This is a genomic window from Metabacillus rhizolycopersici, from assembly GCF_020075705.1.
In genome coordinates, this window is the sequence record NZ_JAIQUM010000030.1 from 1 (window position 1) to 57,671 (window position 57,671).

A 57,671-nucleotide genomic window follows, 5' to 3' on the forward strand; every position below is an offset into this window, starting at 1 on the left:
GATAACTCTGTAGCATTCCAAGCAGCTTGCGATCTAGTATTTAAAGGTTATGATCAGCCAAGTGGATATACAGAGCCGATATTGCACCGCAGACGGATCGAAGCAAAGGCGAAATTTGCAGTAAAACCATAAATTAACATGCGGGAGCATGCTAGTCATTTATATATAATGAAAAACATTAGAGAAGTTCATGCGTGTTGATTATCTAATTTCTACGAATAAAATTGCATGAAAAAGAGAGATTCTCATGTGAAATAGTAGTCACCACAACAGCATTTTACGAAATGAGGAATCTCTCTTGAACAAGCATAGCGCGATTTTTACACTCATTCAAAACATCTGAAAACACTGAATTATGGCATTGTAAAGCGTATTTTTGAAGTCGTTGTTGGCAAGTTAAATCGTGCTTCACGCCGAATATTGAAGATGCCCAAAACACTTCTTTCGATTGATTCCACAACGATTACTGTTGGGAAAACGCGCTTACGATGGGCTATTTATCATGGAGAACGTTCAGGCATTAAATTGCACGTGAGCTTCACAAATGAAACAGCAATGCCACTTCAAGTCGTGGAAACAACGGGTTTGAAACATGATGGTCCAGTCCGCGAAAATTTAGAAGACGCACGCTTCATTCTTGTTTGTGATCGTGCCTATTTTTCTATCGAGAAGGTCGATCGCTATTTACAAGAAAACAACATTTTGTCTTGCGTTTAAAAGACAACATCCAAATGAACTGTAAAAAGTCACTCAAAGGTTGTCGTACCATGGATTCGAATGTGACCGCTGATTTTACCTGCACACTGGGAACAACGCAAAAACAAACAGAGAAGCGTCACCGTGTCGTGCAATTTACAGATCCCGAAGGCAGAGAAAAGCCCGTCGTAACGAGTTTAATAGTTATAAAATTTGTTTGTTAGTACCTTACTGATTAAATCCTACATTCCTTAAACGCTTTGTAGGATTGCCACCTCTTTTTTTTACAGGTACATCTGCAGAAGCAGGATTGTAGCGATTAATTCAATTGAAAATTTTGGTGGGGTTGTAGGCCCTTATGCAATTGGTGCAATATATGATGCCACGGGTAGCGTATATGGAGAACTGGTTGTAATAACAGCAGTTTGTATGTTGCATTTATAATTATTCTATGGCTTCGCTTTAATAAACTATATTCTAGCTAATCTTTATTATATGAAGGGATAGATTAAGTATGAGTTTAATTACAAGAAAAATTAACAAAGTATTAGTGGCAAACCGAGGAGAAATTGCCATTCGTATTTTTCGCGCATGTACAGAACTAAATATTCGTACGGTAGCCATTTACTCAAATGAAGATGCAGGATCTTTTCATCGCTATAAAGCCGATGAAGCATATTTAATCGGAAAAGGAAAAAAGCCAGTTGAAGCCTATTTAGATATTGAAGGAATCATTGAACTGGCTAAAACGCATGGGGTAGATGCTATTCATCCAGGGTATGGATTTTTGTCAGAAAACATTCAATTTGCTAAACGCTGTGAAGAAGAAGGTATTCTTTTTATTGGACCAGAATCCAAGCACCTTGAAATATTTGGTGATAAAGTAAAAGCCCGCCATCAAGCTATTCAAGCCAATATTTCGATCATCCCAGGAAGCGATGGACCGATTTCAAGTCAGGAAGAAGTGGAAACGTTCGGTCGAGACTATGGTTACCCTATTATGATTAAAGCCGCGCTGGGCGGAGGTGGCCGTGGGATGCGTATCGTACGCAGTACCGATGAATTAATGGAATCCTATGAACGTGCGAAATCTGAAGCAAAGGCAGCATTCGGCAATGATGAGGTTTATGTAGAAAAGTTCGTTGAAAATCCAAAACACATTGAAGTACAGATTTTAGGAGATCAAGAGGGAAACATTGTCCATTTATATGAGCGTGATTGTTCAATCCAGCGCCGTTATCAAAAAGTGGTGGAAATCGCACCAAGTGTTTCCTTATCTGAAAGCTTGCGTAGGCGAATTTGTGAGGCAGCTGTTCATTTAATGAAAAACGTCGGATATCGAAATGCTGGAACCGTTGAATTCCTTGTATCAGGAGATGAGTTTTATTTCATTGAAGTGAATCCACGCATCCAGGTTGAACATACGATTACCGAAATGATTACGGGTATTGATATCGTTCAGTCGCAAATTTTAATTGCGGATGGGTACTCTTTGCACAGTAATGCGATAGGTATTCCAGCCCAAGAAGACATCCAGATCAATGGTTATGCGATTCAATCTCGCGTGACGACAGAAGATCCATTAAACAATTTTATGCCGGATACAGGGAAAATTATGGCTTATCGTTCAGGTGGCGGGTTTGGGGTTCGCCTGGATGCTGGAAATGGGTTTCAAGGGGCTGTCATTACCCCTTATTATGATTCATTGCTCGTAAAAGTTACTACATCGGCTAACACGTTTGAGAAAGCGGCTTCAAAAATGTTGCGCAACCTTCGTGAATTTCGTATTCGTGGAATCAAAACAAACATTCCCTTCCTCGAAAATGTCGTCAAGCATGAAAAGTTTTTAAACGGTGACTATGACACGTCTTTTATTGATACGACACCAGAATTATTTCTGTTTCCAAAAAGTAAGGATCGCGGTACCAAAATGCTGACGTATATCGGAAATGTTACAGTGAATGGTTTCCCGGGCATTAGCCAAAAGAAGAAGCCTGTATTTAAGAAGCCTTCTCTACCTAAGTTAACATACTCGGAACCTGTTCCAACTGGTACTAAACAAATCTTAGATACAGAAGGTGCTGACGGCGTTGTTAAGTGGATCAAGGAACAAAAAGAAGTGTTGTTAACCGACACAACTTTCCGTGATGCTCATCAATCCTTATTGGCCACTCGCATACGGACTCGTGATTTAGAACAGATTGCAGAACCAACAGCACGCTTAATCCCTAATCTTTTCTCGGCAGAAATGTGGGGAGGTGCCACATTTGATGTAGCGTATCGCTTCTTAAGTGAAGATCCTTGGGATCGTTTGTTGCAATTACGCAAGAAGATGCCAAATGTATTATTCCAAATGCTTCTTCGATCTTCCAATGCAGTTGGGTATCAAAACTATCCGGATAATGTGATTAAAGCATTTGTAAAAGAATCAGCAGAAGCTGATATTGATGTATTCCGTATTTTTGACAGTTTGAATTGGGTGCAAGGCATGACACTAGCGATTGATACGGTCAGAGAAAGCGGAAAAGTCGCCGAAGCCACCATGTGTTATACAGGAGATATTTTAGATCCGACGAGAAGAAAATATGACTTGGATTACTATAAGCAACTGGCTAAAGAGCTGGAAGCATCGGGTGCTCATATTTTAGGCATTAAGGACATGGCTGGATTATTAAAGCCGCAGGCAGCTTATGAGTTAATCTCCACCTTAAAGGAAGCCGTGGATATTCCGATTCATTTGCACAGCCACGATACAAGCGGAAACGGGATTCTCATGTACGCAAAGGCGATTGAAGCAGGTGTAGATATTGTTGATGTCGCTGTCAGTTCCATGGCGGGATTAACCTCCCAGCCAAGTGCCAACTCTCTGTATTATGCGTTGGAAGGCCATGATCGTAAGCCAAATATCGATATTCGTGGCTTGGAGCAGCTTTCTTCTTATTGGGAGGATGTTCGTCCATACTACCAACCTTTTGAGAGTGGAATGAATGCTCCTCATACAGAGGTCTATGTGCACGAAATGCCTGGTGGCCAATACAGTAATCTGCAGCAACAGGCAAAAGCAGTGGGATTAGGAGATCGCTGGGATGAAGTAAAAGATATGTATTCCAGAGTTAATCACTTATTTGGAGATCTCGTCAAAGTGACCCCATCTTCAAAAGTAGTCGGTGATATGGCTCTTTATATGGTGCAAAACAACTTGACGGAAGAAGATGTTTACAAGCGCGGTGAAACACTGAATTTCCCGGATTCGGTGATTGAATTGTTTGAAGGGTATTTAGGTCAGCCTTATGAAGGCTTTCCCAAAGAACTCCAACGAATTATTCTCAAAGGAAAAGAACCCTTCACTGTTCGTCCTGGAGAACTATTGGAGGAAGTGGATTTCCAAGATATAAAAGAGAACTTATACCATACGCTTAACCGTCCTGTTACGAGCCATGAAGCTATTAGTTATGCGTTATATCCAAAAGTGTTTATGGACTATCAGAAAATTGTCCAACAATATGGAAATATATCAGTGTTAGATACTCCTACTTTTTTATACGGGATGCGTCTTGGTGAAGAAAACGAGATAGAAATTGAAAAAGGGAAAACGTTGATGGTCAAGCTTGTCTCAATTGGACAGGCCCAACCAGACGGTACGCGTACGATGTATTTTGAATTAAACGGTCAATCTCGTGAAGTAACCATTACAGATGAAAGCATTAAGACAACCGCCATATCCAGATTAAAAGCAGATCCAACCAATTCCAATCATCTAGGTGCTACCATGCCCGGTACTGTCATCAAAGTATTAGTTCAAAAGGGAGAGAAGGTATCGAAAGGGGACCATTTGATTATTACAGAAGCCATGAAGATGGAGACCACCATTCAAGCCTCATTTGATGGAATCGTAAAAGATATTCACGTGTTAAGTGGAGAGGCCATCCAACCAGGTGATTTACTTATTGAACTTATAAATTAATTAATCAAAGAATTTACCTGTTCGTAAAAGTACACTTTTATAGACTAATAAAAAACTATAACATTATAGTCCATAATGTGACTTTAAGAGATAAATTGCACACTTTTTAAACGCTAAATTGCATTCAAAATGGGTAGTCAGATTTTGTACTGACTACCCATTTGGTGTGTATTTAAAACAAAGTTTAACCGTTATTAATAAAGTTGTACCGTTTTGAAAAAGGTTTGATTAAAAATCTTGTATTGATATGCATGATTTTTTTCTTCCGTAATCGGGCCAGATTGTCGAGGATGTAGTTTAGGATAATACTTGTGAACCGTATCATAAATAGATGCGGTTTTTTGGATAAATATTCACATCAGTATTTTATGATGGCTTTTTTACGGCCTAGTATGAGTTAATACCCTTCATACTCCAATATATAAGTTAGCTATACTTACCCAATCATCAAAAATGCATTATTATTAATAAGAGAACTCATCTAATTAAATTGGGGAGTGAAAATCACCTATGTATAAGGTTGGTATTGTAGGACCTGCGCGCTCAGTTGAAAGAATGTTACACCATGCAAAGGAATTTGAATCAAATCTATCCTTTGTCGGATATCCATATAATATTGTAAATGAAACAACAGATATACTAGAAAAGCATCATAGTAACGTCGATTTTTGGTTATTTTCAGGCTATATGCCTTATAAGATCGCACAACAATCAAAGCATTTTTCAAAGGATAGAATGGAGTATATTTTTATTACAGGGGATATGTTTTATCGGGGTGTATTAGAAATAAGCCATGAAATTGGAAGGTTGGCGAAAAATGTTAGTATTGATACACTACATGTTCCAGAGGAAAGTTTTTTTGATGAAATAATAGATTTAGATAAAATTTTAGACCATGTATATATTAAACGATTTATGGCTAAAACATCCATCGCCGAAATTATTGAACATCATATGGCGCTCTGGAAGGAACAAAAAATAGATAGTGTCATTACGGTTTATCCGACAGTCGAAGAAAAATTAAAGGAAATGGGAATTCCTGTTTGTTTGGTTAGTCCGCATTCTCAGGCTATTTATCACACGCTTCAGCTATTTAGCGAAAAAATCCAAACATTTTATTATAAGGAAACGCAAACCACTACTTTAGTTGTACAAATTAAAAATTTTGATTTTATAAAAATGGCGAATCAAAATGGCTATGGAATCCATTTTTTACAGCTAAATATGAAAAAGATTGTTCTGCAAATTTGCGAAAAAATTGATGGATACCTAATTGAAGAAAGCAATGGCCGCTTTGTCATTTTCAGTTCGCGGGGGATTGTTGAACGAAATATTAATGCGATATTTGAAATGATTGATCGTTTGTCCGCTGAAACAGAACAGCCGGTTGTTGTTGGTATTGGTCATGCCTCTACGGTTTATTATGCGGAAAATTATGCGCATCATGCCATGCAGCATTTAATGGAGAAGGGGACGCAAGGGATTGTTGTGATGCAGGAGGACGGGGCTATGACAGAAATTGTCCAAGGGTCATCGCAAATTTCGTATACAAGTCGTGTTCAAGATAAAAAGTTAATTGAACAACTGCAAGAGACGTCCATCAGTGGGAAAATGTTTGCAAAAATCGAGGCAATTATGAACGAGTTAAAAGTTGAGGCATTTAGTGCAAAAATGTTAGCAAAAGAGTTAAACATGACAGAACGGAATGCGCAGCGAATCATTTCAGAATTAACGATGGTAGAACTGATTGAATATTGTGGGGAGGAAAGTCGCAATTCACGGGGACGTCCTGCAAAATTATACAAATTATGCAAATAATAATGTTAGTTTATTAATGCAAGAAAAGCATATTCTATCTTTTAGCTAGAAAAATGCTTTTTTTTTGCAGTCATATCAACAATTTATTCCAAAACGTTCCATTAACCATTTGCCAATTTTCTGAAACCTAAAAAAATTTATTGAAAGCCTTCATAATTTAACATATAATTCACGTATATTAAACGAAAATTTCGTTAAATTACGATAAGGAGGGCATTTATGTCAGAAAAAATTCTTGAGAAAAAGGTTCGCAAAACGCTAATAGTATTACTTTTCTTTGGTTGGGCATTAGGGAATCTAGACCGTTATTTAATGAATTATGCGGTTGTGCATATTGGTAAGGATCTTTCCTTGTCAGCTACGGAAACAGGTTTAATTTTAAGTTCATTCTTCTTAGGATATGCCTTAATGCAATTGCCTGGGGGTTTATTGGCTGATAAATTCGGAGCAAAACGGGTTTTATTAATAGCGGTGATTGTATGGTCCATATTTACAGGCTTAACAGCAGTTGCATGGACATTAAGTGTGATGGTGGTCATTCGTTTCTTATTCGGAATTGGTGAGGGCGGTTTCCAACCTTCAGCTTCAAAGATTATTTCAACGTCTTTCCCTGTGAATGAGCGAAGTAAAGCAATGTCTATCATGCTTACATCTAGTGGGATTATGGCGATGCTTGTACCCATTATTTCAGCTGCGTTATTGGTAACTATTGGTTGGCGCGCATTCTTTGTTATTGCTGGTTCCTTGGGGGTAATTATTGCATTCCTATATTGGAAGTATGTACCGAAGGATGAAGTAGCAAAAGAGTCTGTTAAAGGGCCTCAGGTAAAAGCGATTTTAGGCATTTTATTTAAAAAGCCATTAATGTGGAGTTTAGTAGTTTCTTACTTTACCATTTATGCGGTGAACTGGGGTTTAAATTCTTGGATGCCCAAATATTTGTCAGATGTACGTGGGCTTGATTTAGTCTCCATTGGATGGCTACAAATGATTCCCGGTGCCATTCAGATTATTGCAATGTTGATATTCGGTTATCTAATCGACAAATTAGATTTGAAAGTAAATAAGTTTATTGGTGCTATATGTGCACTGGTTTTAGCTGGATTCCTATTTTTAATGTTTAATGCAGAATCGATTGCATTATTTATCACATACCAAAGTATCGTAATATTGTTATTGACTTTTGTTATGTTATTATTACCATCATTTGTGTTAAAGAGAATTCCTTCAGATTATGCAGGAACAGCTATGGGTATGGCAAACACTGGGGGACAATTGGCAGGATTTGTTACACCTACCTTAATAGGATTCATGGTTGATTCATTTAATGGTTCATATAATGCTGCAATGTGGCTGTTAGTAGTAATTTCGATTATTTGTGTAGGTGCGATTTTAACAATCTCTCCAAAAGGTCAAGGTAATAAGGAGGCTGAGCATGAGTACATTGCATAATTTATTTTTTAATGTAACCGATTTTCTTCAAGAGAAAAAGAAAACGTTTACAACAATCAGTGATAAAATCTGGGCAAAACCGGAATTGCATTTTAAAGAAAAATATGCGGCTTCAGTAATGGAGGAAGCATTAAAAGCTGAAGGATTTGCAGTTGAAAAAAATGTAGCAAATCTTGAAACGGCGATTATGGGCAGCTTTGGCAGTGGTTCAACTGTTATTGCATTTTTAGGTGAATATGATGCCTTGCCATTTTTAAGTCAAGAAGGCGGGAAGGCGGAATATTCGCCAATTGAAGAGAATGGGAATGGGCATGGCTGTGGACACAATTTACTAGGCACAGGTGCATTTGCAGCAGCAGTAGCAGCGAAAGAATATGTTGAAAAAACAAATGCACCGTTCACCATTCGATTTTATGGTTGTCCAGCCGAAGAAAACGGATCTGGTAAAGCCTACATGGCAAAGTATGGTGTGTTTGATGATGTGGATATGGCTATTACTTGGCATCCAATGACAAACAATACAGCTTGGAATATAACGTCACTAGCGAACTATGCAGCGACTTTTAAATTTACAGGAAAGAGTGCTCATGCAGCTGCTGCCCCTCATTTAGGGCGCAGTGCTTTAGATGCAGTGGAGTTAATGAATGTTGGTGTAAACTACCTGCGTGAACATGTTATCCAAGAGGCACGCATCCATTATGCTGTAGTTAATAGTGGTGGTACATCCCCCAATGTAGTTCAGCCATATGCAGAGGTTTCTTATTTAATTCGGGCGCCAAAGAAACAGCAAGTAGTAGATATCCATAAGCGTGTTCAAAAAATTGCTCAAGGTGCGGCCTTAATGACAGAAACAACATTTTTGGAACATTTTGAGGGGGCAGCATCGGATTTAATTCCAAATACAACGCTTGCCAAAGTGATGCAGCAGCAGTTTGATGAAGCTCCAGCTCTTCAATTTAGTGAAGAGGACTTTGCTTTTGCTGAGCAAATTTATCAGGCATTGGATGATGAAAGTAAGGCTACAGCTTATATGAATATGTCTCCTGAGCAAAAGGAATTAATAGGCAACAAGCGCCTATGCGAGCTTGTATCACCATTATCGCCAGAGATGGCTTTGTATGGTTCAACAGACGTTGCAGATGTAAGCTGGAAAACACCAACAGTACAATGTACAACAGCTTGTTTGGTACTTGGTACACCACTCCATACTTGGCAAGTAGTAGCTGTAGGTAATACGCCGATTGCACATAAGGGAATGCTTTATGCGGCGGATATTATGGCTCGTACTGCGATTACTTGTATGGAAAATCCAACCATTATTGAAGAAGCAAAACAGGAGTTAAAGACTCGTTTAAAAGATGAAAAGTACGTTTCTCTAATTCCAGAAGAATAAAGAAATTTGAAAAAGATGTTACCTTTATTGGTTCATCTCTTTCGTGCCGTAAAGAGAGGTATGCAGGATGTTAATGGAAATTACAAATGAAGCGAAAACATATACGAAGAGAGGAAAGCCTGCATCTTACATTCCAGAATTAGCCCTTCAATCTGTAGAGCAATTTGCTGCATGTATAGTTGATCAAAATGGAAATTACTTTGAGGTTGGGAATATAGAGCCACAATTTACTCTACAAAGTATTTCAAAGGTCATTAATTTTATAGTTGCCTGCGAATACCATGGATTACAATTTGTACTGGATAAAGTAGATGTAGAACCCACTGGAGACCCTTTTAATTCGATTATTCGTCTAGAAAGCACTGCGCCGGGAAAACCATTTAATCCGATGATTAATGCAGGCGCTATAACTGTTGCTTCAATGTTACCTGGGGAATCAGTGAAGGATCGAATAGATTATGTTGTGGACTTTTTAAATCGTATTACAGATAGTCCTCATCAAATAAATGAGGCCGTTTATCGTTCCGAAATTGAAACAACCCATCGGAACCGGGCAATCGCTTATTATTTAAAGGCAAATGATTATTTGCTTTGTGATGTAGAGGAAGCGGTAGAGACTTATACCCGTTTATGCTCACTCGAGGTTTCGACAAAGGATCTTGCAAAAATAGGGCTTATGCTTGCAGGGAATGGCGTGCATCCATTAACAAACGAAAAGTTTATAACACCTAAAACAGCAAAAGTAACTAAAGCTTTAATGACGACTTGTGGACTTTATAATGCTTCAGGAAAGTATGCTGCTTCCATTGGTATTCCAATGAAAAGTGGTGTATCAGGCGGTGTTTTATGTACAGTATCGAACGGTAAAGTAGAGCACCTTGAAGGAAAATTAGGTATTGGTGTTTATAGTCCGGGAATCGATGATATAGGTAATAGCGTTGCTGGCATGAAATTTATTGAAAAACTTTCGCAGACTTATGATTTAAGTATTTTTTAAAAGGTAGAGTAGGATATGATTGTATAAATAGCGGTTATAGTTCGTGCGGGGAACCGTAACATAAATAAATGTGAAGGCTATCTGGTACTAATATTTAATATTCGTTCTTCAACTATCGGGCGCTTTTCATGAATAACTAAAGCCTAATTTCTCACTTACAAAACCGAGAAATTAGGCTTTTTTATATTTTAATTTCCCTAATATTGTAAATGTACGGTTTTCCTGACACTATGCCTACTATTAAATAGTTTAAGAATCCGAAGATTTTTATTCGGCGAGTTCCTTTTTTATCCTATAAACAGTTGATCGAGTAATGGCATTCTTTTCTGCGATTTGCTTAATTGGGGTTCCGGATTTTAACATTCTTACGACTTCTTGATAGACTAATCGCTTTTGTGGATTCTTTGCATTAGGCGAATAAAGTAACGGACGCCCTTTGTAAACTCCTTTTTCTTTCGCAATTTTTATACCTTGGGCTTGACGACGTTTACTTTCTGTCCGTTCCATTTCTGCAACCATTGCCAAAATCTGAACAATCAAATCTTTCATAAATCGGTCCAACAATGGGTTTCCAATCGCTTCAGCTAAGATAGGCATACTCGTCACGATCAAACCTGCATTTTTATTTTTTAAAGTAGTAACCGTTTCAATAATCTCATTGTAGTTCCTTCCTAGTCGATCAATCGCTTCAACCATGAAATAATCTCCTTCACGAACAAAATCAAGAGCTTTTTGGAATTGCTCTCGATTATTTACTGCAGCACCAGATTTCTTCTCTGTAAATATTTTTTCTGCGCCAAAACTTTTCAAGTTTTCAATTTGCCGTTCCAAATTTTGATCTTCAGTAGAAACTCTAGCATAAGCAACTTTCATTTCGTAATTTTCTCCTTTTGCAAATCCATTTAATAGACACCCTAATCATACACTCAAAACCTAATCTTAACAATAATGCTTGAGTGTTTGTTTAAGGTTTACCCTAAATAGACATTGAGTAAAAAATATGAAACAATGGACAGTAATCCAAAAAAAGGAAGTGGTAAAAGACGATGCAAGAAATAAATTCTTTGACTCAATGTACCGAAATACAACTAGAGGAAGCGCATAGAAAATATTTAATTATTTATCCATACTTACAAAAGTCGGAATCTTTAGAAAAAATTAGTGATGAGGAAAATATTTCAATTCGCACTTTACGTTATTGGATTCAGAAATATCGAGAACTAGGTTTAAGAGGACTGGTTCGACTGGAGAGAATTGATAAGAGCAAATTGAAAGTTGAGCTAGCAATCCAAGAACAAGTAAAAAAAATATACTTGTCCAACAAAGGTATTTCACTTACCTCCATTTACCGAAGAACACTAGCTTGGTGTGAAGAAAATGATTTACCATCTCCTAGTTACCATCAAGTTCGATCAATTACTAAGACAATTCCTCAAAATATAACGAAGTTAGCTCATGATGGAACAAAAGAATATGCCGATGAATTTGATCTTGTCTATTTACGTGAAGCAAATTATCCAAATGAGATTTGGCAAGCTGACCACACAATGCTTGATATTGAAGTATTGAATGAAAAGGGAAAGCCCGAGCGCCCTTGGCTAACAGTTATCCTTGACGATTACAGTCGAGCAGTTGCTGGATTCTTTATTGACTTTAAGTCACCAGATACCTTGAGAACTGCTTTAACTCTAAGAAAAGCGATTTGGCGTAAAGAAAATAAAAATTGGCCAATTTGCGGAATTCCTGAAACTTTTTATACAGACCATGGAAGTGACTATACGTCTAAGCATATGGAACAAGTTTCTGCAGACATTCACATGAACTTATCATTTTCTAGAGTAGGAGTTCCAAGGGGACGAGGAAAAATTGAACGATTCTTTCAATCTATTAACACTATGTTTCTTCAGGACCTGCCAGGTTATATCAAAAATAAAAAAACGACCAAACTATTGACCATTTCTGAATTCACCGAGAAATTCACTAGTTTTATTTTGAATACTTACCACCATCGTACACATGGAACTACAAAAAAGGAACCCATTAAAATGTGGAATGAATTCGGATTCTTACCGAATATGCCGAATAGTTTAGATGAGTTGGATTTATTACTGCTGACTCCAGCAAAACCAAGAAAAGTTCATTCTGATGGCATACACTTTATGGGGCTAAAATATATGCATACAAATCTTTCAGCCTTTGTTGGTGAAAATATGGTGATAAGATATGACCCAAGAGACATTGCAGAAATACGAGTTTTCTTCAACGGTGAATTTTTATGTACTGCGATTTCATCGTCAATAGATGGTTATTCAATTGGTCTAAAAGAAATTGAAGCAGCACGAAATAAACAAAAGCGTAAATTGAAGAAACAAGTAATCCACACAAAATCCGTTGTTGAAAGTTTAAAAGCTGAAAAAGATGCTGAATATCCAAGATCCGTTGCAGAAAATTCACCGAAAAAGACGAATTTGAAGAGGTATTATCATGAGGAATAATCCTGTATTTATTGAAACAAAAGAATATAAGCGCTTTGCTGAATTCTGTGATTCTTGTGCAAAGTACAAGTATATTGGAATTTGTCAGGGTCCCCCAGGCGTTGGAAAAACCATTTCAGCAAGACATTATGCAAACTGGGATTATGTATATGAAAAAATCACGGAAAGCAAGGCTTTTGCGGATCAAGGCCAAAATATTGAAGATGATAGGATATTAACCTGTCATACTATCTTCTATACAGCGCCTGTAATGCGACCATCCCAAATCTATGTTCAAATAAATAAGTTAGCAGAGTATCTTCAATATGGAAAAGATGGATATGTCGCTAAAAGAGATAACCTTGAAAATGATTGGATAAAATCATTTAAAAAAGGAAGGAGATATGAAGCTGTTAACTTACTTATAGTTGATGAAGTTGATCGTTTAAAGCTTCAAACTTTAGAAATTATACGTGATATTTATGATCAACATAGCATTGGCATGGTTCTTATTGGCATGCCAGGAATCGAAAAACGTTTATCACGTTACCCTCAGTTATACTCAAGAGTTGGATTCATTCATGAATTCAAAAAGTTAACCCCGACTGAAATGAAGTATATTTTAGAATTCAAATGGCAAGAGTTGGGGACGTCTATAAAATATGAATCTTTTTCTGATTATGAAGCATTTAATACTATCATCAAAATCACTGGAGGAAACTTTAGATTAATTCAACGTTTATTTTCACAAATTGAACGAATTATGGAGATCAATAGACTAGAAAAAATAACAACAGAAGTAATAGAAACAGCACGGGACATTTTAGTCATTGGATCGAACGATTAAGCAAAATGGGTAGTCAGTACAAAATTTGACTACCCATTTTTAGTGCAATTTAGTGTTTAAAAAGTGTGCAATTTATCTCTTAAAGTCACAGTCCATAATCATATATAATTTTATAGACGTTCATAAAAAGTAATATACTTTTTTGGACGTTTTTTTTATATAAAGTACTTTTAAAGGGTGAGAGTTTTGAAGAAACGTTTCGGTTATGTAAGGATTTCCAGTAAAGACCAAAATGAAGCAAGGCAGATAAAAAACATGTTAGATGCAGAAGTTAATGAGAGAGATATTTACATAGATAAGCAAAGTGGGAAAAATTTTGATCGACCTCAATACCAAGCTTTAAAAGATCCTAGTCGTTTAAGGGAAGGGGATACGATTGTGTTTGATTCCATTACTCGAATGGGACGTAGTATGGATGATACCTTAAAAGAATATAGATGGTTTGTTGATAATGGCATCAACTTAGAATTTATAAAGGAACCTATGATTAACACAAATAGTGAAAGTGATGATGTAATATTAAAAGCAATCCAGCAAGCTGTACTTGTAATCCTTACTGCATTTTCAGAAAAGGAACGTTCTGATATTCGTGTGCGACAAGCTGAAGGAATTGAAGAAGCAAAGAAGAAAGGAACAAAATTTGGACGACCTTTAAAAACCCTTCCCGAAGAATGGGATGAACTTTATCTTCAATGGAAAAATGGTCAAATAAAGGCTATAGAATTTATGGATTTTGTTGGGATGAAAAAGTCAACTTTTTATAAAAAAGTAAATGAATACGAACTACTTAATCCCAAACGTTCTTCTTAAACAAGTTTAATTTTATTGTATGCAAACCAGCCTGAAGACTTTTCGCAGGGTTAACCCTGCTTTTTACCTTTAGGTTAAGATTAGGACCTTCTGAGTTTTGAATCGAATGAGGAATTATAAGGCTTTATAGTTTTTTATTTTGTTGTAGAGCGATTCTCAAGCATGCTTTTTTGGGAAATCTCTCTTTTTTATGTAATTCACATGAAATTTTTGAAGAAAAAGTTATTTTTCGATTTTAGCTTATGATGCTTTTGTTATACTGATCTTCCGATCGGGCCATTATCTTGAATAACAGGCAATATGAAAACCGGATATTTATGCTAAGATATAGGGAAGATTGTAAAAAATATGAGAGAGTGAAAAACTTGAAACGTAATCGACTTTTATACTTGGCGTTAGCAAGTAGTATATTGGTTATTTTAATTGCATTTTTTCAATGGTATTTGATTGATATAATAACTGAATTTTTAATGCTGCCTATTTGGTTGGTGATATTTGGATTTTTTATTTTCATTACAGTAAAGACCATTATCAATTTATATAAAAATAAGGATTGGAAGCCATTCACCATCCAGTTATTAACTATCTTATTGTGGCTGTTCTTTCCTTTTACTCAAGTTATGTTAGATTTGGACTTCAAATTAAATAAATCAGAAAGAGAAGAAGTAGTTGAAATGGTGAAAAACGGTACTTTGAAACCTAATGTTTCATACGATTCATCACTCATCCAATTACCCGAAAAATACGACCAATTATCTAAGGGTGGTGGAGAAATTGTTATTGAAAAAAACGGTGATTTGGTTTTGTTCTTCACATACCGCGGAATATTAGACAATTTCTCTGGGTTCGTATACTCACCTAATGATAAAAAGCCAAATCAAAGTGATTTTGATGGAGATTTTAAACAAATAGAAAAGTTAAATGAAAACTGGTACTTTGTGGGTTCTTATTAAGCTTTCGGGCGCTTTTCTTAAATAAGAAGGCGTCTTTTTGTATTGTACGGGATTCTTGAACAACAATTATTAGGGATTGGATTTATATTAAGGTGTAGAAGAAATTGTGAAGCATTGTACTTAAACGGGTGCAAGAGTTGAAGAAGAAAATGGGTTGCTACGGCAGCCTTTTTTCTTCTTCAACTAAAGTGGTGTAAACGCTCATTAGAAGTGAACAGTCTTTGCTTAATAAGCGTGAACACTTTTTTCCAGGAAAGACGTGCACTTTACTTGGAGAGGCGGGCATGATAGCCTATTCTGGCTGAGCCAGATCCTTTGGGGTAATGTGGCTTCTTGGCTACTAATCTTGCGCGTAGAGGCTCCAAGTAAAGTGACAATATGCTCGTTCTAATTTCCAGTAGAGTGTTCACTTAAAGTTAGCGAAAGTGTTCAAATGTATCAATCGCTTACAAGTGGTTAATTGAAGGAGGATTGAAACATTATTGAATTGGAAAACGTATAGAAAAGTGAAATTATAAGAAGGAATTGAGAAAAATGGATGCTTTGGTTGTTGGATTGTTGTTTTTAATTCCAGGGTTAATCTTTTTCATATTAGTCTTGTTAAAATACACGGAAGAGGAGCATTGGAAGGAAATTAAGAAGTGGAAGTGGATAAGAAATGATACCTATGCTTCTTGGGAAGAACAAGATATGATTCTTTTTCACAAAATAGCAAGTAAATCCTACATTATTGCGAAAATCATCCTTATACTATCATCACTTATTCCAGTTGTAATCGGTGCTTTCGCTGTATGGGTTTATTTTTCTTAGATTGATTCCTTGCTTGTTGAGCTAACGAAGGCAGTTTAGTTAATTATCCTGAAAATATGGTGGTGTATAATAAAATTTAGTTGAGGGGGAGATTGATATAAATAAAAAGCTAAGTTTAAGCATTTCATTAAGTATCATTATTCTAACTGGGGTCTTTTTGTTGAGTTTTATAGATAATTTAAATGTTTCAAGAATCCTTGTGATATTAGGAATTGTTAACTTATTTTTTACTTTAAATATATTAAACAAAAATAAAAATTAACCGTTATAAAATGTATTCCTTCAACAAGAGGCGGTTTTCTTATTGAGCTAACGGGTGCAAGAGTTGAAGAAACATTACGATCAGTTACGACAGATCATTCTCAATATTAGGAGCTGTATAGTAAGAAAAGACATAATAATTAAAAGGAGAAAAAATGAATTGGTTATCATTTGTATATGCGATGATTTTTGGATTAGTAATTTCCTTTATAGGGGGCTTTTTAGACTTTCCTGAACCTCTTGTTTCCTTTTTTGTCATTATCATTATTGCGTACTTCCTTATATATCCGATATTCCGATTATATTGGGGAATAGGTGATGTAAAAAAAATAGAACAACTTCTTTTAAAAAATAAAAAGAATCCTTTTTATAGATTTTATTATGGAATTGCTAATGGAATTGAAAAAGATGTAGACGAGTCCTTTAGAAAAATCAATCAAGGTTTTCATCTGACTAGTGTAAAAAAGCAGCACCAATTAATTCATGCTTATTTTCACGAACGACCAGAAGAAATGGAAAAGATCTTAAACAACATGAGAAAGTCAGCTTTTACTCTTTATTACCAAGCAGCCCGTTCGATTTTGATTAATGACTTTGAAGGTGCTCGGTCATATATTAAACAAAATCCGAAAATGTGGATGCAGGAAGCATTAACAACAGAACTTTTGGTTAAAGAGAATCGGAAAGAAGATGCATTTAGTCATGCACGCAACGCTCTTTCGAAAACAAAGGGAATACAGCGATATGTTTTATTACGTAGTTGGGAAAGAGAATGGGGTATGACTTTAAAGTAAGGGCAAATTCAAGAGATAAAATGAAATAAATACGAATAGTTTTTTACTTAATTGGTGATATATTCGATAATCATTTTAATTAATTATTAGAAATTCCTTATTGTATTAAAGGGGAGCTTTAGTAAAATTACTGAGAAGTTATTTTTGCATTTTCAATATTCCGCAATCGGGCGCTATTCCAGAGGAATTGGCGCTCCTTTTCCGTTTTAGGGACAGATTGTTTAATAAGGATTATTAGTATCTAGGTAAAAAAAAGAAAAAACCACTAATAATACGTGGTTTAATTCATTACTCTTTAAACACAAATGTTTCTTTCAATGGTCTGCCAGGATGTTCTTTTGAAGTCCAAACGATCTCCACTTCTAATTCTGTTGCTTTTTCTGCTAAAAGGAAATTTCTAAATAAATAAGGATTATCTTTGTTTAATTGTCTTGCTAAACCCATCGCTTCTTCATAACGGTTTGGATGGCAATCTTTTTCATCAGGACAACCAACAAGGGAATATTTCGTTGTTGAACCTGGCTCATTTCTGTATATATTCACTTCAACTGAATTTACATCTTCACCGATGTTATTGATTCTCAATGAATATGTATGAAATTTACCTTTTTCAGGCTTTGCCCCATCTTTAGTTTCTTCAGCTTCTCCAACTTTTACTGACCACTGTTCACTAGTTTGCTTAACTGGTAATGTATCAAAAGTTAAAGCGTGGGTAGGAACAGTAAAATAAAGAGAAACTAATAAAATAAACATCACTTTTCTCATAAAAATACCTCCCTTTTTTAGTAATAGTATCCTCTTGGTATTAAAAATAATGTAAGGACCAATTCAATTTTTTTGCAATCAGGTGCTTCCCATAAACAAGGATAAGTGTTTTTATCATTTTGAGGCCAGATAAGTACTTTGTTAAAGGGAGGATAATTTAGGTTTGAAGTTGAATTTACACAGAAAAGGAGTTGATTAATTTGGTTGGCATTATTAAAAAATTATACTTTCACTTTGTAGTTTTGTTTTCGGTGTTATTTTTAGGTTCTTCTGCATTCGCTGACCCAAGGAGTTGGTGGAGTATTCGTGAAGTAACTGAGATTCGTGATGGTGGTTTTACAGCGCATTTTTCTGGGGTGAAAATAACTTGTTATGCCTTAGTTACTCTAATTGTAGTTGCTATACTAAACCAACCTTCGGTAAAAAAATCCGTTAAAACAATGTTGAAAATTGGAGTGAAAAAACTTCAATTACTATTAAATACCGTTAAAACTTTATTGAACTAACTGCACTTACTTACTGGTGCAAATTTCATTAAGAAAGAACCAGTTTGAATAGCTTTAGATCTTCAACTATCGGGCGCACCTATTGAATAAGGATCTGCGCCCAGTATTGCAGAATCGGGCCACTTAATTAAATAACATTTATAAATAAAAATAGTAATTTATGTTAATTTTGGTGTGGGTTACGAAACAATGTACGTTAACTAATGTAAGCAGGTTTGTGGAAGAACTTTAAGATATATGATTCACATTAGGAAATGAATTCAGGGCAGAGCAATTCATACATTGCAGTGAGGATAGATGAAATAGTTGATGCATCCTATGTTTTTAGAAAAATTCATGAAAGTCTGGGTATATTTATGGATATAAAAACATTATGGGGTTTAAGGGTTCAGGAATTTTATGGAAAAATGTTCAGGTACTATTCAATAATTGGAGCGAATGTTGTTTATTTTTTTCTTATCATTAGTAGTATCTTTATTTATTATTTTAATTTATTTCTTCAGTGGATACCTCCTCAAATATCTGTTGAAGTAATCTTGTCACTATTTGTAACCTTCATTTTAATACAGACAAAAGTTCGTACATTTATTAAAAGGGCAGATATAATTTTTTTGTTGCCATTAGAAGTGAAATTAAACTCGTATTTTATGAAATCACTTGTATATAGTTTTGTTATTGATTTTATTAAATTGCTTAGTTTAATTACCATTTTATTATCCCTATTTTTACACAAAACTAATATAAGTCTTCCAGTCTTCTTTTTAATGGTGGGGATTGTTTCTTATAACATTTTAATGAAGTGGACTGAACAATGGTTAAAGAACCATGTACAATTTGTGTTACATAGGTTAAATAGGTTTTTTTCAATATATTTAATGTGTTACTTTTTGTTTAAAAATGACTGGGTTTTTGAGCTTGTTTTAATGAGTATAAATTTCGTCTATTTAATTTATTTTATAGGTGAAAAAAGAAATCTGAATTGGCAGTGGCTAATAGTTGAAGAAGAAAGTGCCTTATTAAGAAACTTTAAATTTATTAATTTTTTCACGGATGTCCCTAATCTTAAACGTTCTTTTCGGAATAGACGTTTGCTCACTATGATTGTGAAAAGGTGTATCCCATATAGTCAGAGTAGTACATTCGTATATTTATACTTACACTTGTTTGTAAGATATAATGATTACTTTTACCTTTATTTAAGACTAACTGTAATTGGCATATTTGTTAATTATGCTATGCCAACAAGTGGTTGGATTTTTAATCTCCTAATTTTATTTATGACTGGATTTCAAGTAATTCCTTTACAACATGAAATTAAACAAAGTGTATTACTTTATCCTATTTCTAAATCCCAGATAAATAATTCTTTCTTAAAGTTTGTCTTGGTTATTTTATATGCACAATTATTTATTCTATATTTCGCTATGTTCATTTATACTGCTACTGCCAAAATATACTATCTTGTAATTGGAAGTTTATTTGTTTATGTATTCGTGTATTTCTTTGTATCAAGGAGGGTCAATGTCTCAGGAAGTGCTTTAAAAGAATAGCGTCTTATTCAACTATCGGGCGCGCGCGACAAGTTCTGTGATAAATGCCTTCGGCATGAAAACACAGGAAATTCATAAAGTAAATTTCAACTTTACAACGGAGGATAGGAATGATGAAACCATGTTTTCGGAAACTATCCCATTGAGACTCCTGCGTGCTTCATGAATGACAGTTTATGTGGTACGAAGCTCAGGTAAAGTCGGCAGAAGGAAGGCTAGAGCCACTCCTATGGAGAAGGTATGTTAACTGATATGCCGGATGGCTGAAAAACTAGATACGGTGAGAATGTTCCACTCTAACGGAACTGACAAATTTCCGAATGTACGGGTCTAAAGATTGAACATAGTGTAAAGCTATGGCCCATCCTACGATGGGGCGAGTGGTGTAAAGTAAAATTGCGCCCTCTGAAATATGCTATACCGAACAATGGCGGTATCAAGCTCGCAGGCTTACAGGAAACACCTACGTCTAGAACAGATAGCTACGTTGTAAGGGACTTGGGAAGCAAGAGACGTTGAAATGAGGACTGTCATCCGAAACGTTTGCTATAAGGTGAAAACCGAAATGCATTTGCTCTTGTGAAGGTAGGGGTACGACCTAGGAGATTTCTGTAATGGGAATGGAGGAACAGCCCCAAGTCTAACGATTTAGAACGATTATTTTCTTCACGTGAATGACACCGATCGGGTAGGAATGTGGGAACATCACTTATTAGGAGGGATGCCACAGTGTCAACTTTAAGATATTGGGATTACTACAATATGACGGAAACTTTCACGGACTTATACGAAAAAGCTAGTACTAAGGCTACGTTTAGTCGTCTTTACGACATCATCGTATCAAGAGAAAACATTCTCTTGGCTTTTCGTACAATCAAATCGAACAAAGGTTCCAAAACACCAGGTACAGATGGAAAAACCATCAATGACATCAAAGAGCTTTCGGAAAATGAATTGGTGAAAACAATCCAAACAAAACTGGAAAACTATCAACCTAAGAAAGTCAGAAGAAAGTGGATAGAAAAGGAAAACGGTCAATTTAGACCCCTTGGAATCCCGTGTATGATTGACCGGATTATTCAACAGTGCTTTAAACAAGTTCTTGAGCCGATTGCCGAAGCCCATTTCTATAATCATAGTTATGGCTTCAGACCGCTAAGGTCTGCCCATCATGCTATGGCTAGAATTCAGTCTCTTATCAACCATGCTCAGCTGCACTATGTAGTCGATATCGATATTAAGGGTTTCTTTGATAATGTGAATCACACACTTCTCATCAAACAACTGTGGAATTTAGGCATTCAGGATAGAAAAGTACTTACTTGCATATCTAAAATGCTGAAAGCCGAGATTGACACAGAAGGAGTGCCGTCTAAAGGCGTTCCACAGGGCGGATTATTATCAACCCTATTATCGAACATTGTATTAAACGACTTAGACCAATGGGTAGCTGATCAATGGGAGTACTTCCCTCTATCGAAAAACTTTAAATCGAGAGTCGGGGAAACGCTCGCCAAGAAACGTACAAGCCTCAAAGAAGGGTATCTCGTACGTTACGCAGATGATTTTAAAATCCTCTGTAGAGATGGGAAAATAGCTCAAAAGTGGTACCATGCGGTCAGGCGATACCTCAAAGAACGTTTACGACTAGATATTTCACCGGAAAAATCGCAAATCGTGAATTTGCGAAAGAGAGAATCCGAGTTCTTGGGTTTTACGATTAAAGCGAATGCAAAGAGAAACAAACGAGTTGCCCATACGGGCATCAAAAAGAAAAAACAAAAGACATTAAAAGAACAGGCTAAACTTCATATCCTAAGGATTAAGAAATCGCCTACCACTCAAAATGCATTATGCTTCAACAGTTTTGTATTAGGGATTCACAATTACTTTAACCGAGCTACTCATGTCAACCTAGAGTTCTCACGTCTCGCCTACGAACTAAAAGCCTTTCTGTATAACCGCCTTCGTCCTGTAGGGAAATATGGACATCCAATTAATCCAAACTCGACGTATAAAAAGTTCTATAGCACGAAAGTGAAAACGTTTGAAATCGCAGGGGTTCACCTATTTCCGATTGGAGACGTTAGAACTGTAAATGCCATGAACTTCAGCCGAAAGCTTTCTCTATATACGGAGGAAGGCAGAAAGAGAATTTACGATAAACTAAAGCCGAATGTCAGCCTTGAAATCGGCACACTTATGAAGGCAAATCTTCCCGGAAGAACGGTTGAATACATGGATAACCGCATTAGCCGTTTCAGTATGAAAATGGGTAAATGCGAAATCACAGGTTGGACTTTAACCGCTGAGGAAGTTCACTGCCATCATTATACACCAATATATCTTGGAGGAACGGACAAGTTCAATAACCTAAGAATCCTACATAAAGATATACATCGGCTAATACATCGTAAAAATACTGAAATCATCTCGTCAGAGATACAGAAATTTGATTTAACAGCTTCAATGATAAAGAAACTAAATCAATACCGAATGGTATGTGGGCTTGAAACGGTAGAATAATCTCACGTCAAAAAGTAACGAAGAACTTATAATCTAGTATACATCGATAGATGGAGCGCCGAATGCTGGGAAACTGGCACGTTCGGTGTGGAGCAGGGGAAAAACTGGAGATAACTTCAAAGGTTTACCTATTGCTAACATTTTTGCAATAAGTGGAGACGCATTTTCTAGTAAAGTGAGATAATAACAATTATGTTGAAATCGTAAAGGATAAGTTAAGTAAGATTTAAAGGATGGTTCTTGATGAAAAATCATATAAAGGTAAATGGAAAGCTTCTTCAAACAAACAAACGTTTTTCACAATTGAAAAATAGTCAAAAGGATTGGATTGCAACGGAACTTTATAAACTTTACCACGATAAGATGAAAGAAAGACGTACGACAAGGAAACTCCCTCCTGAACACCGGGATACAGTTATATCGGCTCTATATGATCAGATTCAGAATAGAGAAATATGGATTCCTTATGACGAGGTAAAAATATATACATTTAGTAAAACTACAAAGATAGTAAAATCTTTTAAGAAACAATTTCCTAAGTTGAGTGAGGAAATTGAAGCCGAGCACGCTAACAAATAAAATGCAAGTCATTATTACGGTCGGGCGCATTTCTGAAATGTGCTTTTCTTAATGAATCGGGACAAATACTTGAATAACATATTGTGCAAATAGTAGAAGTTTAGCACGATTTTTATTATGCTAAAAATTATCATTAGAAGAACAACGGTTTTTGGGGCTTGATAGTTCATTTATAGAATTATGAAATGTTCCGAACGGGCCATTTAACAGCATAACTTTTTCAGGTAAACAAATTAAAAATGTTAATGTGAAATGTATTTACTGAACAACCTAAAATTTTTCAGATAGTATGAAGTTTGTCAAAAAGGGTACTTGAAATTACTGGTAGAATAATAAAAAAATCATTAATGGAGGAAGTCTATGAAATTTGTACTTATATTTGGTCCGCAAGCAGTTGGTAAAATGACAGTAGGGCAAGAGTTAGCTAAAGTAACTGGATTGAAACTATTTCATAACCATATGACCATTGAATTACTTGAGCCCTTATTCAGCTTTAGTCCGGAAATGTGGAGGTTGTCAACTTTATTTAGAAAAGAAATATTCAAGGCAGTGGCTGAGAGTGAACTGGAAGGTTTGATCTTTACATATGTGTGGGCTTTTGATCAACAAGAGGATTGGGACTTCGTAGACCAGACATGTGAAATCTTTGAATCCCAGGGTGCCACTATTTATTTTGTTGAATTAGAAGCCGAAATGGACGAGAGGCTGGAACGAAATAAAAGTCCGCATCGACTTGAGCATAAACCTACCAAAAGAAACGTTGATTGGTCGGAGAATGAACTAAGGGAATCAATGAAAAAATACAGATTGAACTCCCATAAAGGTGAAATTAAAAATGAGAACTACATAAAAATTAATAATACAAATTTGAGTGCTACAGAAGTAGCTGAAATAGTATCAAAAAGGTTTGAATTATAAAATCACGTGAATAATCTTCAATTATCGGGCGCTTTAATTGCATAAAATCTCCGTTTTTTATGCAGCCACCAGGCTTTTTCAGAGGCCAAAAACGTTGATCCATCAACGATGTATAAAATCCTGTATAAAGGATAAATTAAGAATGATTCCTGAGCATAAAGCGAATCCCTTGTGGTACCAAGGGGTTCGCTTTTTTTATGGTCTTTTTTGTCACTTCCGAAAATTACTATTATGTTAACTAGTTTTGTATAGAGTATTCATGTAATTCTGGGGGACCTTATTCCATTTAATGGCCATTAAATGGAATAAGTAAAGCTGAAGGTCGTTAATTGAAGGTGATATAATTAAATAAATTTACTTTGATTAAGGAGACTAATAGTTTTGGATGCAAAAAGTATTAAATTCTACGAATTCGGTAGTCCTAAAGATGTGCTAAAAGTTGAATATAAAGCTATTGAACCACCAAAAGATAATGAAGTTCTTGTACGTATGTTAGCTCGCCCAATAAATCCCTCTGACTTAATACCGATTAGAGGATCTTATGCTCACAGAATTTCTTTACCTAATATTCCGGGTTATGAAGGAGTAGGTATTGTAGAAGAAATAGGTCCTTTAGTTTCTAAAAATCTCATTGGTAAACGTGTATTACCTTTACGTGGGGAAGGTACGTGGCAAGAGTTCGTTAAAACATCAGTAGAATATGCAGTTTGCATACCTGATACTATTGATGATTTTACAGCAGCACAGATGTATATAAATCCAATTACAGCATGGGTGGTTTGTACGGAAGTATTAGAATTAAGACCGAATGATATTTTATTGGTTAATGCGTGCGGATCTGCTATTGGACATATTTTTGCTCAATTATCGAAGATTTTAGGTTTTCGATTGATTGCAGTGACGAGAAATAATAAATATACAGTAGATTTACTTCATCTCGGTGCTTCTTATGTATTAGATACTTCTAAATTTCCACTCCACGAAACAGTTATGGAATTAACAAATGGAAAGGGTGCAGATGCTGCTATTGATTCCGTTGGGGGTTCATCTGGAAATGACTTGGCTTTTTGTGTTCACCCTAATGGGAATTTTTTAACTATTGGCCTTTTATCAGGGGTACAAGTAAACTGGGCCGATATTGTAAATAAAGCCAAAGTGAATGCTAATATATTTCATTTACGGAATTGGAATAAAAATGTCTCGGCAGATAAATGGCAAGAAACTTTTAATCATTTAATAAGGCTAGTAACTGATAAAAAATTACGTTTGATGATGGTAGATTCTAAGTATGACTTGTCGGATGTAAAAAAGGCTATTGATGTTGTTGAATCTTCTAAAATAGCAAAAGGAAAAGTATTTCTAACAAGCTATTGAGTTAATTCTTCTTCAAGTAGAGAGTACTTATTTTAAAGAAGTTTAAACAATAATCTTCAGCAATCGGGCGCTTAAATTGAACAATCAGCACAAAAGGATCTTCAATTGAAGATCCTTTTCAAATACCTATAACACTGTTTTATGTTAACTAGTTTGGTATAGAGTATTCATTCAATTCTTTGAGATCTTCTTCAATTAACGGGGCAGTTTAATTGAACAAAAATTGTTGATTAGTAGGAAGTTGAGTACAATTTATATATAATTTTCATGAAAAATAATTATAGCTGGGAGTCCTTTATGAAAAAGTATGAAAAAATGTTAGTGGCCTTTAATGTTGAGGAATTTAATTGTTTTGCTAATCAAGGAGAATGGCTTTATATCGCAAATAAACGAGATACAAAAAAGAAGCTATTTCGTTTGCCTCATTATAAATATTTCTTTGTAACATTAAACAGTCAACGCACACCATCAGAGTATGGGGTAGTAAAAAGAATTGAAGGCTATATTACAGCAGCACAATTAGCCGAATTAGATTATCAAAGTAGAAAGAAAGATGTATCTCTTATTGATGAAACTATATTAAACGAATATGAATTTTTTCTAGAAAAGGTTAATGCTCAACCTGAACATACTCCTATGGCAGTGACTTGGCACGAAAAAGTATTACCGAAAAAGGAGAAGAAGTTAAGAGTACATAAAGTTTTCTTTACAGGTTTGACTAAAGAAGAAAAAGCAGAGCTATTTGAATTTTAACAAATAATTAGAAATCTTTTTTCACTAACTGGTGCTTTAATTAAACAAACAGCTATAAGGATCTTTCAATCGAAGATCCTTTTTCAGTACCGATAACACTGCTTATGGTGACTAGACTTATTGACTATATGTGAATAAAACACTCATTTACATAACTGAAATTAAGCGTTTACAATAATTTATAAACGCTTAATAAAACTTTAACAAATAAACTATATAATATTTGAAAGCAACATGATTTGGAGGGACAACCTATGGCTATTGGTTCTACTGTGATATTTAAAGGTGAAAAGTATAAAGTTATATGGTTATATGATAATGGTACTTGTGAGATCAAGAAAAATGATTCATTAGGCCAAGTTGAATTAGTACGACTTTCTCAACTTAAAACCTTTGAAAAAACTATCAGTTCTTACTGAATCTGATGGTTTTTTTATTGCCGATAAAGGTGATTATGTTGACTATATGTGAATAAAACACCCATTTACACAACTAAAAGGAAGCGTTTACAATATTTTGTAAACACTTCACAAAATTTTAACAAATGAACTTTAATTTATAATTTGAAAGCAACATAATCTGGAGGGAATAACTTGTGGCTATCGGTTCTACTGTGATATTTAGAAATGAAAAGTATAAAATTATATGGTTATATGATAATGGTACTTGTGAGATCAAGAAAAATGATTCATTAGGCCAAGTTGAATTAGTACGACTTTCTGAGCTTAAAATCTTTGAAAAAAACATCAGTTCCTGTTGAATCTGATATTTTTTTGATTGCCGATAAAATCACTTATGTTGACTAGAATTATATGTGTAAATTTCATTTGTTTACACCATTCAATAAAAGTTGGACAATAATGTAAGAAGATTCAAATTAATTATAAATTGAAATCATTTCGTACAGCCACTTACATACTGAGTAGCATAGAAGCCGTGCATATGATGAAAAAGAAGCAGGTTCATCAGGGGGTGAAGTCTGTCCAAAATCAAAAAGAATTCATTCATAAGTTAGCAATTTAAAGGAAACTCACACTCAATGTTTCTAACGAGTGATTTTTGTACCAGAACCCTTTTTAAAAGCCCCCACTTCAAGCGTTAGCTAAGTGGGGGGGAGTTGACTCTTGACTCGCTTCCTGCGTTCAGCTAGAGCCTCAGCAGCCTTTTTAGCTTTTTCCTGACTAGTATGAACATACAATAAAGCTGTGGTTTCAGATGTATGACCAAGTTGTTCCATTACAAATGAAAGATCTTTGGTTTCATCCATTAGATTAGTAGCATACGTATGTCGCAGCTTGTGAGGGGACATGCTGCGTTTTCCCTTATTAAAAGCTTTTGTATATTTACGAACTAAATCCTGAATTGTTCTTATCGCAATAGGGGAATAGGACTTATTATGCTTTGATAAAAAAAGATATTCATACTCTGCATCCATACCACCGTATTTTTGTTTTCTAACGTTAAGGTAAACTTCAATATCCTCCATAACTTCAGCAAAAACCGTCACAATATCTTTTTTATCACCTTTGCGAATCACGGATATTTTATTATCCATAAAATTCAAGTCCCGAACCCGTAATTCAGCTAGTTCATTGACACGTATACCACTACCGAGCAAAAGAGAGAGGATAGCATAGTCTCTTTCCTTGTCACGCAAGAAGTAAGACTTTTGTCGAGCTGACAACTCCTGTTCATATTTATTTTTTACATAATATAGGAAATCAATATCTGATTCATTCTGAAATATAGTATTTGCTAACTTGTTGCTACGGGCATTCAATGATTCCTTTTCCTTAATGACAGATACTTTTTGCATAACATTACGATGGAAGAGAGGTTCTCCTTCACTCGTTTCATATTGAGTAGTTAAATACTTAAAGAGAGAACGCAATGCAGATTTTTTTCTATTGATAGACGATTTTTCTCGTGTTTTTTTCTCATCTTTTGAAACGTCAAATTCTTCTTCCTCAAGTCTACGAAAATATGAGATTACTAAATCTAAGGGGAGAGTCGCTAAAACATCATGGTGAATGTCTTTAATCTGCTCAACTTTTGCAATTCCTTCTCGAATTAACCAGCTAAAGAAGTCTTGATAATCAATTAAATAATTAAAAAGGGTAGAGGGGGATCTATAATTTCCCTCCATAGCATAAATGTAATCTTTTACATATTCAGGCATTTGAAGTAATAATGCTTTATATTGTTCTTTATGTTTTTTATGTTGTCTAGTATTAGCCAATAAAAGCACACCTCTTTTAAAATGTCGAAAATTGACGAATTTCGTGTATAATACAATTTTTACACAAAGTTGTTTACATAATAATTTTATTGTTTATTAGCGTATAAGTATTGTTTTTGTATATTCCATGAAGTCTAAAAGATGGTTTTCAACGATTTTTTGTAAAATTAGTAAATTTATCTCTTGGTAATCTTGAACAGCAATGTTCCTAAAACCAACCATGGCTTTCATTTTTTAGCCTAGTGAAGAGGGGAGTATATCTGCTGTTTCTAATAATGTAAAAGCTTCACGGCTACTTGGTGGTAAGCCCAGATTCTTTTCCGCAACTATATGCATTGCTAAATCAATACTTGCTTCACATGCACGTTGTAAATTAAGGATAATAGAGTCTTGCTTTGTATAATTCTTCAAGTTATCCGGATTATTATCATATTCATCTCTAACTCGTTTAACACAACGTTCAATAATGCTTATTTTATTTAATATAACGTCATTCTTCATAATAAATAGACTCACTTTCTTACACATTATCGAAAATAAATCGTCGTTCATCGATTAATTTTGTATAAGGCCCTCTCTATTAATCGAGGACCTTTTAATTGTTAAAATCATTTTTATCGTCAGGATAATAAAGAGATTTACGTAATGTCACATCACGATGTTGTAGGGTTTCTCCTTTAAAACGTAACCAAATCTCGTCATCCGCCATAACACCATGGGTTTTTCTAATAATTGCCCAGCGGTTATAACTATTTAGTCCAAGTGCAGCTAACAATTGGTCCGTATTAACCCTTGTTTCAGGAAACACACGCCACTTTAACCATTTTTCCAACTCTACTTTTGTAATATAGCCTTCTGGATTAGGGGAAAATTGCTTATTGAATCCTTCTATAAAATTAATTACGTATGGTTTATCACTTTCAGCTGGTTTTAAATCAACGTTAGCTATAATATCATCAAGCAACATAACATCAAATTTCATAAAGTCAATCATTTCAACACCTTCTTAATCAATTATTAGTCTTTGTAGTTGCATATCTTGTAATTGCGAGAGTACAACTTCCTTAGCTCTGCCTAATTCGTATGGAGCCTCATTTAACTTTTCTAGTAATAACGATTGTCTAATAAAAGGTTCTCCTCTATACAAGGCTAACTGTTTAGAAAATGAAGAACTGAAAGGCTTTGCTTTTACTTTTTTCTTTAAAATACTTAAAGGTTTTACTAGTGGATAATCCTTTATATCTGATAATAAACTTAATCCATGATCAAAAACAGGAGACAGTTTCCATGTTTCTTTTTCAGTGTCAAATAGGAACAATATATTATTTGTATGACGATCTTCATTAAAAATAAAGGCATCGAAGGCCAACATTTGTGAAACTTCTTTAGAAACATCTAATCCTGTGAAATCAAATACTTTATCCATAATTGAATTGAATTTGTCTTCTGTGGAATACCTAGAATTGTTTAATACATCATCAGTTGATTCGAAATTAACTTCGAATAAGCGTTCAAGTGTTACTTCTTGAAGATAACCACGAAAATCTTCGGAATAGCAGCCTTCTTTAATTGTTCCATCATGCTTTTCGATCAAGCAAGGGGTGTAAGTAGCGAAATTATCTTTAGGTAAGGTTGAACAATCTAATATGAGATAAGCTACGTATTCTGCAATATTTTCATAACCTAGAGTGTTTTCTTTAACCCATTTATCCCCAATTAACCATTTAGATTGGTCACCTTTACTTGAGGTACTGATAATCGCTTCAGCATTTTGTGGGATTTTTATACGTTCCATTGGGTCACCCCCGTAAAATATAGTTTCTACTTATGAGCATTCACTTAGAGGTATACGTTAGTAATATCAACTTCATTAAATAAAATTATAATATAGTCGATAAATTGAATACAGTAATACTAAACTCTTATATAGAATTTCAAGTATAAAATATGCGATAAATCTTTGTTAATCCACAATTCCATTATACCAAACATTTGTTTTGTTATCTATATCAAACTATTCGTAAAATAGATATTATACACGAAATTACATTTAGAATTGAACTGAAGAGTCTCTCTTCCTTTTATGGTATGGCAACTCATGTGTGACATGTTCAAACTAAGGAAGACTTTCTAAATTTTACCAATTATGTCATTCACTTAAATGAGCTTGATTTAGGTCGCTCTTAGTTGCATGTGAAAATTATCTAAATATTACTCCTGGTTCACACTTGAGTTGTAAGGAAAAACCGATCAATAGCATTTAGATGAATTTCACAATACGTTTTCAAAGTATTTGCTGCGGCAATAAGGTTACACTTATCCATAAGCAAGCTCTAAAAAATAGCTTACCTTAAAGAGGATAAGCCATTTATGTAATCTTTACTTTATAAATCCATTGAGGAATTGATATAACTCTTCTAACTCACCCTCTTTGGCCACAATACAATTAGGATATTGTTTTATTTCTGCTACGCTGGATATCTTAAAATCATTGAGAGTTGGGAGCCCAGAAGCACAAATAATTAAATAGTCCGCAAAATGAATTAACCCTGTCACTGCTGAAGTTTTTATGGTCATTTGCCCCATTGCTCTCCCTACAAGGGTGTTTTTGCCCATCCCCCCGAAAAGGTGGATTAAGGTATCTTCCGAAAAACAAATCCCCGTTAAATAGAGAATGGGCGCTTCCTTATGCAAGAAAAGCGCCCTTTAAATGGAATATCGTTCTTGGATAACCATGCTGCATTGATACTCAAGAAATGCACCCAAGTGTTAATTATTTAAAGCTTGTTGAATATGTGCCAAATGGTGATTACCATGCCATGCGTAAAGTGCGATACTTTGATCAATTCGCATTTTACTTCCATCAGGATATTGATATGAACGTTGTAATTGAGTAGTTGTTAGATTTTTAAGTAAATATGTCCAGCGTTCATGTAGACTTTCTATTAGCTGTACTGAAACTGAAATTGGCAACTCATAATCTATTAGCTTTCCCCATTCGCTTTCTTCATACGTTTTTACCACTGGATTGTCTTCTGTCAATGCTAATTTCACTCGCATATAACCATTTAAATGGCTATCGAAAAAATGATGAATAAGTTGACGTACATTCCAACTATTATCTCTATACTTTTTTGTTAAATCCAACTCATCAAGGGATGCAGTTAATGCTTTTAAACGACTAGGTAGGGTAGTCATTTCATTAATCCACATTTGAATATCCTTTTCTTGAACTTCAGAAGGACAAGTGAAATGTCCTAATGGGTATCTATTATCCATAATAATTTCCCCCTTCTTCTCTGCCCTACAGTTAATAACAATTATTTAAATCAGTATCATTTTCATAATGGTTAAATGACAGATAAACTGGATATTAAGAGCCATGGAACTGTCTAGTTTTTATCAGAGAGATGTGACTCTCTCCCTAAACCTAGAACAGAACATTATCGCAAAATTAAATATAAATTGTTAATTAGTTTTCAAAGCAACACTCTTTACTCATTTATATTTGGATGATAGGCGAACGGCAAGTACCTACTTTTAACCCAATGCTATTATAGTGATTTTTTATATTCACAATAGTTTGATTGTGTGTAACTTCCTTTATTAAATTGTTAAATTTATTTAGATCAATAGATTTATGCTCTAACAAGTCATTGAAAGCTTGCTTGATTTCTTTAGGATAAACATTTCCAACCATACTAGAAAGCCCGCTACATCCATTATTTATCATCTCTGGAAAATCAACATCACCGGCTGCAAATAAAATAAAATCTTCTGGGAAATTTGTATGTCGATGACGACTAACATCTCCACCCTCTTTGAGTCCAATAATATTGGTATGTCTAGTGACAAGATCTTGAAGTGCAGCCTGACCCAAATCAAATCCAGTTCGTGAAGGATTATTATATAGTACAACCTGTTTAGAAGTATGTTTGAGTAGTTCATCAACATAGTAAACAGCTTGCTGCTGTCTTGGTTGAATATATGGGGGGAAACTAATGATAATAACATCAATTACAGACATTTCGAGTGCTTGAATTAGTTTAATAGCATCACTCGTTCTTGTAGCTGATACGCTAAACATAAGTTCAATACTTTGAAAGCTTTGTTGATTAAAGTAATCAATAATTTGTAATCGTTCATTGATACTAAGTGAATGTTGTTCACCTGTTGTGCCACAAATGAGTATTGAATCAATTCCGTTGTTTTTTAAGTGTTCAACAATGGGTTTAAACCCTTCTAAAAATAGACTTTCATCCTCGTGAAAGGGAGTAGGAATAGCTACATTTAAATTTTTCATCATTTAATTCTCCTTATCAGGCAATTCTTTTTTCATTTTAGTGTTCAGTTATAAATAACATATAGGTTTCATGTATGGATTTAAGAATATACATCAGTCACTTATCTTAAATCGTGTCCGAGTTGAAACATTGGATAAATCGTACTACGGAACAAATTCCATAACATTTCCAGAGCAAAGTATGCCATCGCTAAGCTAGATAGAGTAAAGATACCACGTAAAATCTTTTCTCCAATGAATTTACGTGACCAAGCTAACAACACAGTTATACCAACGCACCAAGCAAATGCTCCTACAGCAAAACCAACGAACAGAAGCACAAGTTTATCAATTAATGGCATCCCTGCAATTTGAGCTGCAAATCCTCCGCCAATTCCACCCCAAAAGGCAATACCAAATGGATTGGCTATTGAAAAGATAATCCCGGTTAATAAATCCCGTTGTTCTTTACTTTTAGGATTCGTCAAACCAAGTGGTTTACGAGCGTCTAAAAAAGACATCCAAGCTATTCGAAGTAAAAGGTTCCCCCTACGATGCCTAAGATAATTTGTATTGCTAAAAAATGAAAAACTAGCTCTACACCTGTTAAGCCTACAACAGCCCATACTAAATTACTTATAAGGGCTCCGACTTGTACTAAAAATGATGGCATAAATCCTCGTTTTAACCCTCTTCGAAAAGTTTCGGTGTTGACAGGGCCAGGGGCTGCGCTATAAACAAATCCTAGGATACAAGCCGTAATAATTAGTCCGATCATTAAAATACACCTTTCCTTTTTCTCACGTATCCACTGAAGAGCAGAGACTCAGCATATTTTAAGTGAGATATCTAAAGCCGATTTCAGCTCTCATGAGGGAGAAACAAAATGTCAATGATCAATCGTAGTACCTACTTCTATTTTGTTACTCGTTTTTCCATCACTTTTGCCATTTGCTTTGAATTCGAATCTTCTTCTTCATGTAATTTATGAACGATATTAAGATAATCCTCCTCATTACGATTTTGGCTTAATTTATAGGCAGCTTGAATTTCTTGTACTTTAATTTTAAAACCAACAATACCTTTTAGTTCTTTTTCTAATAACTGAGGAGAAAGTTTATCCCATAATACTGGATTTTCTCGATTCTCTTCATATTTTTTCAACATTGTTGTTAATTCTTCTATTAATTCCTCTTTATCTAAAATGCTTGCTGTACCATATACATGGACGGCTTGATAATTCCATGTTGGAACTTCTTCATGTCCATACCAAGAAGAAGAGATGTAAGAGTGCGGTCCCTGAAACATTACAAGAACATCTTCACAGGTTTCAAATGTTCTCCACTGGGGGTTTCCATAAGCCATATGTCCAGTAATAAAATAATCATCACCTTTTTTAGTTAACCCAAAAGGCAAATGAGTGGCAATTGGTTTCTCTTTCTTTGTTGTGACGATTGTTCCAAAAGAGTTTTTATGAACAAAATCCCAAATTTCATCAACATTTGTGACCTTAAAATATTTTGGAATATACATAATAACCCACCTTTCAAAAAAGTTATATGAGTGTTTTGATCATTATAAGATCAATCTGTTCCTCATCCCCCATATAAAAGGAGTGAGATCCAGTTTTTACAAACCCCAATTTCTTATAAAAAGCAATAGCATTTTCATTTTTCTCCCATACGCCTAGCCAGATATTCTTTTTATTATGTTCTATTGCAATTTCAATAGCATTATTTAGTAGATATTTACCAAGACCATGTTTTTGAAATGAGCCCTTTATATAAATTCTCTCGACTTCAAGTGATTCATCGCCCATTTCTTCAGACTGAGCATCATCGGTATTGACCTTTAGATATCCAGCGATTTCATTGTTAAAGTAGACAAAAAAGAATTGAGAAGAGATATTGGATAATTCTTTTTCTAATTGTTTCAAGTTAAATGCCTTTTCCAAATAAGCATTCATATTTTCGGGTGAGTTCTGATGCTTAAATGTCTCATTGAATGTTTCATAACTAATTTCTTGAAGTTTGTGTATATCTTCAAGGGTGCATTTTTCTATATTTGTAGTCATTTAAATAGTTCGCTCCTTTATATAATCAATAATTTCTCGTATTTCCCTTTTTTACAAATTCCCAGTCTTTTTCTATATTTTTTCTTACTCTCTGAAGAAGACTGAAAATGGTTTCTATTTCTTTTTCAGAAAGTCCCTCTAATGCAACAGTATTGGAATAATCATTTTCTCTCTTTATAAAAGGATAAACATTTTTCCCTTTCTCTGTTGGAAAGAGTTTTTTAATTTTTTTGTTATGTTTATCTTCTTTCTTTTCGATAAATCCATTCATTTCAAGTTTTTTGATAGCACGAGCTGCTGTTGTTCGATCTACTTTTATCATCTCAGATAACTTTTCCTGAATGATTCCAGGGTTTTCACATATTCGAACAAGGTACAAATACTGCCCTTTTGTAAGGTCAAATTCTTTAAATTCTATATTGCTTATAGAATCTAATGCCCTCGCTATCATTCCAATTTCACGAAGAATCTCCTTCATAATGAACTCCTTTAAACATATTTTTATTGCAAATGCAACAAAGTTGAGTTAAATTCAATATATAGTATTTTTATTGCATTTGCAACAAAAATAACGATAAAGAGGTCGATTAAAATGAAATATGTTTTTTATGTATTAGGAATTTTAATATTAACCCTTGGTATTTCTTTCACTATACAATCAGATCTTGGAACTTCACCTTTTGACGCACTTTTGGTAGGACTATCTTTAAATGTGGGGCTTACTGTGGGAAGTTGGGAAATAATAATAGCGTTATTATTGATATACTGTAATTCATTTTTAAAAAAACAAAGACCAGAAGTTTCGGGGTTGTTAACAGCATTGATAACAGGTGTTGGTATTGATATGTGGCTTTTTTTATTGCGCGATTTGTTAACGCCTGAACAATGGTACAGCAAAGTTATTTGTCTTGGAATCGGCTTAATTGTTATTGGATTAGGGACTGCAACATATTTGCATACAAATTTTGCACCGATTCCAATTGACCGATTAACATTAATCATACAAGAATTAACTAGAACAAATATTTTTTTTTCGAGAACATTCATTTACCTCGTATTCTTGATAATGGCAATGATTTTACATGGACCAATTGGTGTTGGAACTTTATTAACCGTTTGTTTAGGTGGGCTAATACTCTATTACTTTATGCCATTTACTAAGAAAATATTGGACCGCTTATTAATACACTCTAGTACATCACCAAATTATGATAAAGATAAAAAGCATTCAATATAGAATGCTTTTTATCTTTATTGTTCAACAAACGGCCCTTTAATGGAATAGGTTGTTTGATTGCGTTTGTAAAAGTATACCTTTATAAACGCAGTGAAGGAAACTATGAAACTCAGTAAAATGAAGTTTGAAAAGGTGTTAAAAAATATTAATAAACGTTTATATTTTCGACCCACCTTTTTAAACACAAATAGTATAATTGTGTTTAAAAATATAAGAGGTGTATACAGAATGGCCACAATTTATGGATATATACGTGTTAGTACGAGAGAACAAAATGAGCAACGTCAGTTGCAGAAAATGATGGAACGAGGGGTAGAAGCTCGCCGTATATTTGTCGATAAGGCAAGTGGGAAAGATTTTGATCGTCCGCAGTATCAATTGATGTGCAAGGTCCTCAGCGAAGGGGATATTGTCTATATGGATGCACTTGATCGTATGGGACGGAACTATGATGAGGTTATTGCAGAATGGAAGTACATTACAAGAGACTTGAAAGCCGATATTATCGTACTAGAGAATGAATCCTTATTTGACAGTCGTAAGTTTCGTGAAATGGGCGATATGGGACGATTAATGGAAGACCAATTTTTATCTTTACTTTCGTATGTTGCTGATCAAGAACGTAAGAAAATTCGCCAAAGGCAAGCAGAGGGTATAGCAGTAGCTAAATCCCAAGGGAAACACTTAGGTCGGCCTCAAATGAACTTTTCAAATCTCAGCAAGAAACAGCGTCAAATAATAGAAGAAAACCATTCAAATTGGAGAAACGGAAACATAACAGGAGTTATGTTTATGGAGATGTTAGAACTAAAGAAAAACACGTTTTATAAAATACTGAAAGAATATGAAGAAGTAAGGAATAGGTAGCTATTTGAAATATTTTTTGTCCAGTTTCAAGTTAATAAAAATAACTTTTAAGGGGAAAATGGCAGCAAAATCATCGGATGCTACCTCTACTCCTATAAGGTAATCAAGGAATTTGAGATTGGAATGCTCCCTTGATTTTGGAAGCTCCTTATTGTATTGGGGGATTCTTCATATGCAACAGTTCATTCCCTGAATTGCTCACATCCCCCATAAGGAAAGGGTAAATATGAATATGAAAAAAAACATAACTAACCAAAAACGGTTGAGGATTCTTAGTGAGGATGAAATAAGGATCATTTATGACATTCCAAGCTTCACATATGAAGATCGCTGTTCTTATTTTTCTCTCTCACAGCCAGAGAAAGAGTTGCTACACACATTGCGCTCTATCAAATCTAAGGCTTATTTTGTTCTACAATTGGGGTATTTCAAAGCTAAACAACTATTTTTTACATTCGGCCTCCATGAGGTAGAAGAGGATCTTCAGTATGTTATAAAGGAATATTTCAACAATAGTAAGGTCGATGACTTGAGTTCAATTGATAAGTCTACTAGGTTAAAACAACAACAATTGATTCTTAACTTATTTAACTACCGTAGTTGCGGTGCCGAAGAACGGTGTAAGATGGAGGAAAAAGCTCAAAAGGCTGCAGCATTTTGTGGTAAGCCCATTTATATCTTTCGGGAAATCATGAATTATTTGTCTGAAAGCTGCATTGTTGTTCCTGGCTATAGTTTTATGCAAGATATGATCGGACAGGCAATAATCCATGAGCAAAACCGATTAATCACATTGATGCAGGATTATCTTAAACAGACTGATATTGAATCCTTAGATCGATTACTTGAAGACTCTTCAGGTCTGTATGAAATTACACTACTGAAACATGAACCAAAAGACTTTAGCGCCACTGAAATAAAGATTGAAATGAATCGTGGTAAAAAAATACAGCATTTGTATCACCTTGCTCAAGAACTGTTACCAAAGTTAGATATTTCTAATGAAAGCATCAAGTATTATGCTTCATTAGTCAGTTACTACTCTGTCTACAAGCTCAAACGACTGAATGTATGGATTGTTTATGTTTATTTGTTATGTTTTGTATCCCATCGTTATCAACGGATGCATGACAATCTGATCAACACCTTCATCTATAGCGTAAGAGGTTATGCTGATGAAGCTAAATTAGCATCAAAAGAACGAGTTTACGAATGCTATACAGAGAGCAATCAAGACATGAAAAAAGCAGGGGAACTACTCAAGATATTCACTGATGATCATATCCCTGCTGATACTCCCTTTAAGGATATTCAAGGTCGTGCATTTACTATTCTGGAACGTCAGAAACTGGAATCCATAGCGAATCAGATCACTACAAATATAAAATATGATGAAACTGCCTTCCAATGGGAACATATTGATCAGCAGGCACGAAGATTTAAACGCTATTTAAGATCCATATTTTTGCAGGTTGATTTCTTAGCTCCTTCACCTAATGATCCCTTAATTAAAGCAGTCAATTTTATGAAGACTGCTTTTAATAAGAATAAATCGTTAGGACAATATCACTCGGATCATTTACCAAATGGTTTCATTCCCGATGGTGTGAAGCGTTACATCTATCAACAAAAAGTAATCTTAGTGGATCGCTATGAATTTTTAGTCTATCGCCTCCTACGCAACCGTTTGGAAGCAGGGGATATTTTTTGTCGTGACAGTATCCGATTTCGCAGTTTTGAGGATGACCTGATCAATGATCGTCAATGGCAACAGAAAGAAACGTTGATAGCTGATACTGGTCTGACGATTTTCAATCAACCCATTCATAGTCATTTAGTGGAGCTTGAGAGGAGATTGGAAGATAGAATTACTGAGGTTAACCAAAGCATTTCATCTGGCGAAAATGAACATCTTCAAATTAAAAGACGGGGTTCACATACCCGATGGACACTACCTTATACCCGGGACACAGACTCTATTAATCATTCATTCTACGATACATTAAAGCAAATAGAAATTACGAGTGTCTTTCATTTCGTTCATCAACACTGTCAATTCCTTGACTCATTTGAGCACATTCTAGGACGTTATGCAAAACAGAATAAAGACAATCGTATTCTTGTCGCCTGTCTGATAGCTTGGGGAACCAACATGGGTTTAGGTAGAATGGGAGAAATTTCTGATATTAGCTATCCATTACTGGCTGCCACATCTGATAACTTTATTCGTCTGGAGACTTTAAAAGAAGCGAATGATTGTATCAGTAATGCAATCGCCAAACTCCCAATCTTTAAACATTATGACATTGGTGAGACGATTCATTCTAGTAGTGACGGACAGAAAATTGAGACTCGAATCAATACCATTAATTCTCGTTATTCACCTAAATACTTCGGTCTTGGTAAAGGGATTGTTTCCTACACAATGGTAGCCAATCATATCCCTGTAAATGCTCGAATTATTGGGGCTAATGAGCATGAAAGTCATTATGTATTTGATATTCTATTCAACAACACAACTGATATTCAGCCTGATGTGCATTCCACGGATACACATGGAACCAATGAGGTGAACTTTGCTATTCTTCACTTTTTTGGTTATCAGTTTGCGCCTCGCTACAAGGATATTCACGATAAAGTTAACAAATCTCTTTACGGATTCAAACATCCAAGCCAATATGGCGATAATCTGATCATGCCAGTCCGAAAGATTAATACGAATCTCATTATAGAAGAATGGGAAAATATTCAACGAATTATGCTATCCCTTGCAGTTAAAACAACCACACAGAGCATTATAATTGGTAAGCTGAGTGCTTATGCACGGAAGAACAAAACCAAACGTGCTTTATGGGAGTACGATAACATCATAAGAAGTCTATATTTTTTGGATTATATTGATTCTCCACCTTTACGCCGGAACGGAATGTGCAAAAGGCATTAAATCGGGGGGAAAGTTATCATAAATTACGCAAAGCAGTATCATTTGCTAATTTTGGAAAATTACGTTTTAAAAATGAAAATGATCAACATATCTGGGGTGAATGCAGTCGCTTACTCTCCAATTGCATTATTTATTACAATGCCAGTATTTTATCTAATATGTTGGCCTACAGAGAAACAAAGGGACTGGATTCATATGTTATGAAACAAATCTCTCCAGTAGCATGGCAACATATTAACTTCTATGGAAGATACGAGTTTGATATACAACAAGAGTCTGTTGACATGGATGCAATCATTCAAGAATTAGCCCAATTAAAGGTAATATCAGAAACAGAGTAAACAATGTTTAAGGAGTACTTCCCTAATCTTTCAGTGAAGTACTCCTTAATCCACCTTTTCGGGGGGATGGGCAAAAACACCCTACAAACAAACCTTTCATTGCACTTTTGCCACTTGTTCTTTCTATAACTATTCTACTTTCGTCTACCATTACTTTTGTTCCTGATTTTAATTCAAATGTTTTCATTTTCTTAACCTCCTACCTGTCTCCTATTATAACTCAAAAAATAAAATTTAAGCTTTTACCGTCTTAAAAACCAAACTTATATGCTAGCCATCTATTATTCAACTGAATTATTATTTGATAAAAAGCCTTACTGTATTAAAGTAAAATGATGTTTGAACAAAAAAGTCCTCTTGGTATGATACGAGGTATCCGATGCTGCGCAGCACAAGGACCCTAATTGACCAAGGAGGACTCAAAATGAAGTATAAACAACACAAAAAGATTTTAAAACTTACTGACAAAACTTTGATTATGGGAATAGATATAGCTAAACACAAGCATGTAGCAAGGCTTTTTTTATAAACTTGCATCTTTTTTATAAATATCGTGACTTTATTTCAAATTTCCAAAAAGGCTCCTCACGTTGAATTAACAGCTATAATTATTTGTATTTATCCATCCAATTATGAATAATGCTTTTTACATTTCCAGTACTTTCCTTAACATCCTCAAAGATCATAGCAAGAAGGGCAAACCAGGAGATTTCTTCCTGATATGGATTATTCTTATTAATGTATTTCAGTACCTGTTTTAATTCTTTCATTCGCTCCTCATCTATGTGATTGTGAAGATACGTTTTCACAAATGCATTCAGAAGGTTCGTGTTTCGAATACTGGCATCTAACAATAGGGCTGTAGCCTTTGATGGCGTCACATCCAGAGCACAAGATAAAGAAAAAATATTTTCATAGGAAGTTTGAGTAAAACGGATGGTGATTCGTTCATTTTTCCCTGATTGATATTTCCTTTGTAAAGATTCCTTCCCCCAATCCCCAAAATAAACCGTATTTAAAAACTGATAATCCCTTCTAAAATATCTGGAAAGATATTCAATGACTTTTCTTGATTGCAGACCCTTCTCACATAAAATTTCTGCTACATCTTTTACAGGTGTATTCGTGATGTAAGACAAGCGATATATACAATCTTTGAGATTGATAGAAATTGTCGGTTTGACGTCTCTTTTTTTATCAGTACGAATCTTTCTTATTTTCGTTTCCATTACCTCTTCCCTTTGCATTGCTATCCCTCTTTTCCAAATTTCGTTTAGGACACTGTCCTCGTGTCCTAGATATATTTCCATGTATATGGGGGATGGGGAAGAGTTATGTTTGAAAATTCGTTAATGTGTCCATACTGTTTATAAGAATTATAGAAAAGGGGAAAAAGGATGAAAATGACGAAAGATGAAGCAAAAGCTTTGGCTAAAAGAGGAATTGAGGTAAGTACGAAATACAGCATTCCATTAAAAACGAAAAAGAAGAAAGAGGCTTAATTCTCAGGTCCATCTTTTACATGTTTGATCTTTGGATATCATCCAAAGATTTTTTCATGCTTTACCTTTCCTTCACTCTTGCTGCAAGAGTCTGCATATAAGATTCTGCCAGTTTAGCAGGATAGTATCCAACCCTTTATATGGATAGTTTTTCCAGAACGAAGCATTCCCAAGTGGCCTTTTCATATTTACTAAAACTGGCTGCTATCCTTTTCGTCCTTATTCTTTTGTCTTTTAACGGTCTTCGGCTCGTTCGGTACGGCGGCTTGCCGTAAATGGAACAGGAACACCTACGGAATGTAGGCGTTAGCCGTACAGACCGTGGTTATCGGTCCATTTAGTATCGAAGCGACACGTACCGGAATGACAGAAAGCGTTCTTTGCTTTCTGATCAGTCCGTAGTGCTTCCGTCCAAAAGAGTTTTGGTTTCTATTCAAATTAAGTCAGCAAAGAGACCTTTTCACTTTTTTATTTTGTATCTTTTATGATTAATAACGTCTAATTTCTCCATCACTCACTTGAAATTCATAGGTGAGTTCATACATGTTCACAAGGATGTCTAAAATCACCTTTTAATAACTAATACTCTGTAAATTTCACCTTTTCCCTTCCTAATTAAAGGATCTAGTCTTTAGCCCGTTCCTTTTAACTAGTAGCTACATAATTTATTAAGCAAAGGTTTTACTATAATGAGAGCTGTTTTAAACGATGTATACATTTAGTCAAATTTATATATTTAAAGCATACGTATGGGTGTAACTACACAACAAGAATCCTTCTAAAACTTGCACCCCACCTTTTTTATCAACTAATCTATAATTTACAAAGTTTTATTGATTTGATTCGGAAACAATCGATACCCGTAACGTTTCTCTCCGTTAAACACCTTTTACTTTCCACCGCAAAAATACCATAGACTCCTATTATCTCTTGGCATAGATAGCAAACTAAAAACTTATCTGTTGCACCTAAAACATAATGACCAAGACCCCTAAAATAGTAAACACAATATGTGCATCAGTCTCACCATCAGGAAACGATCCATCTTTCATTACATAAGAGTTATTCCTGCCAACAACCTTGATCAGCTTTTTGGTCTATCCGATTTTGATGGAGATACCTCCTTGATTTCTGAAAACGTATCGGTCAGAAAGTACCTTCCCTTCGCGTCTTTCAATCGATTGCTCACAACGATCTGAGGTTATTGATGATCCAACAACTGATTCAGTAGCTTTTTCAATCACGTCTTCTCCAAGTATGTTAACGTTGACGTCTTTATCTCCTCCCTGTTTGGATGGGTTTTGTTCCATCCATAACCAATGATGATCAACCGACCACGACGCAGAGGGAAGAGTGACGTCCTTACCTTTATGTTGATTTATTATTGATGCAAATGCTGGAGAACTAGCTGCTGAAAATAGTGCGGCTCGGATAATTTGGTTACGATCTAGATCAGTCGCATGAAACAAATCATCTACATATTTCTTAAACTCATCTGCATAACGAACCGTCGGACGATAGACCATTATTTCTCACTTCCTTGAGTTCGAGTATCTTTTCGCGATACCAGTTCTTCTAGAAGTCTTTTCCCTTCCTCTGTGAGAAAGACGTCCTTACCTTCAAGCAATAAAAGAGCCATTTCTTTAATCATTCGTATACCTCCTTTTGATTGACGTCTTATTTTTGACGTCCTTTACTACATGCTATTAAACAGTGCTTGTCCATTATTCACACTTTGATGAAAAAATCACAGGAATGTGAATAATGGACAACATATCAGTCAATGATGTTGCTAATAAACTTTATCTGGAGGCTGATATAACAATGTTTGGAATTGGTAAGAAGAGATCCACATTCGGTAAATTCCTAGATAGAAATTCCATCACACAAGAGGAGCTATCAAAACGTAGTGGAGTAAACAGAAACAGTATTAGTCGATTAACAAAGTCAAATGAGAATCGTCCTTCAATGAAGAATGCGCAGAAGATAATAAAGGCATTAAAAAAGGTTGGATATAATGTTGATTATGATGACTTCTGGAGTATGTAGTATTAATAATCACTTAATTATTAATACTCAATTAGAAGAATTGCTGTGTGGGACTTCAGGTAGTTCTGGTAACTCCAGCCCCTTGGTGTGCTCTTCGGAGACCGAAAGACTTGGGTGGCTTTTAACAACTAGATCCTTACGAGCGAAGGGTCGGGCAAAACTTTATTTTGTTCCCTACTTCATAAAACCTACAATTTGTTATGGTTTTATATAACATGTTATGGTTTTGAAGGAGCTGGCTTAAGTTTCATTTTATCTTTTTCAGGATCCAATTTAACATTTCTCCTTGAATAAAAAAAATGACCCACCTTGGTCCGCATTAGAAAGAGGCGTGGTGGGTTCTGTTACATTTAACATATCTTTCTGGTGAAGCAATGTCAAGGGATTAGCAAGTTTAGAATATATGCCTGATTTTTAGAACCTCTTATCTGAGATATTACCTTAGTGAGTATGGGTGAGAAAGTGTTAAGGTTTTTGATCTATAATTTAATTATTGTAAACAACAATATAAAGGTGTTTTTCATTAATTCTAAATGTTTATCGGATATTTATTTAAGGTATTATAAGATAACGAAAAAATGCCCGCATTTCTCTGCACGTTTCCAATCTAATCATTGGATAAGTAATCTTTTTCATAAACACGTCTTACCTTCACTCGAATCGTTCAAAAATGCCCTCAATCGATAACAGCAAGATTACGGTTTACTAAGTTTAATTATTCATTCGATGATTCTACTTCGACTATCTTAGTCATAACTCTCACTCCTATTGATAGGTTAAGTAGTCACACTTAAATATAAATTGATTGAATCTTTGACTTCAGTTATCACTAATTGAATAAAATCACTGTAATCTTTTGAAGTATGAGCCTTATCCAGTGCATCATAATATTCTAATCGATTAGCTACTTTAATAACGACAGGTGGAAATCCTTCTTTCATAAGCTCTAAATTCAGTAATAGGCGTGCTGTACGACCATTTCCATCAATGAATGGATGAATACCCACAAAAATAGCATGCAACATCGCTCCGCGTTCGACTGGATGGAGAGATTTAGCTTCTGATTGATACCATCTCATCATTTGCTCGATTTGTTCTTGAATTAAAAAAGGTGCAGGTGGTACATGTTTAGCACCTGAAATAAAAACCTGCTGATCGCGATAGACACCTGCATACGAATCGTCAATCCCTTTAAGTACTAATCGATGTAAATTCTTAATCTGCCATTGGGATAAGGGTTCTTCTTTATGGACAATTTCTTCTACATAAGAAATCGCCTCACGATGATTAATAACCTCTAAATGCTCACGTAGTGTCTTTCCTCCGACCGTAATTCCCTCCAAAACCACTTTTGTTTCATTAATGGTAAGTGTATTACCCTCAATGGCATTGGAGTTATAAGTCCACTCCAGTAATAACTTTTCACGTAAACTTTTTAATGTATATTTTGGTAATGGGCGTTTGCTATCTAAGAGCGCTTTTTTTTGATCAATTTCTTTGAACATACGGTCTCACTCCTCATAGAGAATTTGAGTTTCTTCCTAGTTGAGAAAAGGGTATTCTCAACTAAAACTGATAAAATATCTAGTTTATCTTTGTTATTTCCTCTTCCAACTTATCATACAGGTTGGACAAAAGATAACTATATTGACTCTTAACCTTTTCATAAATTAGTTTAGCCTCTTTCTCATCATAAAGATGAGAGGTTTTAGTGCGATCTATCATCATATCAATCCATTGTTCTCCGTCTTCAATTAAGCCATATGTAAATGCTTCTCTTATCGTTGCCCTGGGACTTTTAATTTCAGTAATCCCCATATATTCTAAAAACATTTTCATAAGCTTCCAACTTAATTCAAAAGTGAACTCAAATCGCTGAATGACACCATCATAAACAATATCAGCTTCTAGTTGAATCTTTGTTGCTTCATTAAGTCTAGTACTCGCACGTTTGTAATCATTAAGCTTCTCGTAGAATCTTTCCTTGTTCATATATAACCACACCTTCTTTCATAATATTGAAAATCAATTTCTCTTTCGGAAGGCGATCCATAAAAACAACATCAATTTTTGACGGAGTGGACATTTTATTAATTGCTTATTCTATTAAGTTTTGCTGGGTATGAGAACTTTTTCTTGTAAAAACAGCTAAATCAAAATCAGAAGATTTATGGAAATCGACTCTTGCTCTTGAGCCAAATAAAAAAACGTTCTCTACTTGATCATTCTTCGAGCAGTAGTTTTGTAATTCACTAATAAAGCGTTTTGATATTCCTGTTTCATTCCATTGAGCATATATCACAGTTCCCACCTCCATTCTTTATAACCATTTACATTAATTCAGTCCTAACTGAAGCGAACTCAATCCTTTTTCAAACGATTTTTCTCTCGTTCACAAAAATCTTCTACCGTTGATCGACTCCAATAAGATGTTCCTGCAAGGATTATATCCGCTTTTGGCACCTTTCCTCGACTATAATACACATTTAATTTACGTTTATCGTAATTCAAACCATTTTCTGATAAGTAATCAGCAAACTGTTTTTGATTAAAATATTCATTGCTACCTTTTCGAATAAGTGAAAGAACCGGATCTTGAATCAAATAAGTCTCTTCTCTAAAAAATTGAACAATTAATTCTAATGCTAATTCCAACCAATTATTATCTAAATGTTGATACAACAATCCAATATTAAAATTTTCGTGTTCAGGTTCTTCAAAAAACCAAGCTAATTTTAAAAAAGTAGCTTCAACTTCATTTAGTCCTTTCATTGCTTCTTCAGCTAATAAAACGTTCTTGTAAGCCATCAATTTACCTTTAAAATTCGGAAAAATTTCGATGATTCGTTTTGTTGACCTTTTCACGTTATCTCCCCCTGTTGACTTGGTCAACTTAAACATACAACAAAATTGTTGATTAAGTCAACACGATATCAATTATTTTTTATAGCGTTTTTCATGCTACATCAATGTGAAGCATTGAATGTAGCTCGAATTGTTAGGGGTCAATCCCCTAACAATTCGACTCTTATAGATAAAAAATCGAAAGAAGAGGTTTCCCTCTCCTTTCGAATCTTAGACGTATCCTTTTTCTTTCATGCTGTAATAATCCGCATCAGCGTTTACGATAATGTGATCTAGTACCTCAATCCCTAAAACCTTACCACATTCTACTAATCTCTTCGTGACGTCAATATCTTCTCTTGATGGCATAATATCCTGTGATGGGTGCTGGTGACTTACAATGATGGATGCACTGTTATTCAGGATTGCAGACTTGAATACCTCTCGAGGCACAACTAAACTAGCATTTAGACCTCCAACATGACAACGATGGACAGCAACGACTCGATTTTTCGTGTTCAAGCACATCACAAAGAATACTTCTCGATCTTCATCCCCTATGAAAATTGACGCGATATTAGCACCATCTTGAGGTGAACGAACTATGTACTTTTCTCCACCTTCTACCTCCTGAATAACTTGTTTAATTCGTTGAATTTCGTAAACTTTTTCCATTTATCACACTTCCTTTCTTTGTTTGATTCACCACTAATGATGGGCGCAAACTGTGTGAAGGGTTCGCTTACGGAGAAGCGAACTCGCCAGGCAGGCATAGGCAACAGGCCTGATTTTTGCCTGTTGTCGTTCAAAATCGAGTGAAGCCCAATGACTTAGGAGCAGTTAGAAAGTGTTTTTTGCTTTCTTACTGCCCCTTAGCCTACTTGGCTTTGCCGATTTTGTTTGCCTGACGCCAGCCCTTCACTCAGTCATAAGCCCACTCATTACAATTGAGAGAACAAAGAAGGCTCACTACGATAGAGCGTGGCGTTTTATCAGATCGAAAGATCTGTTAACGCCTAATGGCGAAGGGCTCGATGCCCGAAGCTATTAAACTCTCAAACGATAGGTGGAAAAAAGCTCTTGGATCTTTTTGATTCGTCAAGAATCAGAAAGGACATAAAGAGCGTACTATATCATAAGCCATGCGTTGATATAGTCGAGTTTGATAGGGTTCGACGCCCTAACAAACTCGTCTTTTACTCTTTTAAAAAGCTCTTTAAAGATTTTTTATTCATTTAGAATCAAAAAGACGCAATGAGCGTGCTATATCATAAGCATTGCGTTGATATGGCCGGGTTGTTTGGGTTCGATGCCCTTAACAACCCGATTTTTAAGTATGTGGAGTAAAGCGAAGCGAGCGACACGATTCTTGGCTTCAGACAAGAATTTACCATTTCTTCTTAGAATAGCTTTCAAAAGATTTTCGGCTCGTTCGGTATGGCGGCTTGCCGTAAATGGAACAGGAACCTACGGATTGTTAAGAAAGATGCTCTTCCTTTCTTTACAGCCCGTGGTTATCGATCCATTTAATACCGAAGCGACACGTACAGAATGACAAAAAGACGTTCTTCCTTTTTGATCAGTTTGTAGTGCTGCCGCCCGCTTATGTCCCTATATTTTTAAAGTTCTTATTTCTAAAGAAAATCAAACTAGCCTAAAGGCTAATTCATTTATATAGATCCAAACAATTCACTTGAAATAACAAAGAACGAACGCTCCTATTATGAAGAGGTAGAAAGGAGAAAAAGATTTATGGTTAAGAATCGTGGAATTATTAAATGGCTACGATGTTCCCGACACTAAAAAGATCCTTTTTTAGTGTCTAAAACACCAATTATGTACTTTACAAGAAATCTGCAATAATTGAACGAATTTGAAATTATAATAACCGTTTACTTTAAAACAAATGAATATTATTTTTATGAAATTCGTGTTCATCAGTTCGGAAATTTGCCGCTCGCTTTCTTCAGATTCCGCGTCACCACAGCCACTCTTACGCTAAGGCTTTCTCAGTTCGAGACTTTCACCTTAGAAATTACACTCATGCCTTTTTGAAGTACTTATTTATACTGCTAAATATATTTCAATTTTGTGCTAATCTCATTACTATTTATAGTGTTTATTTAAGTTTTGTATTTCTGTACAGAACCCGTTAAATTACAGTTGACTCTTCTTTATAAATTTTCACTATATAATCCCTTTTTCTTCAACTGCGCAACCACTTCGTCCTTATAAGGTATTTCCCCATCTATTTTAAATTTTACTATCCTAGTTTTAATATCTGGGACCTTTTTAAATTGTTGAAGATATTCTAAGATTTGATTCCCCTTGTCTTCTCTAACTTCTCTATAATGCTCCATAAAATCGTCTTTGGTACATTGATTAACCATCATAAAATGCTCTATCAGACCATCAATCTGGTCCTTAGATAGTACACTGACAGTGCGACCCCAATGATGGAATGAATGACATTTCACACAAATTAAATTCAACCCTTTTAGAGTACAAATCAGTTCATCGTCATGAATATCTGAGTATTCTTCTATTTCATGGACATGTAGCTTCTTGATTTCACCTTCGCCATTCGGAACATAGCCACAAGTACAACATGTTTTATTTTCAGCATCAAGAACTTGCAGGCGAATCTTTTTCCATAAAGTTTGAGAAATGGCTTTTCTAACAGTGTGATAATGATAAGCACTTGGTTTCCAATTCACTTGCAATATAAAGCCGGTTTGTTTTTTCATATTTTATAAACTCCTATTTGTTAAATATAAGAATCACGTCATCTTTCACTTTAAATATCCACACTTCTTCAATTATGGCTTTTACTTATTCTAATATTTCATAGAATAAACATCTTAAGATTTAATGACAGGAAAAATAACAAAATTGAATTACATCGTGTTCTTTCATTCTGGTTCAAGCTTATTTCAATCCTGTATTACCATAATAACCCTTAAAGATTATTCCATTACGGAATTCGATAAAATATTATCAAATAACTTTTTTCGAGCCCCACTTTATGTATGAAAAGTGAATTTTAGCCTAGACAAAAAGACAATTTTCAACTACTGATAGTCTCAAAAATTCAATTTTCACTATTTTACAGATTGAACAACAACCAAATAAAATATATTCATAATCTTGATAATCTCTAGTTAAATCAAAAGGAGGAAGAAAATTGAAATCAAGAAATATCAATCTAATAATAGACGATGAGCTACTAGAACAATTTGATTATGAAGGAATGTTGGTACATCCTCTAGAACCACAACAAGCTATGCTCGTCATGAGTAGTAAAGACGATACTTTCACTCTTCGTATTTACAAGCTTCAATTGCAAGATGGATTGGGATATCACATTGTAAAGAAACTAACGACCAAAACATTTAGCACCTTGGTCGGAATGAAATATTTCTTAAATACCTTTTCCCACTTTAAAGCGAATGATTTTATAAATTTCACCAGAAAGTATGATGATAAAATATAATAGATGTCTAATAAATTCCGTTATATACATAAGAAAGAAGTAGTATCAAAGGCTTTGAAGAACTAGAATGCTTTATGGAGTTTTACCAACCAAAAGAGAAATACATACTCTAAGGAATTTCTGGATAAGCTACTTAGTTGGCCAGAAAGGTTAAGGTCCAGTCGACTACAGTAAATACAGGGAGAATCTACTATGACGAAAAAAGCTCGACGAACTAAAATTTTTAATAAAATAAAAAAGGCAGACATATGTCCGCCTTTTCCAATGATGGTAGAAATAGCATGAGTCTTCTACTTCCCAACTGTACACGACCCCAGATTATTGATTTGCTGACTTCTGGAGTATAAGATTACCTACACGATTCATTTGTTCCTTATCGAATATCTCATCAAACTCTAATTTCCTTGCACCGTATTGTATTTTTAGCCCTTTTTCCAAAATACCATCTCTAAACCACTGTACATTTTTTATCGTTTGATAACGAAACTTTTGTTGGAATTCAAAACTTTTATTTACAAACCATACCCTTTTATTTGTAACAATTAAATACCCTTTGATTTCTGTTTTACTAGATTTATCGAACTCACATGATAAAAATGTTAAAACATATTCATCACTTTCAAAGACTGAATCCACGAGTTTTTGAAAGAATTGTTTATTTGCTTTGACTTCACCAAATTCATAATTAGTGTAATCCATCCCTTTAACATCAACTACTTTAGACAAAAGAGAATAGATTTCTTTTTGTTCTTGTTGTTTTTTTAAATCTCGTAGTTTCTCAAATTCAACGTTCTTTTGTTGTGCTACTTTCTTTTTAGCAATCTTTTTAGCAATCTTTTCTTCTACCTTTTTTAATCTATAGTTTATAACCTTATCTTCAATTGCTTCTGAGTTTTGCTTCTTAGTCAATATTTTAACGAAAACATTTTCAACTTTATAACAAATGTTTCTATAAACACCCATTTGCTTCTCCTCCTAAGAAATCATTTTTTTAGCGACATAAAATCGACGTGCCAGCCACGCTAAAATGATTAATCCAAAACCAGTTGCTGTTAGAGTATTTTCTTTTCGTTCTTTTTCTTCATACTCTTCAGTGCCAATCTCATAATAATGATTAAAAATTACTTCTGAATCACTGTATTCCTTAGGAATAACAAGTTTTTCGCCCTCTAAACCCATGTCATAAGCCATCTCTTCTATTTTTTCAACCTCAGTATTTGATTCAAACCCTTCCTTGTACCATGTAATGTATTTTTCATTTCCAAAGTCTGGTTTCTTATATTCAAGCAATGTAAATGCAGCCTGATACCCTTTATCTATGTATGATTGCTTTAAGTCTTCTTGACCTTTATTAAAGCCATTTTGATAAGCCATCAAATAACTTTCCTTCACATTTTTCGGTTCATTTTGTTTATCTTTTTTTCCATCTTCATATCCTAAAGCTTCCAGTTCAGCTTCCTTTTTCTTATCTCGTTCCTCAACTGCTCTATTAAATCCTACAGTGAAAGAATCAGATAACATTTTATTATTTGTGTACTTAGAAGATATTTCAATTTTATCTTGTTTTTGTCCTAATGAGTAACCATCTTGATCAGCTTGTTTCTTTTCTGATGCTATCTTGGTACTACCCTCTCCAAAACCTTTTGAATAACCAGAAGCATAACCAGATTCATAAGCATCTGAACCATTTGAAGATGTTGGGTTATTTTCTTTTTCTTGATAACCATCTTCTAAACCAACTGCATAACCGTCTTTTTCACCTTTAGCTATATCTTGCTCCGCAGTTTCTTGTGCAATTTGTTCTGGGCTTCCATTGATATTAGTAGTATCGTAATCACTTGGAGCTTCACATGGAATACCGTCATCTACAGCATTTCCCCATCCATCTAATTTTTCTGGATCGTTTGTTTTACTATACCCTTTAGAATTCCAATACTCGACTACCTCATCATAAGTTGAAAAATCAGAACAATCCTTGTCCCAGGATTGGTTAGAAGTAGAAGTACTACTAGATGATGAACTGTCACTTGGAGAAGTATCTCCCCCACCATTATGATAGTGATACCCTGAACATAGGCCTTTTGCCTGTGATTTCTCAGAACAATTATGCCCTCCATTACTATCTGTTCTTCCTGAGTGAGCATCTACTATTCCTTGAAATGGAATAAATAATAATAAGACCAATATAAAGCAGATTCTTTTCATGATATAACTCCTCTTAATATTTATATAGTTCGAAAGTTTCATAGGTTATTTTACTATAAATTTAACATATTATGTATCTACAATTATAAAAGTTCCGATTATTGAAGATAAAAAACTCGATTAATAAATCCATTAGCTCATCCTTAGCGCGTGTATATGAATCCTATGATGGTGGTATGGAACAGAAAAGACTTCCGTTGTCTGAAAAACAAAGGAAGTGTTGCTTTATAATAAAGCTTGATCAAATTGATACTAATAACCTTGATAAATGAACAAAAAGAAAAAGCTTGTTTTGAAAAAAAAATTGATCAAAACAAGCTTTTAATATATTCAATTGAAGCATTATTTTATAAAAAAGTTTGATTATTTCAGTGCCCCTTATGCCATTAAAGCGCCCAATTGCTGAAGATCGAAAACTTTAAAAGAACTTCAAAGATTGACTTTTGATTATTGTGCTAAAGCACCTGTTAGTGAAAAATAATTATATTTTCATCGTACAAATTTTATAGATGATATGACCATTAACTTCAGTTGTTCCTGTACAGACACCCATTTGCAAATTGTTATAAATCGTCCAACGAAGAAAATGTTCTTTCGTTCATTTACTTTGCCTCAAAGTTCTAGGGGCTTACTCACCTACCATACCGTCGTTATCACGATCGTCCATATATGGGTATAGCCAATGATCACTTGTTATTGGCATACTAAAACCTGCTGCTTTTGCTTCTTTAATCGTCACCTGTCCATTACCGTTTGTATCAACACTAGAAATATCACCGCTTGTGTTTGAACTAGTTGAATCAGAAGGCTCACTGCCTGTTAAACCGAGTGATTCATTTACTTCATCAGGGTTCACGTTGTCAAATGTATCAACGATTTCGTTACCCATTAAAGTATAGGTATACTGATAACTTGAAGGAATCTGCGTTTCCGTATTCGGATATGTGATAATTGCTTCAAAATTAGTAGCTCCACCTGCACTACGGATTACGTCTTCCATATAAGCTACATCACCGTGTCGGTTGAGCGTACTATCTTGTGGGGTAATATTATAAGCATTCGATACCCCTCCGAGAGAATCAGCAATGATATGTCCTTCATCTAAAACGTCACTTTCGACACCAGGAACCTTTGCCTCATCAGAATAGTATCTGCCAGACGATAATACAGGTTCGTTACTGTCATCTTGTAGAATGATTTCGTCAGCAATGACACGTACTAGTTGCCCGTATTCATTAGTAAATGCCCAATATTCACGATCCCCATAACCAATGTCAACAACGACGTTAGGTTCACGATAACCAGACAAATCACCACCATCAACCTCAATAAGTTTGTATCCTGAGAACAGCTCATTATTTGGTTGGGTTGGTGTTTCCTCCGCAACCGGAACACTCGGCGTTTCCTCTACTACTGGTTCATCAACAACCGTAGTGACAGGTTCTTCTTTTTCATTATTTTTATTTGTTTCAACTGTGGTTACTTCTTGTGAATCTGTTTCTACATCTGTATTGGATGTATCTTCTACGTTGGTACAACCAACCATAAAGATGATCGTTAAAAGTAAGATTAAATAGTTCATTTTCTTTTTCATTTTAGGACTCCTTATATTATTTTTTACTGATCATTCTAGAGATCTTTGAATAAAACATAAATTAACATTGTTAACCTATTTATAGTAGTATATTACAATATCAATTTTATTACAGTAGTACTTAGTTCAAAGTATGTAGTATTAAATTCCAATATTGAATACAAAATTAATTGAAATTATGCAACACTCAACTTCTTTATATGTGACAGATTGTAATATTAAGTACTAACTTACATACTATATTCCTCACCTAAAGGGACTCTATATTTATCCAAACCGCACTTATTTATGATACGGTTCACCGTAACGCATCTAAATGAGTGAGGTACTATATGCTTTAAAACTCGAGTTAACAAGATATTCTCTCAATAGGATTAGGGGCAGGCATTTCAAATAAATATCCCTGAAAAAGCTGATATTCTGCTTGTTTTAACCATTGGACCATTTCAACAGTGAAAAATCTAACGATTCCGGGATGTATAAATAAAATTAGTCTGTTTGTACTTTTTTTCAAATAAAATTAGTCATGTAGAACCTTACGTGACTAATTTCATTTTTTTAGCTACAAAAGGGCACGAGGTGCGGGCAGGACTTAATATCCTGATAGAAAAGGACAGCAGCTTTCGCATTTACATTATCTTAGGCTTTCTTTGGCAGATTTTAATGTATTATACATCAGCATTGTTATTGTCATCGGGCCGACTCCTTTTGGAACAGGGGTAATATATCCCGCTTTTTCACTCACCTCATCAAAGGCAACATCTCCGCAAAGCTTGCCGGCTTCATTGCGGTTCATCCCGACATCAATGACGACAGCACCTTCTTTTATGTGTTCTGCTTTGATAAAGTTTGCTATTCTGGCATCAACAATCAAAATATCCGCCTGCGTCGTATGTAGTTTTAAATCCCTCGTTTTAGAGTGACAATAGGTAACGGTGGCATTCTGGTTTAACAATAATTGTCCAATCGGTTTTCCAACAATATTGCTTCTTCCAACCACCACAGCTTTTTTACCAGAAACAGAAATTTCGGACTCTTCCAGTAATACTATAATCCCATATGGTGCGCAAGGGAGGAAGGTATTTCGGCCTTTCATCAATCTGCCGATATTGATTGGATGAAGGCCGTCAACATCCTTTGCAGGAATTATTGTTTCAGATACCTTTTTTTCATCAATGTGTTTTGGAAGCGGAAGCTGAACCAAAATACCGTGGATTTTTGGGTCCCCATTCAACTCTTCAATCTTTGCCAGCAATTCTTCCTCTCTTATTTCTTCAGGCATTTCAATTAATATGGAGTACATTCCAAGTTCTTCACATGCTTTTAGTTTAATGTTTACGAAAGTCCGGGAGTCGTGGTTATTTCCAACAAGAATCACTGCTAATCCAGGGGTTACATTCTTGGCTTTAAGCTGTTTAACTTTTTCGTCGATTTCTATTCTTTTTTTTGTGGCAATTTCTTTTCCGTTGATGATTTTAGCTGTCATTTTTTTCTCTCCTTAACCTTTTGTTACTCATCAAGCAATCTTCATCCGGAATATTTTGCTTTACCTTCGAAAGAACACCATTTACAAACTTGATTGACTGACCATACCCATTCATAATCTTCGTTAAAACTGTGAATTCAACTCCATTTTAAGAGAGTCTTCCCCTTTGGTGTCATTTTATAAACGAGCTCTCCAGAATTACATCAAATTGTGGTTCATCTACCTGAGAGATTAATTCCAAGTTTTTTTTGAAACTTGCACCTTCGGTAGATAGTCGCATCGCACTCTCCCACAACCATCATCCGCTTATATTTGGTTTCTTAAGCTCGGTGACAAATGACCAACTGAAAATCTTCTCTAAGCTTCGAAGTAAGGGTATTATTTAATAAAATAATATTAAACTATTATAGAAGTCAAAAGCTCAATTAACTTTGCAGATTTTTAGTTCTGATCTGATAATCAAAAAGGAGGTTCATTTAGTATGAACAAAATCAATTTAGAAATTGCAAAGGAAATTATCACTGGTGCTGAAGAAGAGGCAAAAAAAATTGGTGTTTCCATGGTCATTTCGGTAGTAGATGAGGGTGGTAATCTGATTGCAGTACACCGAATGGATGATGCCTGGTTGGCTAGCATTGATATTGCCCAAAATAAAGCTTGGACATCTGTTGCCTTAAAAATGCCAACATCCAATTTAGCTGATGCAACAGTTCCTGCTGCTGAACTTTATGGATTAAATACAACAAACAATGGACGTCTTGTTGTTTTTGGTGGAGGAATTCCTCTTTTTCAAGAAGGAAAAGTTATAGGAGCAGTAGGTGTAAGCGGCAGCACAGTTCCAAATGATGTGCAAGTTGCAGAAGCAGCTGTAAATGTATTTAATAATAAATTTTCTCTTTAATTACCGGTTCAAGTAAGTAGAGATCATCATTTCCTGTACAAACTACATGCACGTTGAAATAGGATAGTCGGTGCAACAGAGCTGACACTCCTATTTCAATTTACCCTTAGATCTATTTTTCACATATTAATTCAACATTCCCTTATTTAAATATATTGGAACCTCACTTACTTATGATACGGTTCCCCACTATTAATGCTAAACTACATCCTCAACAATATGGCCCTTTAATTGAATAATCCAGATTTAGTTTAAGGGTCAAAAGAAAAATCCTATACTAGCAGGGGTTTATCAAACTTTTATTTAAATTATCGAACTTTATTTCGATCTACATCTAAATCACTGTACATTTTTTATCGTTTGATAACGAAACTTTTGTTGATATTCAAAACTTTTATTTACAAACCATACCCTTGAATTTCTAGTTTATTAATAATCAATTCAATATTTTCCTCAACAAACGAGTGCGTTTGCTAAACAAGAAATACAGGGTTCCTCCATATTTGTCCTGTATAATATGGAGGAACCCTGTATTTTTTATGGATTTTTCGATTTAAATCTTAATAATTTTATAAACTCCAGTTTACAATGAACATTCATGAATAAGATTGCATTCAATCCAGTGATCACAAATTTTAATATGTTGTTTCACTGTATCTAGACACGTGATCATTCCAGTCATCGTGGTAACTTCCTTTTCGTGAAAGTAACTTATTTTGATTTCCATTTTCCCCTGAAAAGCCTGTAAAAGGATCTGATTAATTTCTTCTTTTTTTTGTTCATCGATGATCGGTATCTGTTTATGTTTTGATTCCATGCTTCGATGAATAATGGCGTCTCGATGTTCCATCAGCATCATTCGGCTACTTTCCCATAGCCCATTTCCTTGTAGTTTTTTCATTTTATATGTCCTCCAATTTTCTGAGCTAAGAACTTCGCTTGCCCAGATCGTGTTAGTGAAGAGGCAAAGAAAATAGAGGTCTCTCCAAATTTTTGTTTGATTGAATCCACACATTTCTCTAAAGAGAGTTGTCTTTCTCGATTTTCAAAAAAAGACAACTGCAAACAATCATCTGTCTGGAATTGACTGAGTGAGACAAATATTTTCCGAACAGGTAGCTGATTCCAGTATTGATGAAAGAGCATTTTAACTGTTTCGAACACCTCACTCGTTAGGCAGGAGGGTTGTCGTAATTTCTTTTGTCGATGAAATCCAGTTGGATTTTTAAAATCGGCTCCTTGTATGCCAACATGAACAACTGTCCCCATATACCCTTTATAACGGCTTCTTTGACAGACCAAGGAAGATAATTCTAAAAGGACTACCTCAATATCCTTTGCTTTATAATAGTCAATCGGAAGAGTCGTTTGGC

Annotated in this window: 55 protein-coding genes, 3 pseudogenes and 1 riboswitch (1 of these 59 running past the window's edge); of the genes and pseudogenes, 28 read left to right on the forward strand and 30 right to left on the reverse strand. The window is 34.9% G+C overall.

What is annotated here, in order from left to right:
* Nucleotides 1-426: 426 nt before the first annotated feature.
* The 6 genes from K9V48_RS13860 (at nucleotide 427) to glsA (ending at nucleotide 10,320) form a co-directional block, all read left to right on the forward strand.
* Nucleotides 427-717, forward strand: coding sequence for a transposase (locus K9V48_RS13860; RefSeq protein ID WP_224139567.1), 291 nt, complete (start codon nucleotides 427-429; stop codon nucleotides 715-717).
* A gap of 493 nt (nucleotides 718-1,210) precedes the next feature.
* On the forward strand, nucleotides 1,211-4,660 hold the full coding sequence (gene pyc, locus K9V48_RS13865; RefSeq protein ID WP_224139568.1) for a pyruvate carboxylase: 3,450 nt from the start codon (nucleotides 1,211-1,213) through the stop codon (nucleotides 4,658-4,660).
* 510 nt (nucleotides 4,661-5,170) lie between these two features.
* Nucleotides 5,171-6,478 (forward strand): helix-turn-helix domain-containing protein, encoded by a 1,308-nt coding sequence (locus tag K9V48_RS13870; protein WP_224139569.1) that lies wholly within the window; start codon nucleotides 5,171-5,173, stop codon nucleotides 6,476-6,478.
* Between the two features lie 219 nt (nucleotides 6,479-6,697).
* On the forward strand, nucleotides 6,698-7,930 hold the full coding sequence (locus K9V48_RS13875; RefSeq protein ID WP_224139570.1) for an MFS transporter: 1,233 nt from the start codon (nucleotides 6,698-6,700) through the stop codon (nucleotides 7,928-7,930).
* Complete coding sequence (locus K9V48_RS13880; protein ID WP_224139571.1) at nucleotides 7,914-9,323, forward strand: M20 family metallopeptidase; 1,410 nt, start codon at nucleotides 7,914-7,916, stop codon at nucleotides 9,321-9,323. The genes K9V48_RS13875 and K9V48_RS13880 overlap by 17 nt, the downstream gene beginning before the upstream one ends.
* Nucleotides 9,324-9,390: 67 nt before the next feature.
* On the forward strand, nucleotides 9,391-10,320 hold the full coding sequence (glsA, locus tag K9V48_RS13885; RefSeq protein ID WP_224139572.1) for a glutaminase A: 930 nt from the start codon (nucleotides 9,391-9,393) through the stop codon (nucleotides 10,318-10,320).
* Nucleotides 10,321-10,587: 267 nt separating this feature from the next.
* Here glsA and K9V48_RS13890 read toward each other — a convergent pair whose 3' ends face one another.
* Complete coding sequence (locus K9V48_RS13890; protein ID WP_031538326.1) at nucleotides 10,588-11,193, reverse strand: recombinase family protein; 606 nt, start codon at nucleotides 11,191-11,193, stop codon at nucleotides 10,588-10,590.
* Between the two features lie 173 nt (nucleotides 11,194-11,366).
* Here K9V48_RS13890 and K9V48_RS13895 point away from each other — a divergent pair, with 173 nt between their 5' ends.
* From K9V48_RS13895 to K9V48_RS13920, 6 genes are all read left to right on the forward strand, one after another.
* Nucleotides 11,367-12,815, forward strand: a complete 1,449-nt coding sequence (locus K9V48_RS13895) for a TnsB C-terminal domain-containing protein (RefSeq protein WP_224139573.1) — start codon at nucleotides 11,367-11,369, stop codon at nucleotides 12,813-12,815.
* Complete coding sequence (locus K9V48_RS13900) at nucleotides 12,805-13,641, forward strand: AAA family ATPase (protein ID WP_224139574.1); 837 nt, start codon at nucleotides 12,805-12,807, stop codon at nucleotides 13,639-13,641. The genes K9V48_RS13895 and K9V48_RS13900 overlap by 11 nt, the downstream gene beginning before the upstream one ends.
* 186 nt (nucleotides 13,642-13,827) lie before the next feature.
* The gene (locus K9V48_RS13905; RefSeq protein WP_263432829.1) at nucleotides 13,828-14,451 is read left to right on the forward strand and encodes a recombinase family protein; all 624 of its coding nucleotides are present in this window, start codon (nucleotides 13,828-13,830) and stop codon (nucleotides 14,449-14,451) included.
* A 356-nt stretch (nucleotides 14,452-14,807) separates the two neighbouring features.
* Complete coding sequence (locus K9V48_RS13910; protein WP_308012582.1) at nucleotides 14,808-15,404, forward strand: hypothetical protein; 597 nt, start codon at nucleotides 14,808-14,810, stop codon at nucleotides 15,402-15,404.
* 534 nt (nucleotides 15,405-15,938) lie between these two features.
* Nucleotides 15,939-16,214: a hypothetical protein gene (locus tag K9V48_RS13915; protein WP_224139577.1), complete on the forward strand. Its 276-nt coding sequence runs from the start codon at nucleotides 15,939-15,941 to the stop codon at nucleotides 16,212-16,214.
* Nucleotides 16,215-16,630: 416 nt separating this feature from the next.
* Nucleotides 16,631-17,269, forward strand: a complete 639-nt coding sequence (locus tag K9V48_RS13920; protein WP_224139578.1) for a hypothetical protein — start codon at nucleotides 16,631-16,633, stop codon at nucleotides 17,267-17,269.
* 288 nt (nucleotides 17,270-17,557) lie between these two features.
* Here the strand turns inward: K9V48_RS13920 and K9V48_RS13925 are convergent, their stop codons facing one another.
* Entirely contained in the window at nucleotides 17,558-18,034 is a 477-nt protein-coding gene (locus tag K9V48_RS13925) for a YozF family protein (RefSeq protein ID WP_224139579.1), read from the reverse strand.
* Nucleotides 18,035-18,234: 200 nt separating this feature from the next.
* Here K9V48_RS13925 and K9V48_RS13930 point away from each other — a divergent pair, with 200 nt between their 5' ends.
* From K9V48_RS13930 to K9V48_RS13975, 10 genes and pseudogenes are all read left to right on the forward strand, one after another.
* Nucleotides 18,235-18,540: a hypothetical protein gene (locus K9V48_RS13930; RefSeq protein WP_224139580.1), complete on the forward strand. Its 306-nt coding sequence runs from the start codon at nucleotides 18,235-18,237 to the stop codon at nucleotides 18,538-18,540.
* A gap of 356 nt (nucleotides 18,541-18,896) precedes the next feature.
* Nucleotides 18,897-20,090, forward strand: a complete 1,194-nt coding sequence (locus tag K9V48_RS29690; RefSeq protein WP_224139581.1) for an ABC transporter permease — start codon at nucleotides 18,897-18,899, stop codon at nucleotides 20,088-20,090.
* 729 nt (nucleotides 20,091-20,819) lie between these two features.
* Nucleotides 20,820-22,616 carry a group II intron reverse transcriptase/maturase gene (gene ltrA, locus K9V48_RS13940; protein WP_224139582.1) on the forward strand — a complete coding sequence of 599 codons (1,797 nt, stop codon included), beginning with the start codon at nucleotides 20,820-20,822 and terminating at the stop codon, nucleotides 22,614-22,616.
* A gap of 243 nt (nucleotides 22,617-22,859) precedes the next feature.
* Entirely contained in the window at nucleotides 22,860-23,195 is a 336-nt protein-coding gene (locus K9V48_RS13945; protein WP_224139583.1) for a hypothetical protein, read from the forward strand.
* Between the two features lie 360 nt (nucleotides 23,196-23,555).
* On the forward strand, nucleotides 23,556-24,113 hold the full coding sequence (locus K9V48_RS13950) for an AAA family ATPase (protein WP_224139584.1): 558 nt from the start codon (nucleotides 23,556-23,558) through the stop codon (nucleotides 24,111-24,113).
* A gap of 381 nt (nucleotides 24,114-24,494) precedes the next feature.
* A complete protein-coding gene (locus tag K9V48_RS13955; protein WP_224139585.1) occupies nucleotides 24,495-25,487 on the forward strand; it encodes a zinc-dependent alcohol dehydrogenase family protein in 993 nt (330 codons plus the stop codon).
* 297 nt (nucleotides 25,488-25,784) lie between these two features.
* Complete coding sequence (locus K9V48_RS13960; RefSeq protein ID WP_224139586.1) at nucleotides 25,785-26,240, forward strand: hypothetical protein; 456 nt, start codon at nucleotides 25,785-25,787, stop codon at nucleotides 26,238-26,240.
* Nucleotides 26,241-26,494: 254 nt separating this feature from the next.
* Nucleotides 26,495-26,659 carry a hypothetical protein gene (locus tag K9V48_RS13965; RefSeq protein ID WP_224139587.1) on the forward strand — a complete coding sequence of 55 codons (165 nt, stop codon included), beginning with the start codon at nucleotides 26,495-26,497 and terminating at the stop codon, nucleotides 26,657-26,659.
* 176 nt (nucleotides 26,660-26,835) lie between these two features.
* Entirely contained in the window at nucleotides 26,836-27,000 is a 165-nt protein-coding gene (locus tag K9V48_RS13970) for a hypothetical protein (RefSeq protein ID WP_224139588.1), read from the forward strand.
* Between the two features lie 128 nt (nucleotides 27,001-27,128).
* A pseudogene (locus tag K9V48_RS13975) lies at nucleotides 27,129-27,263 on the forward strand (IS6 family transposase); the annotation flags it as partial.
* Between the two features lie 79 nt (nucleotides 27,264-27,342).
* On the opposite strand, the gene xerS reads toward K9V48_RS13975, so the two are convergent.
* The 12 genes and pseudogenes from xerS to K9V48_RS14030 form a co-directional block, all read right to left on the reverse strand.
* Nucleotides 27,343-28,488 (reverse strand): tyrosine recombinase XerS, encoded by a 1,146-nt coding sequence (gene xerS / locus K9V48_RS13980; protein WP_224139589.1) that lies wholly within the window; start codon nucleotides 28,486-28,488, stop codon nucleotides 27,343-27,345.
* An 87-nt stretch (nucleotides 28,489-28,575) separates the two neighbouring features.
* Nucleotides 28,576-28,980 (reverse strand): annotated as a pseudogene (hepT, locus tag K9V48_RS13985) (type VII toxin-antitoxin system HepT family RNase toxin).
* A gap of 94 nt (nucleotides 28,981-29,074) precedes the next feature.
* Nucleotides 29,075-29,473 carry a hypothetical protein gene (locus K9V48_RS13990; RefSeq protein ID WP_224139590.1) on the reverse strand — a complete coding sequence of 133 codons (399 nt, stop codon included), beginning with the start codon at nucleotides 29,471-29,473 and terminating at the stop codon, nucleotides 29,075-29,077.
* A gap of 12 nt (nucleotides 29,474-29,485) precedes the next feature.
* Nucleotides 29,486-30,274, reverse strand: coding sequence for a HipA domain-containing protein (locus tag K9V48_RS13995; protein WP_224139591.1), 789 nt, complete (start codon nucleotides 30,272-30,274; stop codon nucleotides 29,486-29,488).
* 584 nt (nucleotides 30,275-30,858) lie between these two features.
* Nucleotides 30,859-31,095 (reverse strand): hypothetical protein, encoded by a 237-nt coding sequence (locus K9V48_RS14000; protein WP_224139592.1) that lies wholly within the window; start codon nucleotides 31,093-31,095, stop codon nucleotides 30,859-30,861.
* A gap of 153 nt (nucleotides 31,096-31,248) precedes the next feature.
* Complete coding sequence (locus K9V48_RS14005) at nucleotides 31,249-31,758, reverse strand: YfiT family bacillithiol transferase (RefSeq protein WP_224139593.1); 510 nt, start codon at nucleotides 31,756-31,758, stop codon at nucleotides 31,249-31,251.
* A gap of 223 nt (nucleotides 31,759-31,981) precedes the next feature.
* Nucleotides 31,982-32,782 (reverse strand): dihydrodipicolinate synthase family protein, encoded by an 801-nt coding sequence (locus K9V48_RS14010; protein ID WP_224139594.1) that lies wholly within the window; start codon nucleotides 32,780-32,782, stop codon nucleotides 31,982-31,984.
* 101 nt (nucleotides 32,783-32,883) lie between these two features.
* Nucleotides 32,884-33,282, reverse strand: coding sequence for a LysE family transporter (locus K9V48_RS29695; RefSeq protein ID WP_368858294.1), 399 nt, complete (start codon nucleotides 33,280-33,282; stop codon nucleotides 32,884-32,886).
* A 5-nt stretch (nucleotides 33,283-33,287) separates the two neighbouring features.
* Nucleotides 33,288-33,539, reverse strand: coding sequence for a LysE family transporter (locus K9V48_RS29700; RefSeq protein WP_368858295.1), 252 nt, complete (start codon nucleotides 33,537-33,539; stop codon nucleotides 33,288-33,290).
* Nucleotides 33,540-33,676: 137 nt separating this feature from the next.
* Nucleotides 33,677-34,294, reverse strand: a complete 618-nt coding sequence (locus tag K9V48_RS14020; protein WP_224139595.1) for an FMN-binding negative transcriptional regulator — start codon at nucleotides 34,292-34,294, stop codon at nucleotides 33,677-33,679.
* Nucleotides 34,295-34,316: 22 nt separating this feature from the next.
* The gene (paiA, locus tag K9V48_RS14025; RefSeq protein WP_224139596.1) at nucleotides 34,317-34,835 is read right to left on the reverse strand and encodes a spermidine/spermine N(1)-acetyltransferase; all 519 of its coding nucleotides are present in this window, start codon (nucleotides 34,833-34,835) and stop codon (nucleotides 34,317-34,319) included.
* Nucleotides 34,836-34,860: 25 nt separating this feature from the next.
* Nucleotides 34,861-35,313, reverse strand: a complete 453-nt coding sequence (locus K9V48_RS14030) for a MarR family winged helix-turn-helix transcriptional regulator (protein WP_224139597.1) — start codon at nucleotides 35,311-35,313, stop codon at nucleotides 34,861-34,863.
* 114 nt (nucleotides 35,314-35,427) lie between these two features.
* Here K9V48_RS14030 and K9V48_RS14035 point away from each other — a divergent pair, with 114 nt between their 5' ends.
* The 3 genes and pseudogenes from K9V48_RS14035 (at nucleotide 35,428) to K9V48_RS14045 (ending at nucleotide 40,224) form a co-directional block, all read left to right on the forward strand.
* Nucleotides 35,428-36,072: a YczE/YyaS/YitT family protein gene (locus K9V48_RS14035; RefSeq protein ID WP_224139598.1), complete on the forward strand. Its 645-nt coding sequence runs from the start codon at nucleotides 35,428-35,430 to the stop codon at nucleotides 36,070-36,072.
* 228 nt (nucleotides 36,073-36,300) lie between these two features.
* Nucleotides 36,301-36,939, forward strand: a complete 639-nt coding sequence (locus K9V48_RS14040) for a recombinase family protein (RefSeq protein ID WP_224139599.1) — start codon at nucleotides 36,301-36,303, stop codon at nucleotides 36,937-36,939.
* A 244-nt stretch (nucleotides 36,940-37,183) separates the two neighbouring features.
* Nucleotides 37,184-40,224: pseudogene (locus tag K9V48_RS14045) on the forward strand (Tn3 family transposase).
* Nucleotides 40,225-40,246: 22 nt separating this feature from the next.
* Here the strand turns inward: K9V48_RS14045 and K9V48_RS14050 are convergent.
* The 4 genes from K9V48_RS14050 to K9V48_RS29085 form a co-directional block, all read right to left on the reverse strand.
* Entirely contained in the window at nucleotides 40,247-40,411 is a 165-nt protein-coding gene (locus tag K9V48_RS14050; protein WP_224139600.1) for a hypothetical protein, read from the reverse strand.
* A gap of 421 nt (nucleotides 40,412-40,832) precedes the next feature.
* The gene (locus K9V48_RS14055) at nucleotides 40,833-41,471 is read right to left on the reverse strand and encodes a hypothetical protein (RefSeq protein WP_224139601.1); all 639 of its coding nucleotides are present in this window, start codon (nucleotides 41,469-41,471) and stop codon (nucleotides 40,833-40,835) included.
* 1,352 nt (nucleotides 41,472-42,823) lie between these two features.
* Complete coding sequence (locus K9V48_RS14060) at nucleotides 42,824-43,252, reverse strand: hypothetical protein (RefSeq protein WP_224139602.1); 429 nt, start codon at nucleotides 43,250-43,252, stop codon at nucleotides 42,824-42,826.
* Nucleotides 43,252-43,377, reverse strand: coding sequence for a hypothetical protein (locus K9V48_RS29085; RefSeq protein WP_263432831.1), 126 nt, complete (start codon nucleotides 43,375-43,377; stop codon nucleotides 43,252-43,254). The genes K9V48_RS14060 and K9V48_RS29085 overlap by 1 nt, the downstream gene beginning before the upstream one ends.
* Nucleotides 43,378-43,490: 113 nt before the next feature.
* Between K9V48_RS29085 and K9V48_RS14065 the strand changes: the two genes are divergently transcribed.
* Nucleotides 43,491-43,775, forward strand: coding sequence for a helix-turn-helix domain-containing protein (locus tag K9V48_RS14065; RefSeq protein ID WP_438803896.1), 285 nt, complete (start codon nucleotides 43,491-43,493; stop codon nucleotides 43,773-43,775).
* 776 nt (nucleotides 43,776-44,551) lie between these two features.
* Here K9V48_RS14065 and K9V48_RS14070 read toward each other — a convergent pair.
* From K9V48_RS14070 to K9V48_RS14095, 6 genes are all read right to left on the reverse strand, one after another.
* Complete coding sequence (locus K9V48_RS14070; protein ID WP_224139603.1) at nucleotides 44,552-45,280, reverse strand: Fic family protein; 729 nt, start codon at nucleotides 45,278-45,280, stop codon at nucleotides 44,552-44,554.
* A 79-nt stretch (nucleotides 45,281-45,359) separates the two neighbouring features.
* A complete protein-coding gene (locus K9V48_RS14075) occupies nucleotides 45,360-45,767 on the reverse strand; it encodes a nucleotidyltransferase substrate binding protein (RefSeq protein WP_224139604.1) in 408 nt (135 codons plus the stop codon).
* A gap of 106 nt (nucleotides 45,768-45,873) precedes the next feature.
* Nucleotides 45,874-46,077: a nucleotidyltransferase domain-containing protein gene (locus tag K9V48_RS14080; RefSeq protein ID WP_224139605.1), complete on the reverse strand. Its 204-nt coding sequence runs from the start codon at nucleotides 46,075-46,077 to the stop codon at nucleotides 45,874-45,876.
* 59 nt (nucleotides 46,078-46,136) lie between these two features.
* Nucleotides 46,137-46,640: a hypothetical protein gene (locus K9V48_RS14085; RefSeq protein WP_224139606.1), complete on the reverse strand. Its 504-nt coding sequence runs from the start codon at nucleotides 46,638-46,640 to the stop codon at nucleotides 46,137-46,139.
* Between the two features lie 210 nt (nucleotides 46,641-46,850).
* Entirely contained in the window at nucleotides 46,851-47,294 is a 444-nt protein-coding gene (locus K9V48_RS14090) for a JAB domain-containing protein (RefSeq protein ID WP_224139607.1), read from the reverse strand.
* 1,499 nt (nucleotides 47,295-48,793) lie between these two features.
* Entirely contained in the window at nucleotides 48,794-49,366 is a 573-nt protein-coding gene (locus K9V48_RS14095) for a hypothetical protein (RefSeq protein WP_224139608.1), read from the reverse strand.
* Nucleotides 49,367-49,803: 437 nt separating this feature from the next.
* Here K9V48_RS14095 and K9V48_RS14100 point away from each other — a divergent pair, with 437 nt between their 5' ends.
* Nucleotides 49,804-50,112 carry a hypothetical protein gene (locus K9V48_RS14100; RefSeq protein WP_224139609.1) on the forward strand — a complete coding sequence of 103 codons (309 nt, stop codon included), beginning with the start codon at nucleotides 49,804-49,806 and terminating at the stop codon, nucleotides 50,110-50,112.
* 318 nt (nucleotides 50,113-50,430) lie between these two features.
* Here the strand turns inward: K9V48_RS14100 and K9V48_RS14105 are convergent, their stop codons facing one another.
* The 4 genes from K9V48_RS14105 to folD form a co-directional block, all read right to left on the reverse strand.
* On the reverse strand, nucleotides 50,431-51,075 hold the full coding sequence (locus K9V48_RS14105; protein ID WP_224139610.1) for a PH domain-containing protein: 645 nt from the start codon (nucleotides 51,073-51,075) through the stop codon (nucleotides 50,431-50,433).
* A 12-nt stretch (nucleotides 51,076-51,087) separates the two neighbouring features.
* Complete coding sequence (locus K9V48_RS14110) at nucleotides 51,088-52,317, reverse strand: YHYH domain-containing protein (RefSeq protein WP_224139611.1); 1,230 nt, start codon at nucleotides 52,315-52,317, stop codon at nucleotides 51,088-51,090.
* A gap of 628 nt (nucleotides 52,318-52,945) precedes the next feature.
* Entirely contained in the window at nucleotides 52,946-53,911 is a 966-nt protein-coding gene (locus K9V48_RS14115) for a DNA/RNA non-specific endonuclease (protein WP_224139612.1), read from the reverse strand.
* 634 nt (nucleotides 53,912-54,545) lie between these two features.
* On the reverse strand, nucleotides 54,546-55,397 hold the full coding sequence (gene folD / locus K9V48_RS14120) for a bifunctional methylenetetrahydrofolate dehydrogenase/methenyltetrahydrofolate cyclohydrolase FolD (RefSeq protein ID WP_224139613.1): 852 nt from the start codon (nucleotides 55,395-55,397) through the stop codon (nucleotides 54,546-54,548).
* A 201-nt stretch (nucleotides 55,398-55,598) separates the two neighbouring features.
* Nucleotides 55,599-55,699, reverse strand: a riboswitch (glycine riboswitch).
* Between the two features lie 179 nt (nucleotides 55,700-55,878).
* Between folD and K9V48_RS14125 the strand changes: the two genes are divergently transcribed.
* Nucleotides 55,879-56,298 carry a GlcG/HbpS family heme-binding protein gene (locus tag K9V48_RS14125; RefSeq protein ID WP_224139614.1) on the forward strand — a complete coding sequence of 140 codons (420 nt, stop codon included), beginning with the start codon at nucleotides 55,879-55,881 and terminating at the stop codon, nucleotides 56,296-56,298.
* Nucleotides 56,299-56,881: 583 nt separating this feature from the next.
* Here K9V48_RS14125 and K9V48_RS14130 read toward each other — a convergent pair.
* A complete protein-coding gene (locus K9V48_RS14130) occupies nucleotides 56,882-57,199 on the reverse strand; it encodes a YolD-like family protein (protein WP_224139615.1) in 318 nt (105 codons plus the stop codon).
* Nucleotides 57,196-57,671: the end of a DNA polymerase IV gene (locus tag K9V48_RS14135; protein WP_224139616.1), read on the reverse strand. It continues 781 nt past the right edge of the window; only the last 476 of its 1,257 coding nucleotides appear in the window; its start codon lies beyond the right edge, outside the window — the gene reads right to left on this strand; its stop codon occupies nucleotides 57,196-57,198. The genes K9V48_RS14130 and K9V48_RS14135 overlap by 4 nt, the downstream gene beginning before the upstream one ends.

Excerpts from the sequence above, each read along its gene's own strand:
- K9V48_RS13950 (WP_224139584.1), top strand. The coding sequence starts at position 23,556 with ATGAAATTTGTACTTATATTTGGTCCGCAAGCAGTTGGTAAAATGACA.
- K9V48_RS14130 (WP_224139615.1), bottom strand. The coding sequence starts at position 57,199 with ATGAAAAAACTACAAGGAAATGGGCTATGGGAAAGTAGCCGAATGATG.
- K9V48_RS14070 (WP_224139603.1), bottom strand. The coding sequence starts at position 45,280 with ATGTTCAAAGAAATTGATCAAAAAAAAGCGCTCTTAGATAGCAAACGC.
- K9V48_RS29695 (WP_368858294.1), bottom strand. The coding sequence starts at position 33,282 with ATGTCTTTTTTAGACGCTCGTAAACCACTTGGTTTGACGAATCCTAAA.
- K9V48_RS14035 (WP_224139598.1), top strand. The coding sequence starts at position 35,428 with ATGAAATATGTTTTTTATGTATTAGGAATTTTAATATTAACCCTTGGT.
- K9V48_RS13875 (WP_224139570.1), top strand. The coding sequence starts at position 6,698 with ATGTCAGAAAAAATTCTTGAGAAAAAGGTTCGCAAAACGCTAATAGTA.
- K9V48_RS14010 (WP_224139594.1), bottom strand. The coding sequence starts at position 32,782 with ATGAAAAATTTAAATGTAGCTATTCCTACTCCCTTTCACGAGGATGAA.
- K9V48_RS13995 (WP_224139591.1), bottom strand. The coding sequence starts at position 30,274 with ATGGAACGTATAAAAATCCCACAAAATGCTGAAGCGATTATCAGTACC.
- K9V48_RS29700 (WP_368858295.1), bottom strand. The coding sequence starts at position 33,539 with ATGATCGGACTAATTATTACGGCTTGTATCCTAGGATTTGTTTATAGC.
- K9V48_RS29085 (WP_263432831.1), bottom strand. The coding sequence starts at position 43,377 with ATGATTAAAGAAATGGCTCTTTTATTGCTTGAAGGTAAGGACGTCTTT.
- K9V48_RS14000 (WP_224139592.1), bottom strand. The coding sequence starts at position 31,095 with ATGGGCAAAAACACCCTTGTAGGGAGAGCAATGGGGCAAATGACCATA.
- K9V48_RS14110 (WP_224139611.1), bottom strand. The coding sequence starts at position 52,317 with ATGAAAAGAATCTGCTTTATATTGGTCTTATTATTATTTATTCCATTT.
- K9V48_RS14115 (WP_224139612.1), bottom strand. The coding sequence starts at position 53,911 with ATGAAAAAGAAAATGAACTATTTAATCTTACTTTTAACGATCATCTTT.
- K9V48_RS14090 (WP_224139607.1), bottom strand. The coding sequence starts at position 47,294 with ATGGAAAAAGTTTACGAAATTCAACGAATTAAACAAGTTATTCAGGAG.
- K9V48_RS13870 (WP_224139569.1), top strand. The coding sequence starts at position 5,171 with ATGTATAAGGTTGGTATTGTAGGACCTGCGCGCTCAGTTGAAAGAATG.
- K9V48_RS14075 (WP_224139604.1), bottom strand. The coding sequence starts at position 45,767 with ATGAACAAGGAAAGATTCTACGAGAAGCTTAATGATTACAAACGTGCG.
- K9V48_RS13945 (WP_224139583.1), top strand. The coding sequence starts at position 22,860 with ATGAAAAATCATATAAAGGTAAATGGAAAGCTTCTTCAAACAAACAAA.
- K9V48_RS14030 (WP_224139597.1), bottom strand. The coding sequence starts at position 35,313 with ATGAAGGAGATTCTTCGTGAAATTGGAATGATAGCGAGGGCATTAGAT.
- K9V48_RS13890 (WP_031538326.1), bottom strand. The coding sequence starts at position 11,193 with ATGAAAGTTGCTTATGCTAGAGTTTCTACTGAAGATCAAAATTTGGAA.
- pyc (WP_224139568.1), top strand. The coding sequence starts at position 1,211 with ATGAGTTTAATTACAAGAAAAATTAACAAAGTATTAGTGGCAAACCGA.
- K9V48_RS13960 (WP_224139586.1), top strand. The coding sequence starts at position 25,785 with ATGAAAAAGTATGAAAAAATGTTAGTGGCCTTTAATGTTGAGGAATTT.
- K9V48_RS13915 (WP_224139577.1), top strand. The coding sequence starts at position 15,939 with ATGGATGCTTTGGTTGTTGGATTGTTGTTTTTAATTCCAGGGTTAATC.
- K9V48_RS14050 (WP_224139600.1), bottom strand. The coding sequence starts at position 40,411 with ATGAAAACATTTGAATTAAAATCAGGAACAAAAGTAATGGTAGACGAA.
- glsA (WP_224139572.1), top strand. The coding sequence starts at position 9,391 with ATGTTAATGGAAATTACAAATGAAGCGAAAACATATACGAAGAGAGGA.
- K9V48_RS13895 (WP_224139573.1), top strand. The coding sequence starts at position 11,367 with ATGCAAGAAATAAATTCTTTGACTCAATGTACCGAAATACAACTAGAG.
- K9V48_RS13990 (WP_224139590.1), bottom strand. The coding sequence starts at position 29,473 with ATGATTGACTTTATGAAATTTGATGTTATGTTGCTTGATGATATTATA.
- K9V48_RS14055 (WP_224139601.1), bottom strand. The coding sequence starts at position 41,471 with ATGCAAAGGGAAGAGGTAATGGAAACGAAAATAAGAAAGATTCGTACT.
- K9V48_RS14105 (WP_224139610.1), bottom strand. The coding sequence starts at position 51,075 with ATGGGTGTTTATAGAAACATTTGTTATAAAGTTGAAAATGTTTTCGTT.
- K9V48_RS14060 (WP_224139602.1), bottom strand. The coding sequence starts at position 43,252 with ATGGTCTATCGTCCGACGGTTCGTTATGCAGATGAGTTTAAGAAATAT.
- K9V48_RS13920 (WP_224139578.1), top strand. The coding sequence starts at position 16,631 with ATGAATTGGTTATCATTTGTATATGCGATGATTTTTGGATTAGTAATT.
- K9V48_RS14040 (WP_224139599.1), top strand. The coding sequence starts at position 36,301 with ATGGCCACAATTTATGGATATATACGTGTTAGTACGAGAGAACAAAAT.
- paiA (WP_224139596.1), bottom strand. The coding sequence starts at position 34,835 with ATGACTACAAATATAGAAAAATGCACCCTTGAAGATATACACAAACTT.
- K9V48_RS13965 (WP_224139587.1), top strand. The coding sequence starts at position 26,495 with ATGGCTATTGGTTCTACTGTGATATTTAAAGGTGAAAAGTATAAAGTT.
- K9V48_RS14125 (WP_224139614.1), top strand. The coding sequence starts at position 55,879 with ATGAACAAAATCAATTTAGAAATTGCAAAGGAAATTATCACTGGTGCT.
- folD (WP_224139613.1), bottom strand. The coding sequence starts at position 55,397 with ATGACAGCTAAAATCATCAACGGAAAAGAAATTGCCACAAAAAAAAGA.
- K9V48_RS14065 (WP_438803896.1), top strand. The coding sequence starts at position 43,491 with ATGGACAACATATCAGTCAATGATGTTGCTAATAAACTTTATCTGGAG.
- K9V48_RS13900 (WP_224139574.1), top strand. The coding sequence starts at position 12,805 with ATGAGGAATAATCCTGTATTTATTGAAACAAAAGAATATAAGCGCTTT.
- K9V48_RS14095 (WP_224139608.1), bottom strand. The coding sequence starts at position 49,366 with ATGAAAAAACAAACCGGCTTTATATTGCAAGTGAATTGGAAACCAAGT.
- K9V48_RS13925 (WP_224139579.1), bottom strand. The coding sequence starts at position 18,034 with ATGAGAAAAGTGATGTTTATTTTATTAGTTTCTCTTTATTTTACTGTT.
- K9V48_RS14005 (WP_224139593.1), bottom strand. The coding sequence starts at position 31,758 with ATGGATAATAGATACCCATTAGGACATTTCACTTGTCCTTCTGAAGTT.
- K9V48_RS14020 (WP_224139595.1), bottom strand. The coding sequence starts at position 34,294 with ATGTATATTCCAAAATATTTTAAGGTCACAAATGTTGATGAAATTTGG.
- K9V48_RS29690 (WP_224139581.1), top strand. The coding sequence starts at position 18,897 with ATGGATATAAAAACATTATGGGGTTTAAGGGTTCAGGAATTTTATGGA.
- K9V48_RS13860 (WP_224139567.1), top strand. The coding sequence starts at position 427 with ATGCCCAAAACACTTCTTTCGATTGATTCCACAACGATTACTGTTGGG.
- K9V48_RS13880 (WP_224139571.1), top strand. The coding sequence starts at position 7,914 with ATGAGTACATTGCATAATTTATTTTTTAATGTAACCGATTTTCTTCAA.